Source organism: Falsiroseomonas selenitidurans, from assembly GCF_012103215.1.
Classification (GTDB): domain Bacteria; phylum Pseudomonadota; class Alphaproteobacteria; order Acetobacterales; family Acetobacteraceae; genus Falsiroseomonas; species Falsiroseomonas selenitidurans.
Window position 1 is genome coordinate 1 of record NZ_JAAVNE010000032.1, and the last position, 56521, is coordinate 56521.

49 protein-coding genes and 1 tRNA gene (1 of these 50 cut by a window edge) are annotated in these 56521 nt (G+C 70.7%); 15 read left to right on the forward strand and 35 right to left on the reverse strand.

Annotation, left to right across the window (positions count from 1 at the left end):
* Nucleotides 1-328: 328 nt before the first annotated feature.
* Genes HEQ75_RS18055 through HEQ75_RS18075 form a run of 5 tightly spaced genes read right to left on the reverse strand, consistent with a single transcriptional unit; the run spans nucleotide 329 to nucleotide 7193 of the window.
* Nucleotides 329-1102 carry an SDR family NAD(P)-dependent oxidoreductase gene (locus HEQ75_RS18055; protein WP_168033253.1) on the reverse strand — a complete coding sequence of 258 codons (774 nt, stop codon included), beginning with the start codon at nucleotides 1100-1102 and terminating at the stop codon, nucleotides 329-331.
* Between the two features lie 11 nt (nucleotides 1103-1113).
* On the reverse strand, nucleotides 1114-2268 hold the full coding sequence (locus tag HEQ75_RS18060) for an acyl-CoA dehydrogenase family protein (RefSeq protein WP_168033255.1): 1155 nt from the start codon (nucleotides 2266-2268) through the stop codon (nucleotides 1114-1116).
* Nucleotides 2269-2310: 42 nt separating this feature from the next.
* Complete coding sequence (locus HEQ75_RS18065) at nucleotides 2311-3510, reverse strand: acyl-CoA dehydrogenase family protein (RefSeq protein ID WP_168033257.1); 1200 nt, start codon at nucleotides 3508-3510, stop codon at nucleotides 2311-2313.
* Nucleotides 3511-3520: 10 nt separating this feature from the next.
* On the reverse strand, nucleotides 3521-5131 hold the full coding sequence (locus tag HEQ75_RS18070) for an AMP-binding protein (RefSeq protein WP_168033259.1): 1611 nt from the start codon (nucleotides 5129-5131) through the stop codon (nucleotides 3521-3523).
* A 1-nt stretch (nucleotide 5132) separates the two neighbouring features.
* Nucleotides 5133-7193: a 3-hydroxyacyl-CoA dehydrogenase NAD-binding domain-containing protein gene (locus HEQ75_RS18075; RefSeq protein ID WP_168033261.1), complete on the reverse strand. Its 2061-nt coding sequence runs from the start codon at nucleotides 7191-7193 to the stop codon at nucleotides 5133-5135.
* A gap of 102 nt (nucleotides 7194-7295) precedes the next feature.
* Between HEQ75_RS18075 and HEQ75_RS18080 the strand changes: the two genes are divergently transcribed.
* Nucleotides 7296-8237, forward strand: a complete 942-nt coding sequence (locus HEQ75_RS18080) for an NAD(P)H-dependent flavin oxidoreductase (RefSeq protein ID WP_168033263.1) — start codon at nucleotides 7296-7298, stop codon at nucleotides 8235-8237.
* Between the two features lie 106 nt (nucleotides 8238-8343).
* Here the strand turns inward: HEQ75_RS18080 and phnX are convergent, their stop codons facing one another.
* Together phnX and HEQ75_RS18090 are read right to left on the reverse strand one after the other, a co-directional pair.
* Nucleotides 8344-9135 carry a phosphonoacetaldehyde hydrolase gene (gene phnX, locus HEQ75_RS18085; protein WP_168033265.1) on the reverse strand — a complete coding sequence of 264 codons (792 nt, stop codon included), beginning with the start codon at nucleotides 9133-9135 and terminating at the stop codon, nucleotides 8344-8346.
* Nucleotides 9132-10262: a TIGR03364 family FAD-dependent oxidoreductase gene (locus HEQ75_RS18090; protein ID WP_168033267.1), complete on the reverse strand. Its 1131-nt coding sequence runs from the start codon at nucleotides 10260-10262 to the stop codon at nucleotides 9132-9134. Before HEQ75_RS18090 ends, phnX begins: the two co-directional genes overlap by 4 nt.
* Nucleotides 10263-10376: 114 nt before the next feature.
* On the opposite strand from HEQ75_RS18090, the gene HEQ75_RS18095 reads away from it, so the two are divergent.
* The gene (locus HEQ75_RS18095; protein WP_168033269.1) at nucleotides 10377-11960 is read left to right on the forward strand and encodes an ABC transporter substrate-binding protein; all 1584 of its coding nucleotides are present in this window, start codon (nucleotides 10377-10379) and stop codon (nucleotides 11958-11960) included.
* Nucleotides 11961-12004: 44 nt separating this feature from the next.
* Here HEQ75_RS18095 and gatB read toward each other — a convergent pair whose 3' ends face one another.
* From gatB to gatC, 3 genes are read right to left on the reverse strand one after another with little or no spacing between them, the layout of a single operon-like run.
* On the reverse strand, nucleotides 12005-13456 hold the full coding sequence (gene gatB / locus HEQ75_RS18100) for an Asp-tRNA(Asn)/Glu-tRNA(Gln) amidotransferase subunit GatB (RefSeq protein WP_168033271.1): 1452 nt from the start codon (nucleotides 13454-13456) through the stop codon (nucleotides 12005-12007).
* Nucleotides 13453-14940, reverse strand: a complete 1488-nt coding sequence (gatA, locus tag HEQ75_RS18105) for an Asp-tRNA(Asn)/Glu-tRNA(Gln) amidotransferase subunit GatA (RefSeq protein ID WP_168033273.1) — start codon at nucleotides 14938-14940, stop codon at nucleotides 13453-13455. The genes gatB and gatA overlap by 4 nt, the downstream gene beginning before the upstream one ends.
* Nucleotides 14940-15236 (reverse strand): Asp-tRNA(Asn)/Glu-tRNA(Gln) amidotransferase subunit GatC, encoded by a 297-nt coding sequence (gatC, locus tag HEQ75_RS18110; protein WP_168033275.1) that lies wholly within the window; start codon nucleotides 15234-15236, stop codon nucleotides 14940-14942. The genes gatA and gatC overlap by 1 nt, the downstream gene beginning before the upstream one ends.
* 77 nt (nucleotides 15237-15313) lie before the next feature.
* Between gatC and ruvX the strand changes: the two genes are divergently transcribed.
* On the forward strand, nucleotides 15314-15781 hold the full coding sequence (ruvX, locus tag HEQ75_RS18115; protein ID WP_168033277.1) for a Holliday junction resolvase RuvX: 468 nt from the start codon (nucleotides 15314-15316) through the stop codon (nucleotides 15779-15781).
* Between the two features lie 10 nt (nucleotides 15782-15791).
* Complete coding sequence (locus HEQ75_RS18120; protein WP_168033279.1) at nucleotides 15792-16730, forward strand: aspartate carbamoyltransferase catalytic subunit; 939 nt, start codon at nucleotides 15792-15794, stop codon at nucleotides 16728-16730.
* Between the two features lie 177 nt (nucleotides 16731-16907).
* On the opposite strand, the gene HEQ75_RS18125 is transcribed toward HEQ75_RS18120, so the two are convergent.
* From HEQ75_RS18125 to HEQ75_RS18155, 7 genes are read right to left on the reverse strand one after another with little or no spacing between them, the layout of a single operon-like run.
* Nucleotides 16908-18389: a S41 family peptidase gene (locus HEQ75_RS18125; RefSeq protein WP_168033281.1), complete on the reverse strand. Its 1482-nt coding sequence runs from the start codon at nucleotides 18387-18389 to the stop codon at nucleotides 16908-16910.
* 17 nt (nucleotides 18390-18406) lie between these two features.
* A complete protein-coding gene (gene rnr, locus HEQ75_RS18130) occupies nucleotides 18407-20692 on the reverse strand; it encodes a ribonuclease R (RefSeq protein ID WP_168033283.1) in 2286 nt (761 codons plus the stop codon).
* Entirely contained in the window at nucleotides 20692-23541 is a 2850-nt protein-coding gene (topA, locus tag HEQ75_RS18135; protein ID WP_168033285.1) for a type I DNA topoisomerase, read from the reverse strand. The genes rnr and topA overlap by 1 nt, the downstream gene beginning before the upstream one ends.
* A 37-nt stretch (nucleotides 23542-23578) precedes the next feature.
* Entirely contained in the window at nucleotides 23579-24682 is a 1104-nt protein-coding gene (dprA, locus tag HEQ75_RS18140) for a DNA-processing protein DprA (RefSeq protein ID WP_168033287.1), read from the reverse strand.
* The gene (locus HEQ75_RS18145) at nucleotides 24679-25275 is read right to left on the reverse strand and encodes a GNAT family N-acetyltransferase (RefSeq protein ID WP_168033289.1); all 597 of its coding nucleotides are present in this window, start codon (nucleotides 25273-25275) and stop codon (nucleotides 24679-24681) included. The genes dprA and HEQ75_RS18145 overlap by 4 nt, the downstream gene beginning before the upstream one ends.
* Entirely contained in the window at nucleotides 25272-25862 is a 591-nt protein-coding gene (gene plsY / locus HEQ75_RS18150; protein WP_168033291.1) for a glycerol-3-phosphate 1-O-acyltransferase PlsY, read from the reverse strand. The genes HEQ75_RS18145 and plsY overlap by 4 nt, the downstream gene beginning before the upstream one ends.
* A complete protein-coding gene (locus tag HEQ75_RS18155) occupies nucleotides 25859-27127 on the reverse strand; it encodes a dihydroorotase (protein ID WP_168033293.1) in 1269 nt (422 codons plus the stop codon). Before HEQ75_RS18155 ends, plsY begins: the two co-directional genes overlap by 4 nt.
* 116 nt (nucleotides 27128-27243) lie before the next feature.
* Here HEQ75_RS18155 and HEQ75_RS18160 point away from each other — a divergent pair, with 116 nt between their 5' ends.
* Nucleotides 27244-28218, forward strand: coding sequence for a Bug family tripartite tricarboxylate transporter substrate binding protein (locus tag HEQ75_RS18160; RefSeq protein ID WP_168033294.1), 975 nt, complete (start codon nucleotides 27244-27246; stop codon nucleotides 28216-28218).
* 111 nt (nucleotides 28219-28329) lie between these two features.
* Complete coding sequence (gene rpmG, locus HEQ75_RS18165; RefSeq protein ID WP_168033295.1) at nucleotides 28330-28503, forward strand: 50S ribosomal protein L33; 174 nt, start codon at nucleotides 28330-28332, stop codon at nucleotides 28501-28503.
* Nucleotides 28504-28795: 292 nt separating this feature from the next.
* Here rpmG and HEQ75_RS18170 read toward each other — a convergent pair whose 3' ends face one another.
* Nucleotides 28796-30196, reverse strand: coding sequence for a PleD family two-component system response regulator (locus HEQ75_RS18170; protein WP_168033297.1), 1401 nt, complete (start codon nucleotides 30194-30196; stop codon nucleotides 28796-28798).
* A 170-nt stretch (nucleotides 30197-30366) separates the two neighbouring features.
* Here HEQ75_RS18170 and HEQ75_RS18175 point away from each other — a divergent pair, with 170 nt between their 5' ends.
* On the forward strand, nucleotides 30367-30987 hold the full coding sequence (locus HEQ75_RS18175; RefSeq protein ID WP_328734326.1) for a class I SAM-dependent methyltransferase: 621 nt from the start codon (nucleotides 30367-30369) through the stop codon (nucleotides 30985-30987).
* Between the two features lie 59 nt (nucleotides 30988-31046).
* On the opposite strand, the gene HEQ75_RS18180 is transcribed toward HEQ75_RS18175, so the two are convergent.
* The 4 genes from HEQ75_RS18180 to HEQ75_RS18195 form a co-directional block, all read right to left on the reverse strand.
* Nucleotides 31047-31691 carry a VOC family protein gene (locus HEQ75_RS18180; RefSeq protein WP_168033299.1) on the reverse strand — a complete coding sequence of 215 codons (645 nt, stop codon included), beginning with the start codon at nucleotides 31689-31691 and terminating at the stop codon, nucleotides 31047-31049.
* A 3-nt stretch (nucleotides 31692-31694) separates the two neighbouring features.
* Complete coding sequence (locus tag HEQ75_RS18185) at nucleotides 31695-32393, reverse strand: glutathione S-transferase family protein (protein WP_168033301.1); 699 nt, start codon at nucleotides 32391-32393, stop codon at nucleotides 31695-31697.
* Between the two features lie 91 nt (nucleotides 32394-32484).
* Nucleotides 32485-33564 carry an SMP-30/gluconolactonase/LRE family protein gene (locus HEQ75_RS18190; RefSeq protein ID WP_168033303.1) on the reverse strand — a complete coding sequence of 360 codons (1080 nt, stop codon included), beginning with the start codon at nucleotides 33562-33564 and terminating at the stop codon, nucleotides 32485-32487.
* Between the two features lie 106 nt (nucleotides 33565-33670).
* The gene (locus HEQ75_RS18195) at nucleotides 33671-34855 is read right to left on the reverse strand and encodes a pyridoxal-phosphate-dependent aminotransferase family protein (RefSeq protein ID WP_168033305.1); all 1185 of its coding nucleotides are present in this window, start codon (nucleotides 34853-34855) and stop codon (nucleotides 33671-33673) included.
* 142 nt (nucleotides 34856-34997) lie between these two features.
* Here HEQ75_RS18195 and HEQ75_RS18200 point away from each other — a divergent pair, with 142 nt between their 5' ends.
* From HEQ75_RS18200 to HEQ75_RS18215, 4 genes are all read left to right on the forward strand, one after another.
* Entirely contained in the window at nucleotides 34998-37925 is a 2928-nt protein-coding gene (locus HEQ75_RS18200) for an FAD-binding and (Fe-S)-binding domain-containing protein (RefSeq protein ID WP_168033307.1), read from the forward strand.
* Nucleotides 37922-38494 carry a DUF924 family protein gene (locus HEQ75_RS18205; RefSeq protein WP_168033309.1) on the forward strand — a complete coding sequence of 191 codons (573 nt, stop codon included), beginning with the start codon at nucleotides 37922-37924 and terminating at the stop codon, nucleotides 38492-38494. Before HEQ75_RS18200 ends, HEQ75_RS18205 begins: the two co-directional genes overlap by 4 nt.
* Before the next feature lie 73 nt (nucleotides 38495-38567).
* On the forward strand, nucleotides 38568-39707 hold the full coding sequence (locus tag HEQ75_RS18210) for an OmpA family protein (RefSeq protein WP_235961903.1): 1140 nt from the start codon (nucleotides 38568-38570) through the stop codon (nucleotides 39705-39707).
* A 214-nt stretch (nucleotides 39708-39921) separates the two neighbouring features.
* The gene (locus tag HEQ75_RS18215; protein ID WP_209318634.1) at nucleotides 39922-40893 is read left to right on the forward strand and encodes a LysR family transcriptional regulator; all 972 of its coding nucleotides are present in this window, start codon (nucleotides 39922-39924) and stop codon (nucleotides 40891-40893) included.
* A 272-nt stretch (nucleotides 40894-41165) separates the two neighbouring features.
* On the opposite strand, the gene HEQ75_RS18220 is transcribed toward HEQ75_RS18215, so the two are convergent.
* From HEQ75_RS18220 to HEQ75_RS18230, 3 genes are read right to left on the reverse strand one after another with little or no spacing between them, the layout of a single operon-like run.
* Nucleotides 41166-41789, reverse strand: coding sequence for a dimethylsulfonioproprionate lyase family protein (locus HEQ75_RS18220; protein ID WP_168033311.1), 624 nt, complete (start codon nucleotides 41787-41789; stop codon nucleotides 41166-41168).
* Nucleotides 41786-43513, reverse strand: coding sequence for an ABC transporter substrate-binding protein (locus HEQ75_RS18225; RefSeq protein ID WP_168033313.1), 1728 nt, complete (start codon nucleotides 43511-43513; stop codon nucleotides 41786-41788). Before HEQ75_RS18225 ends, HEQ75_RS18220 begins: the two co-directional genes overlap by 4 nt.
* A gap of 18 nt (nucleotides 43514-43531) precedes the next feature.
* Entirely contained in the window at nucleotides 43532-44446 is a 915-nt protein-coding gene (locus HEQ75_RS18230) for a hydrogen peroxide-inducible genes activator (RefSeq protein ID WP_168033358.1), read from the reverse strand.
* A 125-nt stretch (nucleotides 44447-44571) separates the two neighbouring features.
* On the opposite strand from HEQ75_RS18230, the gene HEQ75_RS18235 reads away from it, so the two are divergent.
* The 3 genes from HEQ75_RS18235 to HEQ75_RS18245 all read left to right on the forward strand — a co-directional run bounded on the left by HEQ75_RS18235 (nucleotide 44572) and on the right by HEQ75_RS18245 (nucleotide 47549).
* Nucleotides 44572-45147, forward strand: a complete 576-nt coding sequence (locus HEQ75_RS18235) for a peroxiredoxin (protein ID WP_168033315.1) — start codon at nucleotides 44572-44574, stop codon at nucleotides 45145-45147.
* A 131-nt stretch (nucleotides 45148-45278) separates the two neighbouring features.
* Nucleotides 45279-45830 (forward strand): carboxymuconolactone decarboxylase family protein, encoded by a 552-nt coding sequence (locus HEQ75_RS18240; protein ID WP_168033317.1) that lies wholly within the window; start codon nucleotides 45279-45281, stop codon nucleotides 45828-45830.
* 186 nt (nucleotides 45831-46016) lie between these two features.
* Nucleotides 46017-47549 carry an EAL domain-containing protein gene (locus HEQ75_RS18245; protein ID WP_168033319.1) on the forward strand — a complete coding sequence of 511 codons (1533 nt, stop codon included), beginning with the start codon at nucleotides 46017-46019 and terminating at the stop codon, nucleotides 47547-47549.
* Between the two features lie 20 nt (nucleotides 47550-47569).
* Here the strand turns inward: HEQ75_RS18245 and HEQ75_RS18250 are convergent, their stop codons facing one another.
* The 4 genes from HEQ75_RS18250 to HEQ75_RS18265 form a co-directional block, all read right to left on the reverse strand.
* Complete coding sequence (locus tag HEQ75_RS18250) at nucleotides 47570-48850, reverse strand: TRAP transporter large permease (RefSeq protein WP_168033321.1); 1281 nt, start codon at nucleotides 48848-48850, stop codon at nucleotides 47570-47572.
* Between the two features lie 7 nt (nucleotides 48851-48857).
* Nucleotides 48858-49394: a TRAP transporter small permease gene (locus HEQ75_RS18255; protein ID WP_168033323.1), complete on the reverse strand. Its 537-nt coding sequence runs from the start codon at nucleotides 49392-49394 to the stop codon at nucleotides 48858-48860.
* An 8-nt stretch (nucleotides 49395-49402) separates the two neighbouring features.
* Nucleotides 49403-50407 carry a TRAP transporter substrate-binding protein DctP gene (gene dctP, locus HEQ75_RS18260; RefSeq protein ID WP_168033325.1) on the reverse strand — a complete coding sequence of 335 codons (1005 nt, stop codon included), beginning with the start codon at nucleotides 50405-50407 and terminating at the stop codon, nucleotides 49403-49405.
* Between the two features lie 110 nt (nucleotides 50408-50517).
* Nucleotides 50518-50592, reverse strand: a tRNA-Val gene (locus tag HEQ75_RS18265).
* Between the two features lie 114 nt (nucleotides 50593-50706).
* Here HEQ75_RS18265 and HEQ75_RS18270 point away from each other — a divergent pair.
* Nucleotides 50707-51582: an N-formylglutamate amidohydrolase gene (locus tag HEQ75_RS18270; protein ID WP_168033327.1), complete on the forward strand. Its 876-nt coding sequence runs from the start codon at nucleotides 50707-50709 to the stop codon at nucleotides 51580-51582.
* Nucleotides 51583-51810: 228 nt separating this feature from the next.
* Here the strand turns inward: HEQ75_RS18270 and HEQ75_RS18275 are convergent, their stop codons facing one another.
* The 6 genes from HEQ75_RS18275 to HEQ75_RS18300 form a co-directional block, all read right to left on the reverse strand.
* Nucleotides 51811-52947 (reverse strand): CaiB/BaiF CoA transferase family protein, encoded by a 1137-nt coding sequence (locus HEQ75_RS18275; RefSeq protein ID WP_168033329.1) that lies wholly within the window; start codon nucleotides 52945-52947, stop codon nucleotides 51811-51813.
* Complete coding sequence (locus HEQ75_RS18280) at nucleotides 52944-53525, reverse strand: hypothetical protein (protein WP_168033330.1); 582 nt, start codon at nucleotides 53523-53525, stop codon at nucleotides 52944-52946. The genes HEQ75_RS18275 and HEQ75_RS18280 overlap by 4 nt, the downstream gene beginning before the upstream one ends.
* Nucleotides 53526-53575: 50 nt before the next feature.
* Nucleotides 53576-54739, reverse strand: coding sequence for an acyl-CoA dehydrogenase family protein (locus HEQ75_RS18285; RefSeq protein WP_168033332.1), 1164 nt, complete (start codon nucleotides 54737-54739; stop codon nucleotides 53576-53578).
* 67 nt (nucleotides 54740-54806) lie between these two features.
* Nucleotides 54807-55400 carry a LysE family translocator gene (locus tag HEQ75_RS18290; RefSeq protein WP_168033334.1) on the reverse strand — a complete coding sequence of 198 codons (594 nt, stop codon included), beginning with the start codon at nucleotides 55398-55400 and terminating at the stop codon, nucleotides 54807-54809.
* A 37-nt stretch (nucleotides 55401-55437) separates the two neighbouring features.
* Nucleotides 55438-55887 (reverse strand): hypothetical protein, encoded by a 450-nt coding sequence (locus HEQ75_RS18295; RefSeq protein ID WP_209318636.1) that lies wholly within the window; start codon nucleotides 55885-55887, stop codon nucleotides 55438-55440.
* Between the two features lie 19 nt (nucleotides 55888-55906).
* On the reverse strand, nucleotides 55907-56521 hold the 3' end of the coding sequence (locus HEQ75_RS18300) for an N-acyl-D-amino-acid deacylase family protein (protein ID WP_168033338.1). The gene runs 852 nt beyond the window's last position; the window shows 615 of its 1467 coding nt (coding positions 853-1467); its start codon lies beyond the right edge, outside the window; it ends in the stop codon at nucleotides 55907-55909.

Below are 56521 nucleotides of genomic sequence, written 5' to 3' on the forward strand. Positions count from 1 at the left end.
CAATCCTTCGCATCCGGCGGCAGCAGAAACGCCTGGTCGCGGCTGAACGGAATGAACTGCGTCATGACCAGCAGATTCGCCGATTTCAGGCCGCACGGGAAGCCGACAGGCTGCTAGCGCATTTTCAAGCCCTGCGGCTTCGCAAGGCGACTCGGAATAGGCGTCGAACCAATAAGCTGGAGCCGTTTAACCGTCTTCGCTTGCGGTGCAACGGCGCCAGAGCGATGGGCGTTCAGACGGAATCGTCTGAACGCTTTTCTCGCCCCGGAATCAGAGACTTCCAGAGCATGTGCTGCGTTCAGGCGATGGCAGCGCGCTCCGGGGGCCTTCAGAAGGCCATCCAGCCGCCATCGACCAGCAGGTTGTGGCCGGTGAGGTAGGTTGCCTCCTCGCTGGCCAGGAACAGGGCGGCGCGCGCGATGTCGTCGGGCCGGCCCAGGCGTGGCATGGGCGTGCGCATCCGCGAATACTCCAGCGGGTCCGATCCCGGCCCGCCCAGCGGCTTGCCCGTCAGCACCCGGCCGGGCGCCACGGCGTTGCACAGGATGTGGTCCGCGGCATAATCCACCGCGACCTGTCGCGTGATGTAGACAGCCGCCGCCTTGCCGGTGCCATAGGCGATCTTGCCGGGGGCCGCGACCATGCCGTGCTGCGAGGTGATGTTGACGATGCGCCCCCGCGCCTCGCCCACCAGCGCCTGCGTCAGGAATTGCTGCACCGCGCGCTTGCAGCCGAAGAACACGCCCTTGGCGTTCACCGCCATGACGTGGTCCCAATCGGCCTCCGTCGTCTCCAGCAGCTTCGTGGCGGCGCCGAGCGTCGCCGCGTTGTTCACCATGACGTCGAGCCGGCCGAACTCGGCCACCGCCGCGCCCACCAGCGCATCCACATCGGCCCAGACGGCGACGTCGCAGCGGCGGAACCGGGCGGTGCCGCCCTCCGCCCCGATCACCTGCACGGTCGGCGCGCCGCCTTCGCGCACCGTCTCCGTCAGGTCGCCGATCACCACCCTGGCGCCTTCCCGTGCGAACAGCAGCGCAATGGCGCGCCCGATGCCGGAGGCGCCACCAGTGACGACGACGACCTTGTCCTGCAGCCGCATGCCCCGACCTCCTACGCCGCCTCCGGCAGCCCGCCGGCGGCCACCACGACGCGCAGATGGTGGTCCATGTCGCCGAACAGCCCGGCCAGGATGGCTAGCCGCTTGAAGTAGTGGCCGGCCTTGTATTCCTCGGTCATGGCGATGCCGCCATGCAGCTGCACCGCATCCTTGCCCAGCTGGTCCGCCAGCCTGGCCACCAGCGCCTTGGCGGCGGAAAGCGCCACGCGACGGGCGCTGGCGTCGCTCTCCTGCACCATCATCGCGGCATACATCGCCATGCTGCGCGCCTGTTCCGTCGCCACCAGCATGTCCGCCGCGCGGTGCTGCAGCGCCTGGAAATTGCCGATGGCCTGGCCGAACTGGGTGCGCTGCTTCAGGTAGTCCACCGTCAGATCTCGGAGAACCTCCATCGCCCCCAGCGCCTCGGCACAGATCGCCGCCTGCGCCTCGTCCACCACCCATTCGATCAGCGGCAGCGCGCCGCCTTCGGGGCCGAGCAGGGCGTCGGCCGGCAGCAGCACGCCGTCCAGCACCACCTCCGCCGCCCGCAGCCCGTCCTGCGTCGCATAGCCGCGCCGCGTCACGCCGTGGGTGGCCGGGTCCAGCAGGAACAGGCTGATGCCTTCCCGGTCGCGCCGGGCGCCGGCGGTGCGGGCGGAGACGATCAGCCGGCCGGCCGTGTCGCCGTGCAGCACCACGCCCTTTGCGCCATCCAGCCGCCAGCCGGTGCCGTCCGGCCGCGCCGTGGTGGCGACATCGTGCAGATCGTGCCGCGCCTGGCGTTCCTGATGCGCGAAGGCGAGCGTCAGCCCGCCGCCGGCGATCTCCGGGATCAGCGTGGCGCGCTGCGCCGCGGTCCCCGCCCGCTTCAGCAGGCCGCCGCCGAGCACCACCGTCGCCAGGTAGGGCTCCACCACCAGGCCGCGGCCGAAGGCCTCGAAGACCAGCATCGTCTCCACCGGCCCGCCGCCGAAGCCGCCATCCTCCTCGGCGAAGGGCAGGCCGAGCAGCCCCATCTCCGCATAGCCGGACCAGTTCGCCGGCGACCAGCCGCGCGGGTCAGCGCGGTAGGCCTTGCGCTGTTCGAAATCGCCGTAGGAGTCGGTCACCAGCCGGCCGATGCTGTCGGCCAGCATGCGCTGCTCATCGGTCAGGTCGAAATCCATGGAGCCTCACACCTATGCTGTTTCGTCCCGGGCGCGGGCTCGTCAAAGGCCCAGGAACGCCTTGGCGATGATGTTGCGCTGGATCTCGTTGGAGCCGCCATAGATCGAGACCTTGCGGTAGTTGAAGAACAGCGGCGCCGCCGCATCCGCCCAGTCCGGCCCGACGGAGGGCAGGTTCAGCCCCTCCTCCTCCCGATCCGGTCGCGGCATGGCGTAGGGGCCGGCGACGTCCATCAGCAGCTGCGTCGATTGCTGCTGGATCTCGCTGCCCTTGATCTTGAGGATGGAGGAGGACGGGTCCGGCTTGTCGGAGGCCTTGGACCGCTGCGCGGCGACCACGCGCATCTGCGTGATCTCCAGCGCCTTCAGCTCGATCTCGCTCCATGCCAGGCGGCGGCGGAAATCCGGGTCGTCCCAGACCATGCCTTCGCCGGCCGGGGTTTCCTGCGCCAGGCGCTTGACCCGCGCCAGGCGTTCCTTGGTCATGCCGATGCGGGCGATGCCGATGCGCTCGTTGGAGAGCAGGAACTTGGCGTAGTCCCAGCCCTTGTTCAGCTCGCCCACCAGGTTTTCCGCCGGCACGCGCACATCGTCGAAGAACACCTCGTTCACCTCATGCCCGCCATCGATGGTGATGATGGGGCGCACGCTGATGCCCGGCGTCTTCATATCCGCCAGGATGAAGGAGATGCCCTGCTGCTTGCGCACCGTCGCATCGGTGCGCACCAGGCAGAAGATCCAGTCCGCATACTGGCCGAGCGTGGTCCAGGTCTTCTGCCCGTTGAGGATGAAATCGTCGCCGTCGCGCTTGGCCGTGGTCTTCAGGGATGCCAGGTCGGACCCCGCGCCGGGTTCGGAAAAGCCCTGCGCCCACCAGATGTCGAGATTGGCGGTGGCGGGCAGGAAGCGCTGCTTCTGCGCCTCGGAGCCGAAGGTGGCGATGACGGGGCCGACCATGTTGACGTTGAAGCCGAGCGGCTGCGGCACGGCGGCCGCCTGCAGCTCCTCGACATAGATGTAGCGCTGCACCGGCGTCCAATCCTGCCCGCCCCAGGCCACCGGCCAGTTCGGCGTGGCCAGGCCCCTGGCGTGCAGGATGCGCTGGCTGGTGACGTAATCCTCCCGCGCCAGGGCGCGGCCCTCGCTGACCTTGCGGCGGATCGGCAGCGGGATCTCGCTGCGGAAGAATTTGCGCAGGTCATCGCGGAAGGCAATTTCGTCGGGCGTGTAGCGGAGGTCCATCTGTCGTCTCCTAGGCCTTGGCCGCTTCTTCGTCGCGCAGGGCGCTGGCCAACAACTTGCCCGCCGCGCTGCGCGGCAGGCCATCCCGGATTTCCAGCGAGGCCGGCATCTCGTGCTTGCCGACGCGGTCCGCCAGAAATGCGCGCAGATCCTCCAGTGTGAAGGGGTCCGCGCCCGGCTTCAACGCGCAGAAGGCCTTGGCAGCCTGGCCACGATAGGCGTCGGGCACGCCGATCACCACGCATTCCGCGACCGCCGGATGTTCGTAGATGGCCTGCTCGATCGCCGCCGGATAGACGTTGAAGCCGCCGGACAGGATCATGTTCTTGCGACGATCGACCAGGGTGAAATACCCTTCGGCATCCATCCAGCCCGTGTCGCCGGTCAGGAACCAGCCATCGGCGAAGGCCGTGGCGTTTTCTGCCGGACGGTTCCAGTAGCCGGAGAAGACATTGGGACCGCGGATCGCGATCTCCCCGATCTCACCCACCGGCATCTCCCGCGTCGGGTCCTCGAAGGCCACGATGCGCATCTCGATGCCTGGCAGCGGCAGGCCGATGATGCCGGCGCGCACCGGGCCATGCGGCGGGATGCGCGTGCCGGCCGGGCAGGTTTCCGTCATGCCCCAGCCGCCGCCGATCCGCAGCTTCAACAGCCGCTCCACGCGTTGCTGCACCTCCTGCGGCATCGGCGCGCCGCCGGAACTGCATTGCCGCAGGCTGGACAGGTCGCGCTGTTCGATGCCGGGCACGCCCGCAATGCCGATCCACATGGTCGGCACGCCGGAGAAGGTGGTGATGCGCAGCCGCTCCACCTCCTCCACCCATTGCGCCGCATCGAATCGCACCCGCAGATGGCACAGCGCGCCCTGCGCCAATTGCCGCAGCAGAACGGCGGTGAGGGCAAAAATGTGGAACAGCGGCAGCAGCACCAGCACCCGCGCCGTGCCTTCCGGCAGGTCCGTGTGGTCGCGCCAGGCGCGGTAGATGGCGACGGCGGCGGTCAGGTTGCCATGCGTCAGCATCGCGCCCTTGGGCGTGCCGGTGGTGCCGCCGGTGTATTGCAGCAGCGCCAGATCGTCCGGCGAAACCGCGGGCCAGGCCTCGGGCGGCTCGGCTTCCGGCAGCGCGGCGAAGTCGCAGGCCGCATCCTCCCCGCCCCAGCGCGCCTCGGGCGCCAGCAGCACCTCGCGCACCGCGCCCTCCGCGCGCAGCCACGCGGCATTGGCGATCAGCGCGGCAAAGCCGGTGGTGATCAGCAGCGTCGCGCCGGAATCATGCGCCTTGTGCGCCAGCTCCCGCTTCGCATCGAGGGCGGAGAAATGCACCACCCGCGCGCCCACGCGCAGCGCCGCGAAGAAGCACAGCGGATGCCACGGCGTGTTCGGCAGATACAGGGCGACGCAGTCCCCCGGCCGGATGCCACGCGCCCAGAGCCCCGCCGCGATGCGGTCCGACAACGCCCGCATCTGCGCATAGCTCAGCACCTGGCCGCGATATTCCAGCGCCGGCCGGTCCCCGAAGCGCGCCGCGACCGCATCCAGGAAGGCCGGCAGGGTGCCACGCGCGATCGGCGCGTCCCAGCGGCATTCCGGCGGGTAGGATGGCTCCCACGGCCGCATCTCAATCGGCCTTCAGGCTCGCGAAGCCACGGCCTTCCGCGGCCAGGCGGCCGAGCAGATCGGCGGGCAGCAGGCTGTCATCGCCGGTTGCCTGCGCGAAGGCGGCCAGCCGCGCGACCACATGCAGCAGACCCACCGAATCGGCGTAGTGCATGGGGCCGCCGCGCCAGGCCGGCCAGTTGTAGCCATGCAGCCAGACCACATCGATGTCGCCCGGCCGCGCGGCGATGCCTTCCTCCAGGATGCGGGCGCCCTCGTTCACCATCGGCAGCACCAGCCGGTCCAGGATTTCCTCCTGCCCGATCGCCCGCTGCTCGACACCCTCCGCCGCCGCGACCCGGCGGATCAGCGCCGTGACCTCCGGATCGACAACGCCCGTCCGGCTTCCCTCGGGATAGAGATAAAAGCCCTTTCGGGTCTTCTGGCCGAGCCGCTCCGCCTCCACCAGCGCATCCGCCACCGGGGCGCGCTTGCCGGTCGCGCGGCGGATGCGCCAGCCGATATCCAGGCCCGCCAGGTCCGCCATGGCGAAGGGCCCCATGCGGAAGCCGAAATCGACCAGCGCCTTGTCCACCTGCTCCGGCGTGGCGCCTTCCAGCAGCAGGCGCTCCGCCTGCTGGGTGCGGCGCGCCAGCATCCGGTTGCCGACAAAGCCGTGGCAGACGCCCACCACCACCGGCACCTTGGCCAGCTTGCGGCCGATCTCCGTGGCCGTCGCCAGTGCCTCCGGCGACGTTTCCCTCGCCCGCACCACCTCCAGCAGCTTCATCACATTGGCGGGCGAGAAGAAGTGCATCCCCAGCACGTCGCCGGGGCGGGAGGTGGCGGCTGCCATGGCGTCGATATCGAGGTAGGAGGTGTTGCTGGCCAGGATGGTGCCCGGCTTCGTCACCCGGTCCAGATGGGCAAAGATCTGCTGCTTCAGCCCCAGCTCCTCGAAGACCGCCTCCACCACCAGGTCGGCATCCGCGGCCGCATCCAGCCCGACCGCGCCCTCGATCAGCGCCAGCCGTGCATCCCGCGTCGCAGGATCCAGGGTGCCGCGCTTCACGCTGGCCTCGTAGGTGCCGCGGATCCGGTCCATGCCGCGGGCCAGCGCCGCCTCATCCGTCTCGATCACCCGCACCGGAATGCCGGCATTGGCGAAGCAGAGCGTGATGCCCGCGCCCATGGTGCCGCTGCCGAGCACGGCGGCGCGCGCCACCGGCCGCGGCTTCGTTCCCCTGGGCAGGCCGGCGATGCGGGCCGCCTCGCGCTCCGCGAAGAACACATGCCGCAACGCCTTGCTGCGCGGGTCGTCCAGCAGGCGCAGGAAGGCCGCGCGTTCCAGCGCCACGGCCTCGGCGAAGGGCATCTCGAAGGCGGCGCGGACGCAAGCGATGCAATCCGCCACCTGCGGCTCGGTCGCCGCGCGCTTCGCCAGGGCAGCGGCTTCCTTCTCAAAAGCCTCGCGATCGCCCAGCCCCTCGTCCCGCGCCGAGACCGGCTTCGGCTTCGGGCGTTCGGCGAATTGCCGCGCCGCCTGCAGCAGATCGCCCAGCACCACCGTATCCGCCAGGCCCGCCGCCACGGCCGAATCGGCATCCAGCGGCTCGCCCGCCACCATCAGCTGCAGCGCCGCCGCCGCGCCCATCAGCCGCGGCGCCCGCTGCGTGCCGCCGGAACCGGGCAGCAGGCCGAGCTTCACCTCCGGCAGTCCGAGCTTCGCCTGCGGCCCCAGCACGCGCCAGGAGCACGCCATGGCCACTTCCAGCCCGCCGCCCAGCGCCGCCGCCTGGATCGCCGCCACCACCGGCTTGGCCGCGCCATCCAGCGCCGCCACCAGCTCCGCCAGGGTGGGGGAGGAAGGCGGCCTGCCGAATTCCGAGATGTCGGCGCCGGCGATGAAGGTCCGCCCCTCCGCCGCGATCACCAGGGCGCGCACCGCCGGGTCATCCTCCGCCTGGCGCAGCGCCGCGAACAGCCCGGCGCGCAAGGCGGCGGAGAGCGCGTTGACCGGGGGGTTCGACAGCGTCGCGATCGCGATGCCATCCACGATTTCGACCCGAACCGGCTCCGCCATCGCACCCCTCCCCGCCCCTTGGCCCAACCTGTCCGCCATCCCCGCGCCATGGTCAAGGCGCACCGCGCCGGGGCAGACTGACCGGCAAACAGGAGACCCCGGATGCCCCTTCCCGCCCTGCTGCAAGGCCGGCTGCGCCTGCCCCTCATCGGCGCGCCGCTGTTCATCATCTCCAACCCGGACCTCGTCATCGCCCAGTGCAGGGCCGGCATCGTCGGCTCCATGCCGGCGCTGAACGCCCGGCCGGCCTCGGAGCTGGACCCGGCACTCGCCCGCATCACCGCCGCGCTGACGCCGCAGGACGCGCCCTTCGCGATCAACCTGATCGTCCATGCCTCCAACGACCGCGTCGACCACGACCTCGCCGTCTGCGCGAAGCACCGCGTGCCGATCATCATCACCTCCCTCCGCGCCCCGCATGCGGTGGTGGAGGCCGTGCACGCCTGGGGCGGGCTGGTGTTCCACGACGTGACCAACCTGCGCCACGCCCAGAAGGCCCTGGAGGCCGGGGTGGACGGGCTGATCCTGGTGGCGGCCGGGGCGGGCGGCCATGCCGGCACCCTCTCCCCCTTCGCCCTCGTCGCCGAGGTGCGGAAGATCTTCGCCGGGCCGCTCATCCTCTCCGGCGCCATCACCACCGGCGGGCAGATCCTGGCCGCCCAGGCGATGGGCGCCGACCTGGCCTATATGGGCACCCGCTTCATCGCCACGGCGGAGGCCAATGCGGCGGAGGCCTACAAGCGCATGATCGTCGAAGGCCAGGCCGCCGACGTGCTCTACACGCCCTTCTTCACCGGCATCCCCGGCAACTACCTGAAGCCCAGCATCGCCGCCGCCGGCCTGGACCCCGACAGCCTGCCCGCGGTCGACAAATCCAGCGCCAATTTCGGCACCACCCGCAGCAAACCCTGGAAGGACATCTGGGGCGCCGGCCAGGGCATCGGCACCATCACCGACACCCCCCCCGCCGCCACCCTCATCGCCCGCCTGCAGGACGAATACCGGGCGGCGAAGGCGGAACTGGCGGGGGGCGGGGAATCATAGGGGCGCTGCCGCCGGTGGCTTGCAGGGGGGGGGGGGCACTTCCCCTCCTGCCTTGCGGCAGCGCCGCAAGCCCCGCGAAAGGGCGGCGGCCGCCCCTACCCCCGCCTCACGGCCTTTCGCCATCCGCCAGCCGGGCTTCGATCGTGGCCAGCGCGGTGGGGAGGTCGGCGATGGAGTCGATGACCAGGTGGGCGCCGGCCGCGGTCAGTTCCGCGGTGGCGGCCCGGCGCAGGGCGGCGCGGTCGGCTTCGGGAAGCCTGGCGAGGTCCTCGGCGGAGAGGCCGGCGATGTTGCCGGACAGTGCCAGGCCGATGGTCCAGGTGCCGGCGTTGCGGCCTTCGCCGATGCCGGGCGGGGTGTCGTCCACCTTGATCACCTGATGGGCCGGCCAGACGCCCATTTCGGCCATGGCCTTCCACATCTGCAGCGGCGCCGGGCGGCCTTCGGGCAGGTCGCCGGCGCAGACCATGATCTCCGGCGTGAAGCCCTGGGCGGTGGCGAGTGGCGCCAGGCGTTCCATGATCGGGCGGGTGTAGCCGGTGGTGGAGCCGATGCGGATGCCGCGCGCGGCCAGCAGGGCCAGGGTTTCGGTGGCGCCGGGGATCAGGGCGGCATGGGCTTCCACGGCGGCGATGTTCAGCGGCTCGAAGACGTCGAAGATCGCCTGCACATCGGCTTCGTTGAAGTCGTGGCCGTGGCGGGCGCGCCAGGCTTCGTTCACCGCCTGGCCGACCAGCCGGATGTGGTCGGCCTTGGCCATGCCCATCGGGCCGCGTGCATCGGCGATGGAGATGCTGACGCCGAACTGGGCGAAGGCCTCCACGAAGGCGCCCATGGGCGCGCGGGAGCCATGGTCGAGCACGGTGCCCGCCCAGTCGAAGATCACGGCCTTGATCATGGAATGGCGCCCCAGTCGGAAAGGACATCCTCGGCCAGGCCGAAGGCGGTGGACGCCCCGGTGCCGGAGGTGACGGAGACCAGGCGGATGCCGGGACCGGCCTCCTCCCAGAAGGCATCCTGCGGGCCGGAGGGATACAGGCCGATCCAGCGATCGACCACGGGGGGCGGCGGGCCCAGCACCTCGGCGAATTGCTCCAGGATCAGCCGGTCCACCGCTTCCGGCTGGAAGGGGTCCGGCGTGGCGCCGTAGTGGTGGCTGTCGCCGACCACCAGGCTGCCATCGGCGGATTGCACGACGATGAGGTGGACGCCGTTATCCATCAGCGCGGGTTGTTCGGCAGCCAGGCGGGCGCGCAGCGATGGCAGCGTCGGGCAGTCGGCATAGCCGCGGTAGCGGTGCAGGCCGAGGTCGCTCATCACCGCCGCCGGCAGCCGCCAGCCGGGATCGGCCAGGCGCAGCATGTGCAGCTTGCACAGCGTCACCTCGCGGCGGGCGAAGATCTCGGGGTAGAGGCTGGCGAGGTCCGGGCCGGGACAGACCAGGATGCGCGGCGCGTGCAGCGGGCCGGCGGGGGTCTCGACGCGCCCGGCTTCCACCGCCTGGGCAGCGCGGCCGGGGAAGAAGGCGACGCCGCAGCGCTTTGCCAGGAAGTCGCGCAGCTTCGGCAGCGCCTCGCGGCTTTCGACGCGGAGTTCGTGCGGCGAATGCAGCGCGGCGCGGATGGCGCCATCGGCACGCAGCGGTGCGGGCAGGTCCTCGCCGCGCAGGATGCGGCAGCCATGGCCCATCGGGCCTTCGGCGAATTCCTCCAGCACCTGTTCGGCCTCGGCGCGGCGCGCGGCCATCACCAGGCCGCGATGGATCACCGGGATGCCGGCCTGCGGCGCGATTTCCGCCCAGATGTCGCGGGACCGGCGGGCGCGGCGCCAGGTGTCGGGGTAGCCCTGGCCGGTGACGGTGACGAAACCGAAATTGCGGATGCTGGCGCCGTTGGCGCGGCTGTCGCGGTCCAGCACGCCGACCTTCAGCCCCGCCTGGGCGGCGACCAGCGCATGCGCCAATCCGACAATGCCGAAGCCGACCACGAGCAGGTCGAAGCGGGTCTCGAGGGGTGTCTCAGCCATGCCGGAGGATGGGCGCGGAGCGGGTCCGGGCGCAACCGGGCGCGGTTGACCCTGAAAGCTGGCGGGGCATAGCCTTAGCCCGCTGCCGGAAAAACTTCACGGAGGAAGAACGTCATGCATCGCCGCTCTCTGCTGCAGGCAGGGGCCGGGCTGGCCGCGGCCGGGCTCGCCGGACCCGCCATCGCCCAACCCACCAGCACCCTGCGCTTCGTGCCCCAGGCCAATCTCACGGCGCTGGACCCGATCTGGACCAGCGCCATCGTCACCCAGATGCATGGCTACCATGTCTATGACACGCTGTTCGCCATGGATGCGCAGCTGCGCCCGCAGCCGCAGATGGCGGAGAGCCACGAGACCTCGGCCGATGGCCGCATCTGGCGCATCAGGCTGCGGGAGGGGCTGCGCTTCCATGACGGGGAGCCGGTGCGGGCGGCGGATTGCGCCGCCTCGCTGGCCCGCTGGTCCAAGCGCGACCCCTTCGGGCAGATCCTGGCGGCGTCCGTCGATGAATGGCGCGCGGCGGATGACCGCACGCTGGAGATCCGCCTGAAGCGCCCCTTCCCGCTGCTGCTGCAGGCGCTGGCCAAGCCGGACGCGAATGTGCCCTTCATCATGCCCGCCCGGCTGGCCGCGACGGATGCCAACACGCAGATCGCGGAGGTGGTGGGCAGCGGCCCGTTCCGCTTCGTGCGCGACGAATTCGTCTCCGGCAGCCGCGTGGTCTATGCGAGGAACGAGGCGTATCGCCCGCGCCAGGAAGCCGCCAGCGGCGCGGCCGGCGGCAAGGTGGCGCATTTCGGCCGCATCGAATGGCATGTCCTGCCCGACCCGGCGACCGCCGCCGCGGCGCTGCAGGCCGGCGAGGTGGATTGGCTGGACCAGCCCCTGTCCGACCTGATCCCGACCCTGGTGCGCAACCGGGAGATCGAGGTGGGGGTGCTGAACGAGGCCGGCATCCTGTCCATCATGCGGCTGAACCACCTGCAGGCGCCCTTCAACAATGTGAAGGTGCGCCAGGCCGTGGCGCTGGCGGTGAACCAGGAGGACTACATGCGCTCGACGCTCGGCGATGACCGCAGCGTCTGGCGCACCTGCCGCAGCCTGTTCCCCTGCGGCACGCCCTATGGCGTTGAGGACCTGTCCGCGCTCAACGCCCCGCCGCGCAACCTGGACCGGGCGCGGGCCGCGTTGCAGGCCAGCGGCTACAAGGGGGAGAAGGTGGTGATCATCAGCCCCACCGACTTCCCGCTGATCGGCCCGCATGGCCATGTGACGGCGGATGCGCTGCGCCGCATCGGCTTCAACGTGGAGCTGGTGGAGACCGATTGGGGCACGGTGGTGCAGCGCCGCGTGCGGAAGGAGCCGGTGGAGCGCGGCGGGTGGAGCATTTTCCACACCTACGGCTCCTCGCTGGCCTATCTGAACCCGGCCGTGTCGTCCCTGGTGAAGGGGCCGGGCGCGAATGGCTGGTTCGGCTGGTATGACAGCGAGCGGGCGCAGACGCTGGTGCAGAACTGGCTGGACGCGCCGGATGCAGCCCGGCAGCAGGCGCTGGCGAATGAGCTGAACAAGCTGGCGCAGGACGAGGTGGCGACCATCCCGCTCGGCCAGTTCAGCATCCGCAGCGCCTGGCGCAAGCGCATCACCGGGCATCTGAAGGGCAGCATGCCCTATCCGTGGGGCGTCCGGCCGGTGTGATGTGACCGAAGGCCCTCCCCCGCACCTGCGGGGGAGGGAGAAGGTCACCCCGCCAGCGCGGTCTTCACCACCTCGTTCACCAGGGCAGGATTTCCCTTGCCCTGCATGGCCTTCATCGTCTGGCCGACGAAGAAGCCGAACAGCTTCTCCTTGCCGCTGCGGTATTCCGCGACCTTGTCGGCATTGGCCGCCATCACCTGCGCCACCACCGCCTCGATCGCGCCGGTATCCGTCACCTGCTTCAGGCCGCGCTCCTCGACGATCTCGCCGGGCGCCTTGCCCGTCTCCAGCATCGCCTCGAAGACCTGCTTGGCCAGGCTGCCGGACAGGGTCTTGTCGCTGATGAGGTCGAGCAGCGCGCCGAGATTCTCCGCCGTCACCGGCGGGTCCGCCACGTCGCGCTTCAGGCGGTTGAGGGCTGCGAAGAAATCGCCTGTCACCCAGTTCGCGGCAAGCTTGGCGTCGCGGCCCTTCGCCACCGTCTCGAAGAAGACGGCGGTTTCCTTCTCCAGCGTCAGCACATGCGCGTCATAGGGCGAAAGCCCCATGGCGACGTAGCGCGCGCGCCGCACATCCGGCAGTTCCGGCAGCGCCGCCTTCAGCGCTTCCACCCAATCCGATTCCAGCACCAGCGGGGGCAGATCCGGCTCGGGGAAATAGCGGTAGTCATGCGCATCCTCCTTGGAGCGCATGGAGCGCGTGATGCCCCGGGCCGTGTCGAACAGGCGGGTTTCCTGGAAGACTTCGTCGCCCGCCTCCCAGACCTCGATCTGCCGCCGCGCCTCGGCTTCCACCGCCTGCATGACGAAGCGGATGGAGTTGACGTTCTTCACCTCGCAGCGCGTGCGGAACCCCTCGCCGGCCTTGCGGACGGAGACATTGACGTCGGCCCGCATCGAGCCCTCGTCCATATTGCCGTCGCAGGTGCCGAGGTAGCGCAGGATCTGCCGGATTTTCGTCAGATAGGCGCCGGCTTCCTCGGGGCTCCGCATGTCCGGCTCGGAGACGATCTCCATCAGCGCGACGCCGGAGCGGTTCAGGTCGATGAAGCTCTTGGTCGCATGCTGGTCATGCAGCGACTTGCCGGCATCCTGTTCCAGATGCAGCCGCGTGATGCCGATGGTCTTGGTCACGCCATCCGCCAGCGTGATCTCCACCGCACCCTCCCCGATGATGGGGTGCGCGAACTGGCTGATCTGAAAGCCCTGCGGCAGGTCGGCGTAGAAATAGTTCTTCCGGTCGAAGCGCGACCAGAGGTTCACCTGCGCATTCAGCCCAAGGCCCGTGCGCACGGCCTGCGCCACGCATTCCGCGTTGATCACCGGCAGCATGCCGGGGAAGCCGGCATCGATGAAGGAGACCTGGCTGTTCGGCTCCGCGCCGAATTCCGTGGCGGCGCCGGAGAACAGTTTCGCTTCGCTGATGACCTGGGCATGGATTTCCAGGCCGATCACCAGTTCCCAGGGGCCGGTGCGGCCCTCGATCGTGTAGCTCATGCCCCCGCCCTCAACCGCGGCAGCGCCGTGAAATCGGCCGCCCGTTCCAGTGTCCGCCCCACGGCGAAGACCGTTTCCTCGTCAAACGCCCGCCCGATCACCTGCAGCCCGAGCGGCAGCCCCTGGGCGTCCAGCCCCGCCGGCACCGCCAGGCCCGGCAGGCCGGCCAGGTTCGCCGTGACGGTGAAGATGTCGTTCAGGTACATCGCCACCGGATCGTCCTGCTTTTCGTTCATGCCGAAGGCCGCGCTGGGCGTCGCCGGCGTCACGATGGCGTCGACAGCCGCATAGGCATTCTCGAAATCGCGGCGGATCAGGGCGCGGACCTTCTGCGCCTTCAGGTAATAGGCGTCGTAATAGCCGGCGCTCAGCACATAGGTGCCGATCATGATGCGCCGCCGCACTTCCGGCCCGAAGCCGGCGGCGCGGGTGCGCTCATACAGGTCGCGCAGGTCGGAACCCGGCTCCGTCACCCGCGTCCCGAACCGCACGCCGTCATAGCGCGCGAGGTTCGAGGAGGCCTCGGCCGGCGCCACGATGTAGTAGGTCGGCAGCGCATATTTCGCATGCGGCAGGCTGATCTCGACCGTCTCGGCGCCGGCGTCGCGCAGCCATTGCAGGCCCTGTTCCCACAGCGCCACGATCTCGGGCGCCATGCCGTCCAGGCGGTATTCCTTCGGCACGCCAATGCGCAGGCCCTTCACGCCGCGCTCGCAGGCGCGGGCGAAATCCGGCACGGGCAGGTCGGCGCTGGTGGAATCCTTCGGGTCGAAGCCGGCCATCGACTTCAGCAGGATGGCGCAATCCTCCACCGTGCGCGCCACCGGCCCTGCCTGATCCAAGCTGGAGGCGAAGGCCACGATGCCGAAGCGGGAGCAGCGCCCATAGGTCGGCTTGATGCCGGCGATGCCGCAGAAGGCCGCCGGCTGGCGGATGGAACCGCCCGTGTCGGTCGCCGTCGCCCCCAGCGCCAGCCGCGCCGCGACCGCGGCCGCGGAGCCGCCGGAGGATCCGCCGGGCACCAGCCGCGTATCCGGGTCGTTCGCGCGGGACCAGGGATTCTCCACCGGGCCGGAAGCGCTGGTGGTGTTGGACGAGCCCATGGCGAATTCGTCCAGATTCGCCTTGCCCAGGAACACCGCGCCATCGTCCAGCAGCTTCTGGCTGACCGTGCTCTCATAGGGCGGCACGAAACTGTCGAGGATGCGGCTGCCCGCCGTGGTGCGGGTGCCCGCGGTGCAGAACAGGTCCTTGATGGCGAGCGGGATGCCCTCCAGCGCCCCCACCTGCCCCGCCGCGCGGCGTTCGTCGCTCGCCCTCGCCGCCGCCAGCGCCTTCTCCGCCGTCACGGTGACATAGGCGTTCAGCCGCGGGTTCAGCTTGGCGATGCCGTCCAGATGCGCCTGGGTCAGCTCGACGCTGCTGATCGTGCCCTCGGTGAGCGCATCGAGCGCGCCGCGCAGGGTGAAATCCGTGGGATGCATCACTCGACCACCTTCGGCACGCCGAAATATTCGCCCTGGCGATCCGGGGCATTGGCCAGGATGGCATCCGCCTGGCCGCCATCATTCACCACATCGGGGCGCAGCCGCGCGCGGGCCTGCGCCACCGGGCTGCCGCCGGCCATCGGCTCCACGCCCTCCGTATCCACTTCCTGCAATTGCTCGATCCAGCCCAGGATGCCGTTGATCTCGGCCTGCGCCTGCTGCACCTCGCTCTCGTCCAGCCTGATGCGGGCGAGCGAGGCGATGCGCCGGATGGTGGCGGTATCGAGGGACATTTTCTTCAAGAAATCCTTGATCTGCCTGGATCTGCGTGGATTTGCCAGGAAGGCGGGGCAGGAACATAACGGCGCCCATGCCCGCCATCAACATGCGCGACCTGCGCGCTGTCCTGCCCCGCCATGCGCGCCTGATCGGCCTGGACCCCGGGGCGCGGATGATCGGGCTTGCGCTGTCCGATGTCTCGCTGCTGCTGGCCAGCCCCTATGGCGCCATCCCGCGCGGCAAGCTCTCGGCCAATGCGGCGGAGATCGCGGCCATTGCGCGCAAGGAAGGCGCCGGCGGGCTGGTGGCGGGGCTGCCGCTGTCCATGGATGGCAGCTTCGGCCCGGCGGCGCAGGCGGCGAAGGACTGGGCGCTGGCGGTCGCGGCCGCCACCGGCCTGCCCTTGGCGCTGTGGGACGAGCGCCTGTCCTCGGCCGCCGTCAACCGCATGATGATCGAGGCCGATGTGACGCGCGCCAGGCGCGCCCGCGCGGTGGATGCCGCGGCGGCGGCCTATATGCTCCAGGCAGCCCTGGATGCCAGCGCGGGCGAGGGTTAGGTTGCCGCCCATGCTCCCCTACCCGCACCGCCACCTGCTCGCCATCGAGGGCCTCGAGCCCCCCTACATCGCCGATCTGCTGGATCTGGCGGAGAATTACGCGCTGCTGAACCGCCAGGGCAAAACCCAGCGCGACCTGCTGAAGGGGCGGACGCTGATAAACCTGTTCTTCGAGGACAGCACCCGCACCCGCACCAGCTTCGAACTCGCCGGCAAGCGGCTGGGTGCGGACATCGTGAACATGTCCGTCTCCACCAGCAGCGTGAACAAGGGCGAGACGCTGCTCGACACCGCCTCGACGCTCAACGCCATGCACACCGACCTCCTGGTGGTCCGCCATGGCCAGTCCGGGGCCCCCGCCCTGCTGGCGCAGAAGGTCGATGCGGCGGTGATCAATGCCGGGGACGGCACGCATGAACACCCGACCCAGGCGCTGCTGGATGCGCTGACCATTCGCCGCCGCAAGGGAAGCCTCGAAGGCCTGACCGTCGCCATCTGCGGCGACGTGCTGCATTCCCGCGTGGCGCGGTCCAACATCCACCTGCTGCTGGCGATGAATTCCCGCGTCCGCGTCGTCGGCCCGCCGACGCTGATCCCCTCCGAGGTCGCGCAGCTCGGCGTGGAGGTGCATCACGGCATGAAGACCGGCCTGGCGGATGCCGATGTGGTCATGATGCTGCGGCTGCAGAAGGAACGCATGACCTCCGGCCTCGTCCCCTCCTCCCGCGAGTTCTTCCGCTTCTACGGGCTGGATGCGGAGAAGCTGGCCTATGCGAAGCCCGATGCCATCGTCATGCATCCCGGCCCGATGAACCGCGGCGTGGAGATCGACAGCGCCATCGCCGACGACCCGGTCCGCAGCGTGATCGGGGAGCAGGTGGAGATGGGCGTCGCCGTGCGCATGGCGGTGCTGGATGTGCTGGCCCGCAACCAGCGACGGAACACCTGATACCCGGCGCACGAAGGTTTCACCTTCGTGCGCCTGATGCCAAATGCCGGTGATGGTGACCGATCACCGCCGCGGTCGCCGGCGCCGGCATCCGCCGGCCTGGCGACGCGCCACCGGGCACGGCGCGCGCTCGGCCCTTCGGGCCGCAGGTCGGAACTTTCTGCGCCAGGGTAGGCGCTACGGCCCACCCAGCGCGGTGGCATAGGCGGCCGGCGCCTCGATCAGGGCGCGGGCAGCCTGCTGGTCATCCTCCCGCCCCTCGGCCGGCGGGCAGGCATTGCGCAGCGCCACCACTTCGCTGGCCAGTACCGGCGCGCGGGCGGCGCGCTGCCGGGCCAGCACGCGGGCCATCGGCGCCTCCCCCCGTCGCAGTTGCGCCAGGCCGGTCGCCAGCGCCTCCGGCCCCAGGCTGGTGCACAGCGCCGGCAGCACGCCGAGCCCCTGGATCGGCCAGCCGGAAATCGCCACCACCCGCGACCAGGTGACCAGGATTTCCGCCCCGTTCGGCAGCTGCGCCACCAGCTGGATCAGCCCCTTGCCCATGGTGGCGCTGCCCACCACCACCGCCCGGCCGCGCTCGGACAGCGCCGCGGCGACGATCTCGGCGGAGGATGCGGTCCGGCCATCCACCAGCACCACCAGCGGCCGTCCCTCCGCCAGGTCCTGGCCGCCGGCCAGGTAGCGGCGATTGGCCTCCGGGTGCCGGCCTTCCGTGCGCATCACCTCGCCATCCGCCAGGAAGGCATCGGCCACCGCGACCGCCTGGCTCAGCAGCCCGCCGCGGTTGCCGCGCAGGTCCAGCACCACGCCGCGCGGCGGCGCCTCGGCGAAGCCGTCGCGCAGCACCTGGGTCAGGCGGCGATCGGTGAGCGCTGAAAAGCCGGTGAGGCGGACATAGAGGATGTCCTGCCCCCGCTCCGCCCGCACCGTCTCCGGCACCACCACCTCGCGCACCAGGGTCACGGCGCGGCGGCGCCCGGCGCGGGAGAGGGTCAGCGTCACCTCCGACCCCTCCGGCCCTTCCAGCAGCGTCGCCGCCAGGCCAGGGTCACGCGGGCCGAGCCGCCTGCCATCCACCGCCAGCAACCGGTCCCCGATGCGGACGCCACCCTGCGCCGCCGGCCCGTCCTCGGACACATTCACGATCACCAGCGCATCCCGCCGCGCCGCGACGCGCAGGCCGAGGCCGGACTGGCCGACGCGGCCTTCCCGCGCCCGCCGCGCATCCTCCGGCGGGACGTAGCGGCTGTAGGGGTCCAGGTGGTTGAACAATTCCTCGAAGCCCGAGGCCAGCAGGCGTTCCGCCCCGGCGCGCCGCACCTGCGCGGAATGCCGCCAGGCCAGGGTGTAGAGATCCTCCAGCGCCGTCGCCACGGCGGCGCCGCGCCGCGCGGGCGTGTCGGACGCGACCAGCGGAGCCAGGGCCGCATCGCCCAGCACGCGATCCTCGCCCAGCAGCAGGATGCGGTCGCTGCGGATCTCGGCGTTGAAGCGGCCATCCAGCACGGTCAACCCGCGCAGCGACCACAGCACCAGATCGGCCGGGCTGGCGGCTTCCAGGTGACGGTCCAGGATCAGGCTGTGGCTCTGCGCCAGCACGTCGCCCATCGCGCCGCGCATCGCCGCATCCTGCGCCGCCGCCCCGGCCGCCAGGCCCACCAGCAGCAGCAGGAGCGTCAGCGCCGCCGCGGCGCCTTGGCGCGCTTTCCGGCCGATGGCGCGGCACGGCGCCTGCCCGACTGGCGCGGGTCGCCCTGCATCATCGCGAACACCATGCCGCCCGTCCGCGGCGTGGCCTCCGACAGCTTCACCTCGACCGCCTGGCCGAGCGAAAAGGTCAGCCCCGTATTGCGGCCGGACATCGCATGCCCGGCCTCGTCCAACTGCCATCTGTCGTCCGGCAAGGTCGCGAGCGGAACGATTCCGCTGGCGCCGTTGTCCTGCACGGTGACGAACAGCCCGAAGCGTGTCACCCCGGAAATCCTTGCCTCGAAAACTTCTCCGACACGTGTTGCCATGAAAGCAGCCAGGTAGCGGTCCACGGCATCCCGCTCCGCCATCGCCGCCCGTCTTTCGGTCTGCGTGATGTGTTCCGCGGTATCCGGAAACCGCGCCGCCTCGGCCGGGGCCAGCCCGCCAGCCGCCGGCCCCTTGCCCAGTTGCAGCCCGGCGATCAGCGCCCGGTGCACCAGCAGGTCGGCATAGCGGCGAATCGGGCTGGTGAAGTGGGCGTAGCGCGGCAGGGCCAGGCCGAAATGGCCGATATTGTCCGGGCTGTATTCCGCCTGGGACTGGCCGCGCAGCACCGCCTCGTTCACCAGCCGGTCCTCCGGCCGGTCCTTCACCGCAGCCAGGATGCCGGAGAAATCCTTCGGGTGGATGCGATCCCGCGCCGGCAGCTTCAGGCCGAGCGAGTCGAGGAACTGCCGCAACCCCTCCAGCTTGGCGTCGGAGGGCCGGTCATGGATGCGGTACATGCAGGGCTGGCCAAGCCGCTCCAGCTCCTCCGCCGCGCAGACATTGGCGGCGACCATGAATTCCTCGATCAGCCGGTGCGAGTCGAGCCGGGCGCGCGGCACCACCGCCTCCACCTTGCCGGCCGCATCCAGCAGCACGCGGCGTTCCGGCACGTCCAGCTCCAGCGTGCCGCGGCGGGCGCGGTCCGCCAGCAGGCTCCCGAAGGCGCCGTAGAGGTGGTGCAACAGCTCGGCCGGCAGCCCTTCCGGCACCTCGCCCGCCTCCTGCGCCGCCTGCACCTGTTCATAGGTCAGCCGGGCGGCGCTGCGCATGATGCCGCGGCCGAAGCGGTGGCCGGTCTTGCGGCCGGCGGCGTCGATGTGGAATTCGCAGAACAGGCAGCCGCGGGGCTCGTTCGGCCGCAGGCTGCACCAGCCATTGGACAGCGCCTCCGGCAGCATCGGCACCACGCGGTCGGGGAAATACACCGAATTGCCGCGCGCCCAGGCCTCCCGGTCCAGCGGGCTGTCAGGCTTCACGTAATGCGCGACATCGGCGATGGCGACCAGGCAGCGCCAGCCCCCCTCGCCTGCCGGCTCCGCCCAGACGGCGTCGTCGAAATCCCGCGCATCCTCGCCGTCGATCGTCACCAGCGGGATGTCGCGCAGATCCTCCCGCCCCCGCTTGGTGACGCCGCGCGCGGCCTCCGCCTGTTCCAGCGCCTCCGCCGGGAAGACGTCGGGGATGCCATGGGCGTGGATGCAGATCAGGGAGACGGAGCGTGCCTCCCCCATGCGGCCCAGCACCTCGACGATGCGCGCCGGGCGCGGGCCCAGCACGTGGCGCACCGCAAGCGGCTCGGCCAGCACGATGTCGCCGGGCCGCGCCGCGCCTTCCTCGCCGGCAGGCACGCGCCAGTCGGATTTCTGGCGCCGGTCCGTCGGGATGATCCGGCCTTCCTCGAAGACGCCGAGGATGCGGGAGGGCACCTCCCGCATCAGGCGCTTGAAGGTGCGGCCTTCATACTTGTTGCCGCCGATGAATTTCAGCCGCGCCAGCACCTTGTCGCCCGGCGCCAGCGCCGGCTGCCCGGCGGCTTCGCGCTGCATGAAGATGACCGGCGGCGGGCCGGCATCGCGGTTCCACTGCATCGGGCGGGCGATGGGGTCGCCATCGACATCGGTGCCGGTGACCTCCACCGGAGCCATGTCCGGCAGCCGGTCCGGCGCCACCAGGCCCTTGCGGCCGACCGGCGTGGCCTGGCCGGTTTCCTTCAGGCTGCGCAGCAGGTCGCGCAGCGCCGGCCGCTGGTCCGAGGTCAGGCCGAAATGCCGGGCGATCTCCGTCTTGCCGACCCGGCCGGGGGCGTCGCGCAGGAAGGCGCGCAGCTCCACCAGGGTGGGCAGGGCGGCGGGCGCGCGGTCCGGGATGTCGCGACGGGTCGGCTTGCCGGCCGGGCGCTTGCGCGCGGCGTGGCCCTTCGGCGGCGGGCCACGCCGCACCATCAGCCGGCTTTCCGCGCGGCGGGCTTCTTCGCCGCGGGTTTCGCGGCGGCGGGCTTCTTCGCCGCCGGCTTCGCGGCGGCAGGCTCCTTCGCCGCGGGCTTCGCGGCGGCGGCCTTTTTCGTCGCGGGCTTCGCGGCCGCCTTCCTGGCAGCCGGCGCCTTGGCCGCGGGTTTGGGGGTGGCGGCCTTGGCGCGGGCAGCAGGCTTGCGCGCGGTGGCAGGCGCGGCCTCGCCCTCCGGCTTCGCCGCCGCAACCTTCCGGGCCGGCGCCTTCTTCGCGCCCTTCTTGCCCTTGGTCAGCGGCGGCAATTCCTTGCCCTTCTCCGCCAGCAGCTTCACCGCCTCGTCCAGGGTCACCGTGTCGAAATCCATGGTCCGCGGCATGGAGGCGACGCGGTTGCCATGCATCACGAAGGGCCCGAAGCGGCCGCGCCGCACCTCCACCGGGCCGCCAGAGGCGTGTTCGCCCAGCGCCCTGCCGCGCGGCTTCACATCCGCCAGCAGCGCCACCGCGCGGTTCAGCCCCACCGCCAGCACGTCGTCATCCGGGTCCAGCGATTTGAACAGCTGGCCCATCTTCAGATAGGGGCCGAAGCGCCCGATCGCGGCAGTGATCTCCTCCGCCGTCTCGGGATGCACGCCGACGATGCGCGGCAGGGACAGAAGGGCCAGCGCCCGGTCCAGGTCCAGGCCCTCCGGGTCCATGCCCTTGGCCAGGCTGGCCCGCCGCGGCTTCACCTTCTTGCCCTTCTCGTCCAGCGTTTCCTCGCCGAGCTGCACATAGAGCCCGTAGGGCCCACGCCGCAGGCTGATGCTTTTCCCCGTGGCCGGATCGACGCCGAGTTCGCGCTGGCCCTCGTTGAAGCCCGCCGCGCCTTCCGCTTCCGCCCCCGGCGCCACCAGCGGGCGGGTGTAGCGGCATTCCGGGTAGTTCGAGCAGCCGATGAAGGCGCCCGTCCGCCCCAGCCGCAGGCCAAGCCGCCCGCCGGAACAGGCCGGGCAGCCGCGCGGGTCCACGCCATCGGCACGGGCGGGGAAGAAGTGTGGCCCCAGATCCTCGTCCAGCGCATCGATGACGTCGGAGATCGTCAGCTCGCTGGTCGAGGCGATGGCCTTGGAGAAATCCTCCCAGAAGGCGCGCATCACCGCGCGCCAATCGGCCCGGCCGCCGGAGATGTCGTCCAGCTTCTCCTCGAGCCCGGCGGTGAAGCCGGTATCCACATAGCGTTCGAAGAAGGCCATCAGGAAGGCCGTCACCAGCCGCCCGCGGTCCTCCGGCACGAAGCGCCGCTTGTCGAGCTTCACATAGTCCCGGTCCTGCAGCACCTGCAGGATGGAGGCGTAGGTGGAGGGCCGGCCGATGCCGAGTTCCTCCAGACGCTTGACCAGCGTGGCTTCGGAAAAGCGCGGCGGCGGTTGCGTGAAATGCTGGCTGGCGGCGACCGCGCCGCGCTTCACGGCATCCCTCTCCCGCATCGGCGGCAGCGTCCTGCTGTCGTCGTCCGGCTCCGGCCCGGCGGTGGCGATGCCGGCGCGCGCATCCGCCGCGCGGTCGTCCTCATCCTCCCGGTACAGGCGCAGGAAGCCGTCGAAGGCGATGACGGAGCCGGTGGCACGCAGCTTCGTCCGGCCGGAGGGCTCCACCAGCTCCACCGCCGTCTGGTCCAGTTCCGCGGACTGCATCTGGCTGGCGACGGCGCGCTTCCAGATCAGCTCATACAGCTTTCGCTGCCGCTCATCGAGGAAGCGGGCCACCTGTTCCGGCGTGCGGGTGACGTCGGTCGGGCGGATCGCCTCATGCGCTTCCTGGGCATTCTTCGCCTTGGAGGCGTATTCGCGCGGCGCGCCCGGCACGTAGTCGGCGCCGAAGACCTCCTTCACATGGTCACGGATGGCGAACATCGCCTCGCGGGCCATCTGGACGCCATCGGTCCGCATGTAGGTGATGAGGCCGACCGATTCGCCGCCGATGTCGGCGCCTTCATACAATTGCTGCGCCACCCGCATCGCCGCCTGCGCGCCCATGCCCAGCTTGCGGGACGCCTCCATCTGCAGCGTCGAGGTGGTGAAGGGCGGCGGCGGGTTTCGCCGGGTGCGGCGCTTGTCGACGCTGCCGACGGTGAAGCTGCCGGCTTCCACCGCCGCCTTGGCGGCCATCGCGGTGGCCTCGTTCGGCAGGTCGAACTGCTCGAGCTTCCGGCCCTCATGGTGCGTCAGGCGGGCGGTGAACGGGGCACCGGCAGGCGTGGCGAAGCGCCCCTCCACCGTCCAGTATTCCCGCGCCCGGAAGGCTTCGATCTCGGCTTCGCGCTCGCAGATCAGCCGCAGCGCCACCGACTGCACCCGCCCGGCGGACCGGCTTCCCGGCAGTTTCCGCCAGAGCACCGGCGAGAGGTTGAAGCCGACGAGATAATCCAGCGCGCGGCGCGCCAGGTAGGCGTCGATCAGCGGCACATCGAGGTCGCGCGGATGCGCCACGGCGTATTGCACCGCGCGCTTGGTGATCTCGTTGAAGGTGATGCGGTGCACCTCGACGCCCTTCAGGGCGCCGCGGCGGGCCAGCATGTCCTTCACATGCCAGGAAATCGCCTCCCCCTCCCGATCCGGGTCGGTGGCCAGAAACAGGCGGCGGGCGCCCTTCAGGGATTTGGCGATGGCGGTGACCTGCCGGTCGCCGCGCTCATCCGCCTCCCAATCCATGGCGAAATCCTCCTCCGGCCGCACGCTGCCATCCTTGGGGGGCAGGTCGCGGACATGGCCGAAGGAGGCGAGGACGGTGAAGTCGCCGCCGAGATACTTGTTGATGGTCTTGGCCTTGGCCGGGCTTTCGACCACGACGACATCGGGCATGTTTCTCGGTTCGCCTTCGCGCGCTTGGCCTGCCCGGTCAGCCTGAGGACCGCACGACCCGATTGCCGGGCAGGGTTTCCACCAGCCCCGACAGCTCCAGATCGAGCAGCAAAGCCTGGACGGATGGCGCCGAGAGGTGGCAGCGGCGGACCAGATCGTCAACGGCTACTGGTGTGGTGCCAATCAATTCAAGCAGTTGGGCAGTGGATTCGGAGGGGGATTCCGCCTCCGGCAGCGGCTCAGCCGGCAAATCGCGTCGCTCCCGAAGGTTGAACAGCGGCAGGTCGAGCGGCTGGGCGGGCAGGCTGGCGAAGACATCCTCCGCCGTTTCGACCAGATGCGCGCCCTGGCGGATGAGGTCGTTGCCGCCCCGCGCGCGGGGGTCCAGCGGGCTGCCGGGCACCGCGAACAGCTCCCGCCCCGCTTCCAGCGCCAGGCGCGCGGTGATGAGGCTGCCGGATCGCAGCGCCGCCTCCACCACCACCAGCCCCAGCACCAGCCCGGCGACGATGCGGTTGCGGCGCGGGAAATGGCGGGCCAGCGGCGCGGTGCCGAGCGGCGCCTCCGCCACCACCACGCCGCCTTCCTGCGCGATGCGCGCCTGCAGCGCCGCATGCTCCGGCGGGTAGGGCTGGTCCAGCCCGCCGGCGACCACCGCCACGGTGCGCCCGCCCGCCCCCAGCGCGCCGAGATGCGCCGCCGCATCGATGCCGCGCGCCAGGCCGGAGGTGACGGCGATGCCGCCGGCGCAGAGCCCGGCCGCCAGCTCCTCCGCCACCCGGCGCCCGCCCGCGGAGGCCGCGCGGGCGCCGACCACGCCCACCTGGCGGCGCTTGAGCACGGACGGATCCCCCAGCACGGCCAGCGCCGGCGGGGCATCTTCCAGCAGCGCCAGCAGCGGCGGGTAAAGCGGGTCATCCAGGAACAGGAAGGACCCGCCCATCCGCGCCACCGCCGCCATCTCGCGCTCCGCCACCGCCTCGGGTGGGGCGGCGAAGCTGCGGCCACTGCGCGCGGCATGGGCCGGCAGCGCGGCCAGCGCCGCCCGGGCGGTGCCGTGGCGGGCCAGCAGGCGGCGGAAGGTGGCCGGGCCGATGCCCTCGGTGCGGGAAAGCCGCAGCCGCGCCAGGGCGTCGTTCACGGCGCGCGCCCCAGCCAGACGACGCCCTCGGCCGGCGCCAGCCGCTGGAACCCGCAACGCCCCCAGAAGGCCAGGGCACCGCCATTGTCCGGATTGACGCCGACATGGAGGCCAGCCGGCCGGAGGCTGTCGCACCAGGCCGCCAGCAGGGTCCTTCCCAGCCCCTGGCCCTGGGCGCGCGGCAGCAGGTTCAGGTGCATATGGGCCGGGAACGCCGCCACGACCTGCTCCGACGTGCGCCGCGGCACGTGGATGCGGTGGCGCCGGCGCTCATCAGGGGTCCAGGCCCAGGCGGCACCCGAGGGCGCCGCGTAGCGCTGCCGCAGCGCGGGCCACCATTCGCGTTCCAGCCGATCCTCGAATGCCCGGGTGTCCGGTGCCCCGAGGACGAAGCCCGCCACGCCCGCCGCGTCCTCGACCACCAGGATCAGGCCGGGACTCAGTGCGGCATAGGGCGCGGCATAGATGTGGCCGACCAGCCGGCCGTCCTCATACAGCGCCGCCGCATCGCCGCCGGCCGCCCCGGTGGCGAGCGATATCGCATACAGGCTGTCGAGATCCTCCGACCGATAGGGGCGGATCCGGAAGGTCACCGGGTCTTGCCGATCCGCGGCTCCGTGCCCGCCAGCAGGCGGCGGATATTGGCGTGGTGGCGGATCGCGATCAGCAGCGCGACGCCCAGGCAGAACCCGGCCAGCCGCCAGTCGCCGGACAGCGCGGCGACCACCGGCGCCAGGGCGCAGACGGTCAGCGCACTCAGCGAGGAAATCCGCGTCAGCGCCGCCATGGCCAGCCAGACACCCAGCAGCAGCAGCCCGAGACCCGGCTGCGCCGCGAGCAGCACGCCGGCGCCGGTGGCCACACCCTTGCCGCCCTTGAAGCCGAGCCAGAGGGGAAAGGTGTGCCCCAGCAAGGCGCAGAAGCCCGCGAGCAGCGCCGCATCCTCGCCCCAGATCCAGCGTGCCAGCAGCAGCGCCACGGCGCCCTTGGCCGCGTCCAGCACCAGCGTCGCCGCGGCCAGCTTGCGGTTGCCGGTCCGCAGCACATTGGTCGCGCCGATGCTGCCGGAGCCGATGGCGCGCACATCGCCCAGCCCGGCGGCGCGGGTCAGCAGCAGCCCATAGGGCACGGAGCCGAGCAAATAGCCGAGCAGCCCCGCGAGGATCAGCCCGGTGGTCATCCGAACACCCTCCGACCATCCTTCCAGGTGCCCAGCACCCGGCCCTCCAGCGCGCGGCCGTCGAAGGGCGTGTTCTGCGCCTTGCCCGGCAGCTTCCCCGAGACCACCTGCCAGCCGCGCTCCAGGCTGAACAGCACGAGGTCGCCCGGCGCGCCGGGCTTCAACCGGCCGGAGCCGAGGCCGAGCAGCGCGGCGGGCCGGGCCGTCATCAGCCCGATGGCCTCCAGCAGGTCCAGCCGCCCGCCATGCACCTGCGCCAGGGTCACTGCCAGCAGCGTCGCCAGCCCGGTGCCGCCGGGTTCCGCCTGGGCAAACGGCAGGCGCTTGTCGTCCGCATCATGCGGCTGGTGGTCGGAGGCCACGGCATCGATGGTGCCATCCGCCAGCGCCGCCACCACCGCCAGCCGGTCCGCCTCCGCCCGCAGCGGCGGGGAGAGCTTGGCATAGGTGCGGTATTCGCCGATCGCCGTCTCGTTCAGGTCGAAATAGGGTGGCGCGGTGTCGCAGGTGACGCTGAGGCCCTCGGTCTTCGCCGCGCGGATCAGGTCCAGCGCCGCGCCGGTGCTGACATGGGCGAAATGCACATGCCCGCCGGTCAGCCGCGCCAGGGCGATGTCGCGCGCCACCATCATGGATTCGGCGGCGGGCGGGATGCCGGGCAGGCCCATGCGCGTCGCGCGCTCCCCCTCCGTCGCCGCACCGCCGGCGGCGAGCGAGGGGTCTTCGGGATGCTGCACCACGAAGCGGCCGAAGGCCCGGGCATAGGAGAGCGCCAGGCGCATCAGCCGGGCGGAGCCGATGGCGCGGCGGCCATCGGTGAAGGCGATGGCCCCGGCCTCCCGCAGCAGGCCGAATTCGGCAAGGTCCTTGCCGGCGCAGCCGCGGGTCGCCGCGCCATAGGGCAGGATGGTCAGGCTGCCGGCGGCCTGGCGGGCCAGGAAGGCGACCAGCGCCGGGTCGTCGATGGCGGGCTGCGTGTCCGGCAGGGCGCAGAGCGTGGTGATGCCGCCCGCCGCGGCGGCCAGGGCGGCGGAGCCGATGGTCTCCCGATGCTCGGCGCCCGGCTCGCCCAGCGCGGCGCGCAGATCCACCAGGCCGGGGGCCAGGCAGGCGCCGCCGGCATCCAGCGTCTCCGCCCCTTCGGGCGCGGTGAGACCCGGCCCGAGATCGGCGATGCACCCACCCCGCAGCAGCAGCGCGCCCGGCCCATCCAGGCCGGTGGCGGGGTCGAGCAGGCGGGCATTGTGGATCAGCAGGTCGCGCATGCGCAGCGTTATAGCCGCCCGCGCGAGTCCCGCCACGTTGCCGCACAGGGCGGGGGTGCATGGCCGCCTCGCCCGTCGCGTGCCTATGCTGCGGCGCATCTTGCAGGACCACGCCCATGCTGACCCGTCGCACCACCCTCGCCTTGCCCGCCACGCTGCTCGCCGCGCCGGCGCTGGCCCAGTCCGACTGGCCGACGCGGCCGGTGCGGATCGTGGTGCCGTTCGCCGCCGGCGGCAGCACCGATGTCTCCACCCGGCTGCTGGCGCCGCGCATCCAGCAGATCCTCGGGCAATCCGTGGTGATCGAGAATCGCGGCGGCGCGGGCGGCACCATCGGCTCCGATTCGGTGGCGCGGGCACCGAAGGATGGCAGCGTGTTCCTGATGGGCACCATCTCCACCCATGTGCTGGCGGTGGGCCTCTATGGCGACCGCCTGCCCTACGACCCGGAGCGCGACTTCATCGCCGTGGCGCCGACGGTGATGGTGCCGATCTGCACCACGGTGCATCCCGCGCTGGGCGTCGCCGACCTCGCCGGCCTGATCGCGCTGCTGAAGGCCAATCCGGGCAAATACGCCTATGGAACGGGTGGCGCCGGCGGGTCGGCGCATATCGGCGCCGTGGCCTTCCTGAACGCCATCGGGGCGGAGGCGACGCATGTGCCCTATCGCGGCAGCGCGCCGATGCTGACGGACATGCTGGCCGGCCAGGTGAACATCTGCTTCGACACCCCGGCCCTGATCGCGCCGCACCACGCCGCGGGCCGGCTGCGCTGCCTGGCGGTGGCAACCGCGGCACGCTCCCCGCTGATGCCGGCGGTGCCGACGGCGGCAGAGGCCGGGCTGCCCGGCTACAAGGCCTATTCCTGGTTCGGCCTGTTCGCCCCGGCCGGCACGCCGGAGGCGATCGTGGCGCGGATGAACGCCGCGGTGCGCCAGGCGCTGCTGGAACCCGCCACCGCGACGCGCCTGCGCGAACAGGACCTGCCGCCGATCGCGGAGGGCAGCCCGGCCGAATTCGCCGCCTTCCTGAAGCGCGAACTGGCGGAGTGGGTGCCGGTGGTGCGCGCCAGCGGCGCCACGGCCAACTGATCGGCCAACTGAATCGCTTGACCTTCGCCCCAGGGGGGCTAGAACACGCCCCTCTGTCGGGCGGGCCGCAAGACCCGCCCGCAAACCGTTTCCAGTTCCGGAACCTGTACGATGGCCAAGGCCAATACCATCCTGATCAAGCTGGTGAGCACGGCGGAGCCGTCCACGGGCTATTTCTACGTGACCAAGAAGAACACCCGGAACGCCACCGGCAAGCTCGAGATGAAGAAGTACGACCCGGTCGCCCGGAAGCACGTGCTGTTCCGCGAGTCCAAGATCAAGTAGCCGTCGCGCGGGGGTCTTTCCTCCGCCGCTGCCGGAACCGACGCCGCGCTGGACCCTGTCCGGCGCGGCTTTCGTCATTGGGGCTGGCGACGGACCCGGCGGCACCAGGCCCGGCGCGCCATCCGCTGGCCCCGCTCCCCCCCGCCCCGCTGCGGGTGGCGCGGGTTTTCCCTGGCCAGGGGCGGCCCGCGATCGGGGCGGCTTGCGTTCGGATGGATCATCCGAACGCATTGCCTGCGCTGACTTCAAGGTGTCCAGGGCCGCGCTGCATTCTGGTGAACGCAGCGCGGTGCTAACGCGCGCTGCGGGCGGCGGGCTTGCCCTGGTCGGCGGCGGGGGGCCAGTCGCTTTTCAGCGCCGCCTCCACCCGGTTGCGGCCGTTGTTCTTGCCGCGGTACAGCGCCGCATCCGCGGCGCTGATCACGTCATCCGCCTGCGCGCCGATGCCGCCGGCGGCGACGCCGATGCTCATCGTGATGGTCAGCGGAATACCCTCCGCCACGACCGGCACATTGGCGATGGCCGCCCGCAGGCGCTCCGCCACCAGCATCCCGTCCTCGGTTGCGGCGCCGGACATCACCACCAGGAATTCCTCGCCGCCATAGCGCGCCACCACGTCCGCCGCTCGCAGATGCCCGCGCACACGCTCCGCCACCTCGCGCAGCACCACGTCGCCGGAGGCATGGCCATAGGTGTCGTTCACCGCCTTGAAGCGGTCCACATCCATCAGCAGCACCGCGGCGCCGGAATTGCGCAGAACGCCTTCCAGGTGGCGGCGGACATAGCGGCGGTTGCGCAGCCCGGTCAGCGGGTCCGTCACCGCCATTTCCAGCGAGCGGTCGAGATCGGCGCGCAGCCTTTCCTGGTAGCGCTTGCGGCGGATCTGGTTGCGCACCCGGGCGCGCAGCTCGTTCGGATCCACCGGGCGGATCACATGGTCGTTGGCGCCCAGGTCGAAGCCGCGCAGCACCAGCCCCTTCTGCCCGGGATCGGCGACCAGCAGCACCGGCACGTCGCGCGTGCTGGCATGCGCCCGCAGGCGTGACGCCAGGCGCAGCGAATCGCCGCCATCCAGCGACAGGCTCAGCAGCACCACGTCGTGCAGCCCCTCCTGCAGCAGGTCCCAGGCCTCCGTCGGCTCGGCGCAGTGCGCCACCTCGATGCCGTCGGCGCCCAGCACCTGCGCCAGCGCCTCGGCTTCTGCCGCATCCTCGTTGACGATCAGCGCCCGCGCGCCGGCGACACTGGGCGAAGGCCCGGGCGGCGGCTCGAAGCCAAGGTCGCGTGCCGTCTCCGCCCGCAGCCGCCAGGCGTCCAGCACCTGCTTCATGCGCAGCAGGGCGCGCAGCCGGGCGAACAACGTGGCGTCGTCCACCGGCTTGGAGAGGAAGTCGTCCGCCCCGGCCTCCAGCCCGCGCACCCGCTCCACCGGATCCGTCAGGGCGGTGATCATGACCACGGGGATATGGGCGGTGCCGGGCTGCGCCTTCAGCCGGCGGCAGACCTCATAGCCGTCCATGCCCGGCATCATGACATCGAGGAGAACGACATCCGGCATCCAGCGTTGGACGGTCGTCAGCGCCTCGGGACCCGAGGCGGCGATGGCCACCTCGTAATACTCGTTCAGCAGCTTGATCTCGAGCAGCCGGAGGTTGGCCGCAATGTCATCGACGACAAGGATACGCGCGGTCATTGGGCGTTGGATCCGAGGCCAGCAGACAGGAAACCACCCGAACCTGGCGCGAACAGGTCGCAACCCACCCGGGCCATCACCAAGCCTGTCTGGCGGAATGACGACAATCCGGCTACACGCGACAATGCTGGCCTGATGCACATGGTCACAAATCTGTCAAGGAGAAAGCGGTGTCAGACATCACGAACGAGCCAGGCTCGGCCAGACCCGCAGTCGAGACGCGGCACCGGGAGGTCGCGAATTCCAGCCTGTTCTTCAAGCGGTGGTTGGCCAATCCACTGCAGATGGGTTCCATCATCCCGTCCTCGGACACGCTGTGCCGCCGGATTGCGGGGCTTGTCGCCCGGAAGGAAGACGAGGTCGTGGTGGAGCTCGGCGCCGGCACCGGCGTGATCTCCCGCGCCCTGCTCGCTGCCGGCGTGCCGGCGGAGAAGCTCGTGGTGGTCGAGATCGTGCGGGACATGGCGGACCACCTGCGCGCCGCGCTGCCCGGCGTCAATGTGATCTGCGGTGACGCCTTCGAACTGGCGCGCGACCTGCCGAAGGCCCTGCATGGGAAGGTCGGCACGGCGATCTGCGGGATCCCCCTGGTCATGCTGCCGCTGGCCGACCAGCAGCGGTTCGTTTCGGCCGTCGAGTCGGTGGCGCCGGGCAAGGGGTTCCTCCTGTACACCTACTGCATCACCTCGCCGCTGCCCTACCGCAAGCTGGCACTCAGCGCGAAGCGGGAGGTCTGGACCCCCATGAACTTCCCGCCTGCCAGCGTCTGGCGTTACCAGCCTGCCCGGTAGCGCGCCATACCGCAACGCCCGCTGGCGTCCTGCCCGGAAGAAGGGCAGCACGCCGGCGGCTAGCCGCTGCTGAGCGCGATCTCCGTCCCGTCTGGCCGCCGCATGCGGGCGACCAGGCGCGGATGCGGGCTTTGCCGGACCTTCAGCGACTCCTCCAGCCCGCGCTGCCGCATCGCGGACTGCACCTGCGCCGCGTCCGGATGCTCGGCTTCCAGCGCCAGCAGCCGGCAGCCGGAATCGGCCAGGCGCGGCGCCGCGCCGCGGCCATCATCCCACTGGATCAACGGCGGAATCAGGTTGCGCATGTCCTGCCGCTGGGAGGGGAAGGCCATGCGCCAGGTCAGGTCGCCGCGCGACCAGGCGCGCACCTCCCCGCCCTGGCTTGCACCGAGGCGTGCCGCCACCGCGTCCAGCGCCGGGGTCCGCGCCACCCAGGCCAGCAGGTGCGGCCCGGCTTCCAGCATCAGCTTCACGGAAGGGTCATCCAGGTCGAAGGGCCGCGGATGCGCGGGCTCCGGCTGGCCGGGATCGGGCGCGATCACTTCCAGATAGGTTTCCGGCCCCAGGCCCAGCAGCATGTTGTGCGTGCCGATGCCGGGGTGGCTGCCGCCGGGGGTCGGGCGCACGCCAAGCTGCGCCTCGATCCAGTTGGCGCCTTCCTCGAGCGTGCGGGCGCCGACGACGATGTGGTCGATCTCTGCCATGATTCAGCGTGCCTGGAACTGTGTGTTGCCGAACAGGTTCTCGCGTTCCTGGTCCGTCATGCCACCAACGCGCTGGTTCGCCGCAAGGACATGCACCCCGCGCTGCACGGCCGGTCGTGCCGCGATGGCATCGTGCCAGCGCCGGACATGCGGGAATTCGGACAGGTCGATCTTCCGACGCTCCGGGTTGCGGACCCAGGGGAAGGTGGCGATGTCGGCGATGGAGTATTCGGCGCCGGCGAGGAACGCGGCCTCCGACAGGCGCTTGTCCAGCACCCTGTGCAGGCGCTGCACCTCCTTCGCATAGCGCGCCTTGGCATAGGGCACGTCTTCCGGCGCATAGGCGTGGAAATGGCCGTACTGGCCGAACATCGGGCCAACGCCGCCCATCTGGAACATCAGCCATTCCAGCGCCCGGTAGCGGCCGGCCGGGTCCGCGGGCAGCAGCCGGCCCGTCTTCTCCGCCAAGTAGACCAGGATGGCGCCGGATTCGAACAGCGTCAGCCGCTGCCCCCCCGGCCCCTCCGGATCGACGATGGCCGGGATCCGGTGGTTCGGCGTGATGGCGAGAAAATCCGGCCTGAACTGCTCCCCGGCGCCGATGTTCACCGGCACCACGGTGTAGGGCAGGCCGAGTTCCTCCAGCGCGATATGCACCTTGTGGGCATTCGGCGTCGGCCAGGTCCAGACCTCGATCGGCATGCGGCTCTTCCCCCCGCTTCGTCGCGCCGCAGGGTGGGCCGGCCGCCGCGGGCTGGCAAGCCGCGGCGCCCGGCCCTGACCCATTGGGAGGTCAGCAGAAATGCGCGCCGCGCGTCTCCACCGGCACCATGTAGAGCGACTGGCTGGCGCACATGAACAGCCGGTTCCGCCTGGTGCCGCCGAAGCAGATGTTGGCGCAGATCTCCGGCAGGCGGATCTGGCCGATGCGGGCACCGTCGGGGGCAAAGACGTGCACGCCGTCATACCCCTCCCCCACCCAGCCCATGGCGCCCCAGACATTGCCCGCCTCGTCGCAGCGGATGCCGTCCACCATGCCGGTGCGGCCATCCATCGTCATCTCGGCGAAGCGGCGTGGGTTGCTGAGGCGCGGGCCGTTTACGTCATAGGCCCAGATCTGGCTGGCGGCGTCCGGGTAGTGGCTGCGGCCGGTATCGGCCACGTAGAGGGTGCGGTAGTCGGGCGAGAAGCACAGGCCGTTCGGCTTGAACACCTCATCCGCCACCTTCGCCACCTGGCCGGATTGCGCGTCGATCCGGTAGATCGCCTCCTTGATCAAGGGGCGCGGGGAGTTCGCGGATTCGGGCAGGCGGTTGCCCTCGTAGTCCATCAGCCCGCCATAGCCGGGGTCGGTGAACCACAGCGCCCCGTCCTCCGGGTGCACCACGCCATCATTCGGCGCGTTGAAGGGGCCGTCCGGGCCGCGCGCGGCCAGCACCGTGACGCGCCCATCCGGCTCGTAGCGCACCACGTCGCGATGGAAGTGGCGGAAGGCGATCTGCCGTCCCTCGCGGTCGAAGGTGTTGCCGTTCGAATAGCCGGAGGGGCTGCGGAAGCGGCGATGGACGGAATGGTCCTCCTCGTTCAGCCGCAGGCATTCGTCGTTCGGGATGTCCGACCAGACCAGGAAGCGGCCGGTGGCGTGCCAGGCGGGGCCTTCCGCCCAGCCCATGCCGGTGTGCAGCCGGGTGATGGCGGAATTGCCCAGCTTGGCGCCGAAGCGCTTCGGGTCGAGGGCGATGATGTCGGGGTCCGGGTAGCGCTGCGGCGGGGCATCGGCGCCGAAGCGGCGCTGCGCCAGGGCGGGCGTCGCGGCCAGGGCGGCGGCCGCGCCCAGCAGGGCGCGGCGCGACGGGGCGGGAGAGCGGTTCATGCTGTTTCCTCCATTGGCCCTTGCGGGCGGGCGAAGGATGGCATGGGGCCGCCGCGGGGGCGCAACCCCCGCGCGCATCATCCCGGAGGCGTGATGAGTGGCCCTGTCAGGCGTTCCCGCCCAGATAGTCCATCGCCACCTGCACGCCGCCCGCCTGGTGCGGGATGCCGGCGGCACGCAGGCCCATCTCCACCCCGCCAAGGGCGCCCACCAGTTGCAGCGGCGTGATGTCGCCCAGATGGCCGATGCGGAAGACGCGGTCGTTCAGCTGGCCCAGGCCATTGCCCAGCGACATGTTGAACTTCTCCAGGATGGTCGCGCGCAGCGCATTGGCGCTGTGGCCCTCCGGCAGCCGCACGGCGGTCAGCACGCTGGAGAAATGCCGCGGATCCTCGCACTGCACCTCCAGCCCCCAATGCCGCACCGCGCGGCGCGTCGCCTCCGCCATCCGGTCATGCCGCGCAAAAACGTTGTCGAGGCCTTCCTCCAGCAGCATGTCGCAGGCGGTGTCCAGCGCGTAGAGCATGTTGGTGGCGGGCGTGTAGGGGAAATAGCCGGTGGCGTTGGCCGCCAGCATCGGCTTCCAATCCCAGAAGCTGCGCGTCAGCTTCGCGGACTTGCTGGCCTCGATGGCCTTGGCGCTGATCGCGTTGAAGGACAGGCCCGGCGGCAGCATCAACCCCTTCTGGCTGCCGGAGACGGTGACATCGACGCCCCATTCGTCATGCCGGTAGTCCATGGAGCCGAGGCCGGAGATGGTGTCCACCAGCAGCAGCGCCGGGTGGCCGGCGGCATCCATGGCGGCGCGCACTTCGGCGATGCGGGACGTCGCGCCGGTGCTGGTCTCGTTGTGCACGACGCAGACCGCCTTGATGGCGTGGGATTTGTCGTCGCGCAGCTTCTGGCCGATGGCGTCCACATCCGCGCCGCGGCGCCAATCGGTCTTCACGAAGTCCGCGACGATGCCGAGCCGCTCCGCCATCTCGTTCCACAGATGCGCGAACCAGCCCGTCTCGCACATCACCACGCGGTCGCCGGGCGAAAGGGTGTTGACCAGGGCGGCTTCCCAGGCGCCGGTGCCGGAGGCGGGGTAGATCACCACATGCGACTGCGTCTTGAAGATCGCCTTGGCCTTCTCCAGCACCTGGGCGCCGAGCTTGCCGAAATCCGGGCCGCGATGGTCCATGGTCGGGTGGTCCATGGCGCGCAGGATGCGGTCCGGCACGTTGGAGGGCCCCGGGATGTGCAGGAAATGGCGGCCGGAATTGGGCTTGGACTGGAAATAGGCCATGGCGGCGGGGCTCCCTCGGTTGCCCCTACCTAACCCCCGACAATGCCGCTCGCCAATGAGTAAGCCTTGTGGAATTGATAAGAGTTATAGATCGGACAGCGGCCGCGCCCCGCGCTACACAGCGGGCGATGGGAGAGACCGCATGAACGCCAGCATCGGAACCGCGGCCAGGATCGCCGACAGCCGCTTCGCACAGCGCCTGCAGCGGGAGACGGAGGGCGAGGTCCTGTTCTCCGCCGGCGATCGCGGCCGCTATGCGACCGATGCCTCCATCTACCAGCAGATGCCGGTCGGCGTGCTGGTGCCGCGCAGCCTGGCGGATGTGGCCGCCGCCATGGCGATCTGCCGGGAGGAAGGCGTGCCGGTGCTGCCGCGCGGTGGCGGCACCAGCCAGTGCGGCCAGACGGTGAACCGCGCCCTGGTGCTGGACTGCACGCCGCATCTGCGCCGCGTGCTGTCGATCGAGGGCGACACCGCGACGGTGGAGCCCGGCATCACCCTCGGCGCGCTGAACGAGGCGCTGAAGGCGTCGAAGCAATTCTATCCGGTGGATCCCTCCACCTGGCAGCGCTGCACCATCGGCGGCATGGCGGGGAACAATTCCTGCGGCAGCAAGTCCATCCGCTATGGGCTGATGGCGGATAATGTCCGCGCCATCGACGCCATCCTGGCCGACGGCACGCGCTTCCGCTTCGGCGACATCCCGGAGAATCTCGGCCCCGACGTGCCCGGCAGCGTGGCCGACCTCGTCGCCAAGCTGCGCGCCATCGGGTCGCGGGAGGCGGAGGAAATCGCGGCGCGATTCCCGACGCAGCTCCGCCGCGTCGGGGGCTACAACCTCGATGCGCTGACCCCGGCCGGCCGCGCCGCCGGCCGCGGCAGCCTGGCGCGGCTGCTGGTGGGCAGCGAGGGCACGCTGGCCTTCTCTGCTGCGCTCGACCTCAAGCTCTGGCCGATCAAGCCGCGCAAGGTCTTGGGGATCTGCCAGTTCCCGTCCTTCCGCCAGGCGATGGCCGCGTCCCAGCACCTGGTGACGCTGGACCCGGAGGCGGTGGAGCTGGTGGACCGCACCATGATCGACCTCGGCCGGTCGATTCCCATCTATCGCGACACGATCGAAAAAATCCTGATCGGTGAGCCGGACAGCCTGCTGATCGTGGAATTCCACGGCCATGACGACGCCAGCCTGCTGCAGGGCCTGGACCGGCTGGAGGAGATGATGGGCGACCTCGGCCTGCCGGGCCAGGTGGTGCGCATCACCGATGCCGGCTTCCAGGCGCGCGTGGCGGAGGTGCGCGAGGCCGGCCTCAACATCATGATGAGCATGAAGGGCGACGGAAAGCCGGTCTCCTTCATCGAGGATTGCGCCGTCCCGCTCGCCGACCTCGCCGACTACACCGAGCGCCTGAACGACGTCTTTGCGAAGCACGGCACCAAGGGCACCTGGTACGCCCATGCGAGCGTCGGCTGCCTGCATGTCCGCCCCGTGCTGAACATGAAGTCGGGCGAGGACGTCACCAAGATGCGCGCGATCGCGGAGGAGTGCTTCGCGCTCGTCCGTGAATACAAGGGCTCGCACTCCGGCGAGCATGGCGACGGCATCGTCCGCTCCGAATTCCATGTGCCGATGTTCGGCACCCGCATCGTCAAGGCCTTCGAGGCGGTGAAGGACGCCTTCGACCCGGGCACGCCCGAACTGCCGCATGGCCTGCTGAACCCGAACCGCGTGGTGCACCCGCCGCGCATGGATGACCGGACGCTGTTCCGCTACGGCCCGGACTATGCGGCCGATCCCGCGGTGACGCCGGCGCTCGACTGGTCCGCCTGGCCGGGCCCGCAGGGCGGCCTGCTGGGCGCGGTCGAGATGTGCAACAACAACGGCACCTGCCGGAAATTCGATGCCGGCGCCATGTGCCCCTCCTACCGCGCCACGCGGCAGGAACAGCACCTGACACGCGGCCGCGCGAACACGCTGCGGCTGGCGCTGACAGGCCAGCTCGGCAGCGAGGGCCTGGCCGCCGACGAGGTGGCGGAGGCCATGTCCCTCTGCGTCGGCTGCAAGGCCTGCAAGCGCGAATGCCCGACCGGGGTCGACATGGCCAAGATGAAGATCGAGGCCGCCCATGCCCGCGGCCGCGCGCGCGGCGTGGCGCTGCGCGACCGGCTGATCGCCAGCATGCCGCATTGGGCGCCCTATGCCGCCATCGCGCCCATCCTCTTCAACGCGCGCGACCTGATCCCCGGCCTGGCGAAGCTGAGCGAGCGCCTGACCGGCCTCGCCGCCGGCCGCACCCTGCCCCGCTTCCGCGGCGATGCCTTCCACGATGCGGAACTGCGCGCGCCCGATGGCCGCGCCAACGAGGTCATCCTGCTGCCCGACCTCTTCAACCGCTACTTCGAGCCCGAGAATATACGAGCTGCCATCCGCGTGTTGCGCGCCGCGGGCGCCGATCCGGCCGTGGCCCGCCCCGCGCGGGGATCGCGCCCGCTGGACGAGGGCCGCACCTGGCTCGCCGCCGGCATGGTCGAGCAAGCCCGCGCCGAGGCGCGCCGCACCCGCGCGGCGCTATCGGCCTGGGACAGCCCCGTGCTCGGGCTGGAACCCTCCTGCCTGCTGACCCTGCGCGATGAATTCCTGTCACTGCTCCCCGGCGAAGCCACGCAGAAGCTGGCGGCACGCGCCATGCTCGTCTCCGAATGGCTGGCCAAGACCAGGGCGCCGCTGCAGCTGAAGCCGATCGGGGCGGAGGCGCATATCCACGGCCATTGCCACCAGAAGGCCGTCGGCGATTTCCCCGCCGCGGTGGCCACCCTCACCCGCATCCCCGGCCTGAAGGTGACGCCGATCACCTCCTCCTGCTGCGGCATGGCCGGCGCCTTCGGCTATGATGCGGAGAAGCTGCCCACCTCCATCGCCATGGCGGAACTCTCCCTGCTGCCGCATATCCGCCGCACCGCGCCCACGGCCCTCATCGTCGCCGACGGCACCTCCTGCCGCCACCAGATCGCCGACCTGGCGAAACGGCCCGCCCTGCACTCCATCCGCCTTTTGGACATGGCCCTCGCATGACCCATTTCGACGACGTCCTCGCCTTCTGGTTCAGCGAAGGCCCCGACACCTTCCGCAAGGCCTGGTTTGAGAAGAACGATGCCTTCGACGCGGACATCCGCAGCCGCTTCGGCGACCTGCTGCGCCCGGCCCGGCAGGGCGCGCTGGATTCCTGGGGCGCTTCCCCGGAAGGCGCGCTGGCGCTGCTGCTGGTGCTGGACCAGTTCCCGCGCAACCTGCACCGCGGCCAGGCGGAAGCCTTCGCCAGCGACGACCACGCCCGCGCCATCGCCCGCCGCGCCGTGCTGGACCGCCGCTTCGACCTGGCCCTGGCGCCCACCCAGCGCAGCTTCCTCTACCTGCCCTTCGAACATGGCGAAGCCCTGGCGGACCAGGATCTGTCCGTCGCCCTGTTCGAAGGCCTGCGCGACATCCCCGCCATGGCCGCGCCCGGCGGCGTGATCGACTATGCCTGGCGCCACCGCATCGTCATCCAGCGCTTCGGCCGCTTCCCCCACCGCAACACCGCCCTCGGCCGCCCCAGCACGGCCGCGGAACAGGCCTGGCTCGCGGCGGGCGGCGGCTTCTGAATATCTATTCCGCCCGTCTCATGAATACGCCATTGTCCCGCCGGATGGCGGAACGGGGTGCTTGGGCATGAGAATGGGTGGACCGTTGCTGCTGAGCGCCGCGTTGCTGGCCGCGCCCGCACTCGCCCCCGCGGCCCAGGCCCAGTCGCCCGCCGGCTTCTACGTCTCCGCCGGCATCGGCGTGAACCAGCCGCAATCGACCCGTGTGGAGCCCGGCGGCACCCTGGAGAACACCCTGCGCGGCAGCGGCGACATCCGCTTCGAACCGCAGGCCATGGGCCTGCTGGCACTCGGCTACGGCTTCGGCAACGGCATCCGCGTGGAACTGGAAGGCAGCCTGCGCGCCAATGCGGTGGAGAGCGCCGGCAGCTATCCCGGCCTCACCCCCGTCAACCGCAGCCAGGGGCAGCTCTGGAACTGGGGGCTGATGGCCAACGCCCTCGTCGATGTCGACCTCGGCGCCTCCTGGATCCGCCCCTATGCCGGCGTCGGGCTCGGCTATGTCTGGTCCGAACTGCGCGACTTCGCCGCCGCGGGCACCCGCCAACGCCTGACCGTGGACGACACCAGCGGCGCCCTGGCCTACCAGGCCATCCTTGGCGCCGCCTTCCCGATCGACCTGGTGCCCGGCCTGTCCGCCACCGCCGAATACCGCTTCCTCGGCACGCTCGACATCGAACACGACGCCAACCTCTTCACCAACGGCCGCCGCCAACCCACCACCGGCAGCGCCGAGGTCAGCCCCTACCACCACGCCGTCCTGTTCGGCCTGCGCTACTCCCTGGGCCGCGAGGAAGCCCCGCCGCCCCTCGCGCCAATCCAGGCCCTGGCGCCCCTGCAGCCGCTGCCCGCGCCACCGCCAATCGCCGCGGCACCCGCCCCCGTCACCCGCAGCTTCATCGTCTATTTCGGCCTGAACAGCGCCGGCCTGACCACCCGCGCGCGCGAGATCGTCACCGAAGCCGCCATCGCCGCCCGCAGCGGCACCACCCGCATCGACGTCTCCGGCCACACCGACCGCAGCGGCACCCCCGCCGCCAACCGGCGCCTCTCCCAACGCCGCGCCCAGGCCGTCGCCAGCGAACTCCGCCGCCAGGGCATCGCCGCCAGCGACATCACCATCACCGCCCTCGGTGAAACCCAGCCCGCCATCCCGACCCGCAACGGCGTCCGCGAACCGCGGAACCGGCGGGTGGAAATCGTGGTGCGGTAGCAGCGCCGGGGCAGGCGGAACGCCCATGCACCGGCCTCCCCACCCGCCCCCTTCTGCGCCCCCAGCGCCGGGTCCGGCGCACGCAGGCATGATCCGCGCCGCAACATGCACGGCTCATGCGCCGGTTATCAGCCCTGATGCGCTTCGCGGGTCGTCAGGCGTCGCCTGCGTGACTTGACGATGGCTTCAAGGCCCGCCTCCCTTCCCGGAGGCGGTGCGGCCGGTCGAGGAACCTGGTTTGTCGGAGTCAGCGTCTGCCATCCCCTTCGATCTCCGGGCCCTGGAGGTCTTCCTCGCGGTCTGCGACACCGGCGGCATGGCCCATGCTGCGCGCCGCCTCGGTGTGACCCAGCCTGCGGTTTCGCAGACCATCGCCGAGATTGAAGCCCGCACCGGCACGACCCTGTTCGACCGCCGGACGCGGCCGCTGAGCCTGACCTCGGCGGGGTTGGTGTTGCGGCAACGTGGCAGCCTGCTGCTGGCCGACGCGCGGGAGATCGGACCGCTGCTGCGCCAGATCGGGCAGCGGCGTGTCCCCTTCCTGCGCGTCGGGGTCGTCGATTCGCTGAGCCGTGCCCTTGCGGATCTGGTGGCCGGCTTCCTGGCGGAGGTCGCCGATCAATCGACCCTGCTATCGGGACTTACCATCTCCCAGACCTCCTCCCTGGTCACCCGTCAGCTTGATATCTTCCTCGGCGCGCAGGAAGTGGAGGATACCGAGGGGCTGGAGCGCCATGTGCTGCATGAGGAGCCCTATATCCTCGTCTGCAAGGCCGGGGTTCCGGCGCCCGGGACGGTGGCGGAGATGGCCGCCCTGGCGCCACAAAGCCCCTTTCTGCGCTTCAACGCGCGGTCCCGCATGGGGCTCGAGATCGAACGGCATCTGCGGCGCCTGCGCCTCGACCTGCCCCGCCGGCAGGAGTTCGATTCGACCTATGCCGTGGCGGCGGCGATCGCCTCGGGACTCGGCTGGACCATCGCAACCCCGCTCTGCGTCCGCGAAGCCGCCCTGCCGGCGGGGCTGATCGATTGCCATCCGCTGCCCGGCCCGCTCGCCATCCGGCGCCTCGTGCTCGTGGCACAGCCGCGCGAATTCGGTCCGCTTCCCGCGCAACTCGCGACGCTGTGCCGCCTGCGGCTGCGCGAGGGCGGCCCGCCTGCCTTCGACGCCAAGCCGCTGCGTTAGGGCATTTTCAAGCCTTGCGGCTTCGCAAGGCGCCTCGGAAAATGCGTCGAAACAATAAGCCGGAGCCGTTTCAACGTCTTCGCTTGCGGTGAAACCGCTCCTACGGCGCCTCAACCGACCCTGGTGGCCCGAACTTCCACCTCATTGCCGATCCCGGTGATCGTGTCCGCGCACCGTCTCGGTCGCCGGCTTGGCTGCATGCCACGTTGCGCGGCCGTTCGGCCGCCCACCCGCCTTCGGCGGGCACCGGATCCCATCGAGGGGATCGGGCCTCAAACGGCCCTGGTGGGCCAGAGGACCCAGACCGCCAGCAACCCCGCCTCGCCCGACCGCATGCCGTGCCGGGTGTCGGACCGGTTGAAGACGATGTTGCCGAGGCCTGGCGCGAACCAGGGGCCGTCATCCTGGCGCCATTCCCCAGTCGACAGGGCCAGGTAGATCTCATCCGGCGGATGATGGTGCTCCGGATAGGTGGTGGAGGGGCCAAGCAGGCTGACGCCGATCCGCAGATCGTCGCGCGTCTCCAGGCCTCCCTGGCCGAGGATGGTGGCGTTGGCGTGGTTGGCCTCGAAGCCGACCCCATCGGCCGCTGCCCCTGGACGCCGGCGCCAGGCGAGCCCGGGCTCGATCGCCATCAGGCAGCGCGCCAGCGCCGCCACCTCCTCCGCCGCATCAAGGCTGCCGCGCAGGGTCGGGATGAAGCGCCGGCAGACCGGAAGGCGCGCCGGTGCAACGCTGCCGGGCTCCGCCACGCGCTCGACCGCCGCCGTCACCGCCGCCGCCAATGCCGAGGCCGCGGGGATGGGCGCTGCACGCTGCGTCACCAGCGCACAGAAGCGGGCGAGGAAGTGCTGCAACGCGGGGGATCGCCGGTGCCCTGTCGCCGCGGGCGTCATGAGCGCCGGAAGACGTTCTGCGCGCGCGTCGAGCCATCGGCCCGGGCGCGGAAGCCGAGATTGCCGCGCATCGCCCAGCTCAGCTTCGGCGTGTGCAGGGGGATGACGCCGAGATCGCCGGCGATGATCCGGGCGATGCGGCGGAAGATCTCTTCCCGCCGCGCATCGTCAAGCTCGCCCAGCCCTTCCCGCAGCAGCCCGTCCAGTTCCGGGTTCGAATACCGGCCGCTGTTGTAGGAGCCGTAGCCGCTGGCGCGGGAGAAGGTGGCGAGGCCGGCAATGATGATCGGCGAAGGCTCGCCACCGGAGGCGATCAACGTCTGCAGCCAGGCCCCCAGTTCCTGCCGGTCGGCACGGGCCTTGAGGGAAGCACCTGGCTGTGTTTCGACCTCCGGCCGGATGCCGATGCGGGTCCACATCTGCCCGATCGCCTGCGCGATGCGCGACCCGTTGGCGATGGTGTCGCTTGGCGCGCTCAGCACGATGCGGAACCCGTCAGGATAGCCTGCCGCGGCCAGCAGCGCCCGTGCCTCGCGCAGGTCGGGCTGGAACGCGGTGAGCTGCGGGTCGTGACCGAAGGCACCAGCCGGCGAAGGCTGCAGCGTCGGCTCCGCCGCGCCGCCCATGATGCGCTCCGCGATCGCCGCACGATCGATCGCCAGCGACAGCGCCCGCCGCACGCGGAGGTCGCGCAACGGGTTGCTGGCCAGGGTGCTGCCATCGGTCGCCGTCATCTGCGGCGCCGCACCTTCGCTGAAGTTCAGGCCAATATAGACCATCGCCCGCGACAGGGCCTCCGCGACGCCGAGGTTGCGGTCGCCGCGCAGACGCGGCAGGTCAGCGGCGGCGACATCCGCGATCAGGTCGAGGTCGCCCGAGATAAGGGCGGCGCTGCGCGCGGGATCCGAGGGGACCGGTCGGTATTCGACGCGCTGCCAGGCGGGCCGCTCCCCCCAATAGGTGTCATGGCGCGTCATCACGACCCGCTCCTTGTTCTCGAAGGAGACGAAGCGGAAGGGCCCGGTGCCGATCGCGGCGCGGCCATCGTTGAAATCGTTCGTCGTCGCGCTGCCGTGGATCTTCCGGCTCAGCATGAAGATGTTGCGCAGGTTGACCGGAACCAGCGGGGCCGGGCCATCCGTGTGGAAATGCAGGGTCAGCGGGTCGATGACCTCGACCCGCTTGATCTCGCGGATATAGAGCGTGAAGGGCGAGGGCGAATTGGGAATCTGGGGAATGCGGGCGATGCTGAAGGCGACATCCTCGGCATCGAAGCTTTCGCCGTTGTGGAACCTGATTCCGCTGCGCAGCTTGAACTCCCACTTGTCGCGGCCCAGCGGGCGCCAGGATTCGGCCAGCCCGGGCTTCGGGTTCAACTGCTCGTCGACGCGGACCAGCGTCTCGAACATCATGTGACCGACGGCGATGTTCGGCGAGTAGCTGAAGAATTGCGGATCGATGGAGGTGATCGGAGCGCGCGCGCCGATCCGCAGGGTCGCATTCTCGGTGGCGAAGCCTGGCCGCGCGGCAAGGGCCATTGCGGAAAGGCTGCCGAAAAGCGCTGATCTCCGACGCAATGCCATTGCCCACTCCCTTTCGGCGACGGGTGTGATGACGCTGCTGGCCACTCTCCAGCAGCTCAGGACATCGCCGCATCCGATCCTGTCACAGGAGGTTAATCGGGGCCTTTTCCATGGCGCGCATAAGTTGTTCTTATTGAGCAAGGGCGCGACCGGTGCCCGCTACCCCAGCGCGGCCGCCACCGTCGGTGCCAGGCCCGCGAATTCCGCGGCGCGGGGGCTGCGGGGCCGCCAGGCGAGGGCGAGCATGCGGCCGGGGCTGGCCATGCTGTCGAGCGGACGGGTGGTGACGGGGGTGTCGCCCAGGATGCCGCCGGTGATGGCGAGGCGGGGCAGCAGGGTGACGCCCAGGCCGCCGGCGACCATTTGCACCAGGGTGTGCAGGCTGGTGGCGGCGAAGCCTTCGTCGGCCTGGCCCGCCAGGCCGCGGGGCAGGCCGCAGGCGGCTTCCGCGTGGGCGCGCAGGCAGTGCCCGTCTTCCAGCAGCAGCAGGCGTTCGCCGGCCAGCGCCGAAACCGGCACCGAATCGCGTTCCGCCAGGTGGTGGCCTTCCGGCAGGGCGAGTTCAAAGGGGTCGGTGGCCAGCGGCAGGGTTTCCATGGTGCCGGCGACGGGCAGGGCCAGCAGCAGCAGGTCGAGGCGCCCGGCTTCCAGCCCGGCCACCAGGCGTTCCGTCAGGTCCTCGCGCAGCCACAGGCGCAGGCGCGGGTAGTTGTTGCGCAGGGCGGGCATCAGCCGTGGCAGCAGGAAGGGGCCGATGGTGGGGATGACACCGAGGCGCAGCGGGCCGGAGAGCGGGTCGCGCGCCGCGGCCGCGGTTTCCGCCACGGCTTCCAGCGCGGCGAGCGCGGCGCGGGCGCGGCCCACCAGTTCCAGGCCGAGCGGCGTGAAGACCGGCCGCTTCACCGCCGAGCCGCGTTCGAGGAGGGAGGCGGCGAGTTGGCGCTCCAGCGCGATCAACCCGGCGGAGAGGGTGGATTGGGTGACGGCGCAGGCGGCGGCGGCGCGGCCGAAATGGCCATGGTCGGCCAGCGCCACCAGATAGCGGAGTTGCTGCGGGCTCGGCAGGAGCATGATCGATGAAACCGATTGAATCCTGGAAAACTATTCATTGGCACGCTTTGCTGCACTGCGCCATATCCGCGCCGTGGCGGCCAAGGCCGTGACGCGAACCGGACCACCCCTCCCCAGGAGATGACCGCATGCTGACCGTTGGCGACAAGTTCCCCGCCTTCAAGCTGGCCGCCGTGAAGGCGGGCAAGGAGGGCCTGCTGGGCCCGGGCAAGTCCTTCACCGAGATCAGCGAGACGACGGATTCCGGCAAGTGGAAGGTCGTCTTCTTCTGGCCGAAGGACTTCACCTTCATCTGCCCGACCGAGATCGCGGCCTTCGGCAAGCTGGCCGGCGAGTTCGCGGATCGTGACACCGTGGTGTACGGCGTGTCCACGGACAGCGAGTTCGTGCACCTGAACTGGCGCGTCTACAACGAGGATATCCGCAACCTCGAGATCCCGATGCTTGCCGACCTGAAGCGCGAGCTGTCCGCGGCGCTGGGCATCCTGGACAAGGCCGAGGGCGTGCCGCTGCGCGCGACCTTCATCGTCGATCCGGATGGCACCATCCAGTGGGCGGCGGTGAACGGGCTGAATGTGGGCCGCAACCCGCAGGAAGTGCTGCGCGTGCTGGACGCGCTGCAGACGGACGAGCTCTGCCCCTGCAACTGGGAGAAGGGCAAGGACGTGCTGAAGCCGCAGGAGCTGTTCGAGAAGGCGGCCTGAGGCCGTCATTTCGACCCTTCCTGCGTGATACCGGGGGGGCCGACCGGCCCCTCCGCCTGCCCCGCCTGCCGGCGCCTTGCCGGTCAGGGCCCGTGTGGCGTCCCCTCCCCCGCCCTGTTGAGGTCCCTCCCATGTCGCTCGAACAGATCCGCGCCCGGCTGCCCGACTATGCCCGGGACCTGAAGCTGAACATCGGTTCCCTGGCCACCGAGCCGGCGCTGACGCAGCAGCAGCGGGCCGGCACTTTCGTCGCCTCCGCCATTGCCAGCCGGAATGCGGCGCTGACGGCGGCGCTGGTCGCCGAGTTCGGCGCGCAGCTGTCGCCGGAGGCGCTGACCGCCGCCAAGGCCGCGGCTGCCATCATGGGCATGAACAATGTCTATTACCGCTTCACGCATCTGGTGGGTGGCGATTACCCGAACATGCCGGCGAAGCTGCGGATGAACGTCATGGCCAAGCCGGGCGTGGAGAAGGTGGATTTCGAACTGTGGTCGCTGGCGGTCTCCGCCATCAACGGCTGCGGCATGTGCATGGAAAGCCACGAGAAGATCGTGCTGCATGGCGGGCTGAGCAAGGAACAGGTGCAGGCCGCGGTGCGCATCGCCGCCGTGGTCCATGCCGTCGCCGCAACGCTGGATGCGGAGGATGCGGTGGCGGGGAGCGTCCAGGCCGCCGCCGCTTGAGGCGGTTCCGGTTCGCCGCCGCATGAGGCGGTTCCGGTTCGCCACCGCTTGAGGCGATATCGGTTCTCCGCCGCTTGAGGCGATATCGGTTCGCCGCCGCCTGAGGCGATTTCGGTTCGCCGCCGCCGGCCTGGTTCCGGCGGCGGCGCACACCTTTCCGAAACGCCTGCGCGGCTAGTTTGCCGCATGGCCGAAACCAGACCCGCCCGCCCCCTCGGAGACCGCGAGCGGTTCGTGGCCTTCGCCTTCGCAGCCGCCGACCTGCTGGTGGAAGTGGCGGAGGATGGCCGGATCGGCTTCGCCGCCGGCGCCTTCCGCGCACGCCTCGGCCAGCCGCCGGAAGCCTTCCTGGGCAGCGAGCCGGAACGCATGATCGCGCCGGAGGATCGCCCGGCCTTCGCCGCGGCCCTGGCCATGCTGCCCGGCCGCGGCCGGCTGGCGCCCACCGCCTTCCGCCTGGCGGATGCCGCGCACACGCCCTTCTCCGTCTCCGGCCTGCACCTGCTCTCGGCCGATGACGCGGCGCGGCTCTGCCTGGCCTTCGCGCCCCTGCCGGCACCGCCCGACCTGCGCCCGGCCGATGCCGCCGCCCTGCTGCGCGAAGCCGGGCAGCGGCTGCGCGGTGGCCAGGCGGAGGAGCTGGCCCTGATCGACCTGCCCGGCGCCGCACCGGCGGAAGCGGTGCTGGAGCGGCTGATGCTGGACAATGCCGGGCTGATGGCGGCGGAAATCGCCCCGGGGCGCTATGGCGTGCTGGCGGGCGAAGGCTCGGCGCTGCCGGATCTGGCGGATCTGGCCGGGCGGCTGGAAGGGCTGCTGGGGCCGGATTCGCGCAGCCCCGCCGTCACCGCCATCCGGCTTGCGGCAGACGGCCTCACCCCGGCCCAGGCAGCGCGCGCCCTGCGCCATGGCCTGGGCGCCTTCGCCCGCTTCGGCGCGGCGGGCCTGCGCGATGCGGGGTTCGAGGATGGGCTGGGTGGCGTCGTCGCCCGCGTCACCCAGCGCGCGGGGGCGCTGCGGCTGGCCATCGCGCAGCGGCGCTTCCGGCTGGATTTCCAGCCGATCGTGGACCTCGCCCGGCGCCGGCTGCACCACCATGAGGCGCTGATCCGCCTGGCGCCCGGCGTGCTGCAGCCCGGCGAAGGCCCGCAGGACTTCATCTCCCTGGCGGAGACGGTGGGCCTGACGGAGGAGCTGGACCTGGCGGTGGCGGCGCTGGCCATCTCGGCCGCCGTGGCGGTGCCGCAGGGCCAGCACATCGCCTTCAACATCTCCGGCCTCTCCGCCCAGTCGCCCCGCTTCCGCACGCGGCTGCATGCGCTGCTGGACGGCAACCGGATCGGCGCCGGGCGGGTAATGGTGGAACTGACGGAAAGCGCCGAGATCGAGGACGATGCCGAAGCTGCCACCACGCTGCGCAGCCTGCGGGAGCGGGGCGTGCCGGTGTGCATCGACGATTTCGGCGCCGGTGCCGCCGCCTTCCGCTACCTCAAGGCCTTCCCGACCGACTATGTGAAGGTGGATGGCGCCTATGTGCAGGCGGCACTGAGCAGCGAAAGGGACCGCAGCTTCGTCGCCGCCATGGTGGACCTGTCGCTGGCCGTGGGTGCGCAGGTGGTGGCGGAGCGCATCGAGACGGAGGAAGCGGCGCAGGCGATGCAGTCGCTCGGCGTGCATTTCGGCCAGGGCTGGCTGTTCGGCCGCCCCGGCCCGTTGTAGGCGCCAGGGCGGAAGCCGCCCTATCCCCCGTAGCCCGCCACCCGCGGCAGCCACAGCGCGATGTCGGGGAAGGCGATCAGCATCGCCGTGCCGAAGGCCAGCATCAGCATGTAGGGGTAGATGCTGCGATTCACCTCGGCCAGCGGCGCGCCGGTGATGGCCTTGATGACCACGAGGTTCAGCGCCACGGGCGGCGAGATCAGCGCCATCTCCAGGCTCAATGTCAGCAGGATGCCGTACCAGACCTTGTCGATGCCGAGCACGCCCAGCAGCGGCAGGATCGCCGGCATGGTCAGCAGGATGATGGAGAAGCTCTCCAGCACCAGCCCCAGCAGGAAAAGCAGCACCATCATGGCAATCAGGAAGCCGGTCCGGCCCAGGCCGAAATCGGCGACGAGCCGCGTCAGCTCCTGCGGCACCTGCAGCTTGGTCAGCATGTAGCCGTAGATGGCGGCGCCGGCGATGATCATCAGCAGCATGGCGGAGGTGCGCGTCGCCTCCCCCACCCCCTGGATCAGGTCGCGCCAGGTCAGGGTGCGGTAGATCAGGGCTGCGATCAGCAGGGCGTAGATGGTGCCGGTGCCGGCCGCCTCCGTCGCGGTGAAGATGCCGAGATAGATGCCGCCGAGCACGAAGATGGGCAGCGACAGCGACCAGCCCGCGCGCATCACCGCCCTCTGCGCCGATTCCGGCACCGGCTCATCGGCCGGGACCGTGGCGCGGCCCTCGGTGATGAAGCAGTAGCCGGCGAACATCGCCGCCATCAGCAGCCCCGGGATCAGCCCCGCCAGGAACAGCGCGGCGACCGAGGTTTCCGTGACATAGGCGTAGAGCACCATCGGCGCGGAGGGCGGGATCAGGATGCCTAGCGTGCCGCCACCGGCCACCACGCCGAAGGCACCGCGGCGGGACATGCCGTAGCGCAGCATCTGCGGGATGGCGATCTTGCCGATGGTGAGCGCGGTGGCCACGGAACTGCCGCTGATGGCGGCGAAGATGGTGCAGGCGGCCACCGTGGCGATGCCGACGCCGCCGCGCACGCGCCGCAGCAGCGCGAAGGCGGCGTTGTAGAGGTCGTCCACCACGCGGCCGCGCACCATGATGTGCGCCATCAGCATGAACAGCGGGATCGCCACCAGCAGGTAGCCGTCCAGCTTGCCCACCACCATCTCGCCCAGCGCCGGCACCGCGCCCTCGGTCCAGAACAGGACGCCGAGCGGCAGCAGGAACAGCGCCGCGAACATCGGCATGCCGAGATACAGCAGCGCCACCAGGCCGCCGAGCAGCAGGAAGAAGGTCACGCGCGCCTCACTCCGCCCGGGCGAGCGGGTCGCGCGGGATCTCCTCGGTGTCGTCGGGCAGATGCGCCGGCGCCAGACCCAGCAGCAGCAGCAGGCTCTGCGCCAAGGCCACCAGCAGCAGCAGCGCCGCGCCCACCGGCAGCAGCGCCTGGACCCACCAGGCCGGCACGCCTTCCAGATCCGTCATCATGCCGATCATGCGGCTGAACTCGACCATCTCGATGCCCGCATCCAGCAGCACCGCGGCGACCGCAGCGACCGACAGCGTGCCCAGCAGATGCGCCGCCCAGGCCAACCGCGGGCCGAGCCGGCTGCGGGCGACATCCACGCCTATATGCTCGAAGCGGCGCTGCGCCTCGGGTGCCGCCAGCATCACCACGCCCACCACCAGCCAGCCGGCGACCTTGTCGGTCCAGGGCTCCGGCTGGCCCAGCAGGTAGCGCATGCCGACCGCGTAGCCGACGAGTGCCACGCAGAGCACCGTCAGCACCGCGCCCAGCGCGCCGGCGAAGCGCGCCACCAATCCCACGGCGCGCTCCACCATCCGCATGATCAGGCCGTCGGGATCGCGCGCAGCAGCTCGATGGAGCGCGGCCCGCCTTCCGGCGCCAGGCGGTTGAAGGCGGCGATCACCGGCGGCTGCATCGTCGCGGTCCAGGTGGCAGTCTCGGCCGCCGTCTGCTCATGGATCGTCATGCCGCGCTCGCGCAGCGTGCCGACGGCGGAAGCGGCGGTGGCCTCGGTGACGTCCATCTGGTCCTGCTCCGCCTTGCGGGCGGCGGCCTCGATCGCGGCGCGGTGCGGCGCGGCCAGCCCGCTGAACCAGCGCGGGTTCACATAGACATGGCTGATGACGGAGAAATACGGCGCCACGGTGCCGAACTTCTGGATCTCGTAGTAGCGGCGGGACACGGCGGCGGAGACATCCGTCAGCCCCGCATCCAACACGCCGGATTGCAGCGCGGGCGAAACCTCCGGCCCCGGCATCGCGGAGGGCGCGGCGCCGACGGCGGTCAGCGCATGGTCGGTCAGCGCGTTCAGACCGCGGATCTTCATGCCCTGGAAGTCGGCCAGGGTGATGATCGGCTTGCGGTTGGAGGTGAAGATGCTCTGCCGCGTGGTGTAGAGCCACATCAGGTTCATCACGGCGCGGCGCGCCAGCAGCCCTTCCAGGAACTTCGCCGCCTCGCTGCCCGGGAAGCGGCGGATCTTCGCGATGTCGGTGAACAGGTAGGGGATGGTGGGGGCGTTCATTTCCGGGATGGTGGTGCCCCATTGGAAATTCACCGCCGCCGCGGCCTCGAAGGCGCCGCGCGCGACGCCGGGGAAGTTCTCGCCGGCCTTGGCGAGCTGTTCCGCCGGGAAGACCTGCACGGCCACCTGGCCATTGCTGCGCGCCTTCACATCCTCGGCGAAGGCGGCGATGACGCGGGCATTGTGGTGCGCGGGCGGGAATTGGTGCGACAGGCGCATGGTCACCGCGGCCTGCGCGGCGGCGGGGCGCAGGGCGGGTGCGGCCAGGGCGGCACTGGCGGCAAGCAGGTGGCGGCGGCGCATGATGTTGTTCCTCCCGAATGGTGGGCCAGGAATGCGTCAGGCCGCGCCGCCGGTCAACGCTGCCGCAAGGGGCAATCGCCGGACCGGTCTCAGGCTGGGAGGGGGCTGGATGGTGGGCGCGACAGGGATTGAACCTGTGACCCCCGCCGTGTCAAGGCGATGCTCTACCGCTGAGCTACGCGCCCATCCAGGGGCGTGGAGATAGCCAAGCGGCGCAGCTTGCGCAAGCCCGCCGGCTCGAAGGATGCGGGCACGGGGGATGACAAGCCGGCCCCCGCTGTGGCTTCATCGACGGCTCGATGGACATGCCGCTTCCCGCCAATGCCCTGCCGCCGGAGCCGCCGCCTTTCCTGGTGACGCGGCCGCCACGGCAAGCCGTGCCGCTGGTCTTCGCCTCGCCGCATAGTGGCACCCACTACAGCGCCGCCTTCCTGGCGGAGGCCAGGCTGGACCCCACGTCGCTGCGACGGAGCGAGGATTGCTTCGTGGACGAGTTGTTCGCCGCCGCCCCCGCGCATGGCGCGCCGCTGCTCAGCGCCACCTTCCCGCGGGTCTTCTGCGACGCGAATCGGGAGCCGTGGGAGTTGGACCCCGGCATGTTCGACGGCCCCCTGCCCGCCTGGGTGAACAGTGCCAGCCCGCGCGTCGGCGCCGGGCTTGGCACCATCGCCCGCGTGGTGGCCTCCGGTGAGCCGGTCTACCGCCACAAGCTGGCCTTTGCCGAGGCCGAGGCGCGGATCCGCCGCTACTGGCAGCCCTACCACGCCGCGCTGGCCGGGCTGATCGCGGAGACGCAGGCGCAGTTCGGTTGCTGCCTGCTGATCGACTGCCATTCCATGCCGGCGCATCCGGGCCATGGGCCGAGCCCGCCGGATTTCGTGCTGGGCGACGCGCATGGCACCGCCTGCGCCCCGCGGGCGACGCGGCTGGTGGAGGAAACGCTGCTCGGCCTGGGCTACCGGGTGCGGCGCAACGACCCCTATGCCGGCGGCTACATCACCCGCCATTACGGCCGACCGCGCGAAGGCGTGCACGCGCTGCAGATCGAGATCGCGCGGCGGCTCTACATGAACGAGGCACGGCTGGAACGGGCGCCCGGCATGCAGGGGCTGACGCGGGATCTCGGCCGGTTGATCGGGGCGCTGGCCCGCGCCGACTGGTCCGCGCTGCGCTGATCCGCACGGCTGCGGACACCACCGAAAGCTGCGCGCGAAAAAAAAGGCGGAGCCTTGCGGCTCCGCCAAGTTTAGGGAGGAAACGTCCAAGAAAGACAGACAACCCGGCCAGGCCGTGTTGCTGCGATGCACAATCTAGTGGGATCGGAGGGGGGTCGCAAGGGGTTTTTTGCAGTGCAACATGGCGAAAGTGCCGCGGTGCAGATATGCGCTAAGCGCATGAACTGCCTAACACTCTGCGCAAAATTCCGCCCTGATGGCGGCGGAATGGGCACCCAGCGCCGGCACCGCGCCATAGCGCCGCGGCGCCGCCAACCTGGCAGCCGGCGCCGCCATGGCTACCGGGCCTTCCGGCGTTTCCACCACCAGCCGGCGCAGCGCCGGGTGGGTGGCCAGTTCCGGTACGCCGTTGACGAAACCATAGGCAATGCCGGCCTGGTTCAGCCGCGCCGCGGCCGCATCCCGGTCCCAGGCGGCGAAGGCGGCCGCCACCCTGGCATCGACCAGGGGGCGATTGGCCACCCGCTCATTGTTGCTGCGCCAGCCCGGCTGGGTCGCCAGGGCGGGTTCGGCGAGGATGGCGGCGCAGAGCGCGGCCCATTCGCGCTCATTCTGGATGGAGATGAGCACCAGCGCGCCATCCGCCGTGGCGAAGGCGCCGTAGGGGCAGATGGAAGGATGCGCGAGGCCGACGCGGGCCGGCGCCCGGCCGGTGCCCTCATAGGTCAGCAGCGGCACGTTCATCCAATCCGCCATGCCGTCGAACAGCGACACGGCGATGCCGGTGCCCTGCCCGGTGACGGAGCGCGCGATCAGCGCCTCCAGCACCGCGGCATGGGCGTTCATGCCGCAGGCGATGTCGACGACGGAGACGCCCACGCGCCCCGGCCCGGCCGGATGCCCGGTGATGGCAGCCAGCCCGGATTCCGCCTGCACCAGCAGGTCGTAGGCCTTCATCGCGGCGTAGTCGCCTTCCTCCCCGTAGCCGGAGATGTCGACCGTGATCAGCCGCTTGTGCCTTGCGCGCAGCTCGGCGCTGCCGAAGCCGGCACGCGCCATGGCGCCGGGGGCAAGATTCTGGATGAAGACATCCGCGCGCGCCAGGATGCGCGCCAGCAGTGCCTTGTCGTCAGGCTGCTTGATGTCGAGGACGAGGGATTCCTTGCCCCGGTTCAGCCAGACGAAATAGCTGGACTGGCCGGCGGCGGCCGTGTCGTAGCCGCGGGCGAAGTCGCCCTCCGCGCGTTCGATCTTGATCACGCGCGCGCCGGCATCGGCAAGTTTCACGGAACAGGTCGGCGCGGCGACGGCCTGTTCCATGGCGACGACGAGCAGGCCCGCGAGGGGGCGGGACGCGTCGGTCATAGCGCACCCAGCGCCAGCGGGTCGGCCCATCGGGCCGGGATCGGCCCGTCGGCGCCGCCACCGAGATGCATGGCGGAGGGGCGCACGATGGCGGCGACGATGAACCGCTTGGGCTTCAGGAGGATCCATTGCGGAACGCCGGAGCCCGGCGGGTATTGCTCCTCATCCGGCATCGCCGCCATGTGCCGCATCCGCGGAACCACCTTCACGATGCGCTGTGGGCCGGTCAGGACGAAGCTCTCGGCCAGGGAACGCTGCGCGCCGTACCAGCCGGCGCCAAGCCGCCGGTCGATCTCGCTGCTCCGCGAGCGCATCGCCTCATCGATCCCGACCGGCAGGGTGACGCCGGACGGCAGGGTGGCGGCCGTGCGGCCGCCCGCGGAATTGGTATAGCCGGCGAAGGCGAATTCCCCCGGCGCGATCGCCTCCTTCAAGGCCAGCAGCATCCAGCCCTGGGCGAGGCGCCCGGCGTGAAAGCCAAGCCGCCGCTCCAGCTCATTAGGCGGTTGGCCCACAACGGCGATCAGCCGGGTAAAGAAACCCGTCGCCTGGGTGAAGTCCCCGACCTGAAGCGCCACTGCTTCCTCCCCCCTGGCCTTCAATCCGCCCCTCCCGACAGGCGGGCGCTTCAATAGCTCCGCGGCATCCCCAGCACATGCTCGCCGATATAGGACAGGATCAGGTTCGTGCTGATCGGCGCCACCTGGTACAGCCGCGTCTCCCGGAACTTGCGCTCGATGTCGTATTCCTCGGCGAAGCCGAAGCCGCCATGGGTGTTGATGCAGGCCTCGCCGGCGGCCCAGCTGGCCTCGGCGGCCAGCATCTTGCCCATGTTCGCCTCCTCGCCGCAGTTCTCGCCACGCTCGAACTTGGCCAGGCCCTTCTGCACGATGGCCTCTGCGGCGCGCATCTGGGCGTAGGCCTTGGCGATCGGGAACTGCACGCCCTGGTTCTGGCCGATCGGGCGGCCGAACAGCACGCGCTCCTTGGCATAGGCGCTGGCCTTGGCGATGAACCACTTGGCGTCGCCGATGCATTCGGCGGCGATCAGCAGGCGCTCGGCATTCATGCCGTCCAGGATGTAGCGGAAGCCGCGGCCCTCCTGCCCGAGCAGGTTCTCCGCCGGCACCTCCATGTTGTCGAAGAAGACCTCGCAGGAATTGTGGTTCATCATGGTGCGGATCGGGCGGATGGTCAGGCCCTTCGCGGTCCGCATGTCGACGATGAAGGTGGACAGGCCCTCGGTCTTCTTCGCCACCTGGTCACGCGGCGTGGTACGGGCCAGCAGCAGCATCAGGTCGGAATGCTCTGCCCGGCTGGTCCAGATCTTCTGGCCGTTGACGATGTAGCGGTCGCCCTCACGCCGCGCCGTGGTGCGCAGCGCCGTGGTATCGGTGCCGCTGGTGGGTTCCGTCACGCCGAAGGCCTGCAGGCGCAGGCGGCCCTCCGCGATGGCGGGCAGGTACTGCGCCTTCTGCGCCGCGCTGCCATGCCGCAGGATGGTGCCCATGATGTACATCTGCGCGTGGCAGGCGGCGCCATTGCAGCCGCTCGACTGGATTTCCTCCAGGATCGCCGCGGCACCCGAAAGCGGCAGGCCGGCGCCGCCGAATTCCTCGGGGATCAGCGCGCCCAGGTAGCCGCTTTCCGTCAGGGCGTTGACGAATTCCGTGGGGTAGCCGCGGCGCGCATCCAGCTCCCGCCAATACTCGCCGGGGAAGCGCGCGCAGAGCTTGCGGACTTCCTCGCGGATCTCGGCATGCGGATCGGCGGCGGGGTGCTGCATGTCCATCGACGGTTCTCCCGGTAGGCTTCCCGGGATTAGGGCGCGAATCCGCTTCCGTCTACCGGCGCGGCCTCTACCGCAGCATCGGCACCAGGCTCGCCACCAGCAGCAGCGCCATGGCGATGTTGAAGGCGCGCAGCCGCGCCGGGCTGCGCAGCACCCGCCCGGCGGAAACCCCGATGCCGGCCCAGACCAGCAGGCAGGGCATGGTGATGGCCAGGAAGACCAGGGCGATGGCCAGGATCTGCGGCAGCATCGGCTCCCCGGGCCGGGTGAAGGCCGGCACCACGGCCGCGGCGATCATCCAGGCCTTGGGGTTCACCCATTGGAACAGGGCGCCGCCGATGAAGCCCAGCGGCGGCCGCGCCGCGGCGGCCTGGCCGGGCTGGGGCGGCGGGGCGGTCGCGATCTTCCAGGCCAGCACCAGCAGCCAGGCCGCCCCCGCCCAGCGCAGCACCTCGTGCAGCAGGCGGCTGGCCAAGAGCGGCCCGGCGAGGCCGAGCCCGACCAGCAGGATCATGCCGCCGAAGCCCACGGTGATGCCCAGCATGTGCGGCAGCACGCGGCGCATCCCATGCCCGGCGGCGGCGGCGGCCACCATCAGCACGTTCGGCCCCGGCGTGACCGAGGAGGCGATGGCGAAACCGAAAAGGGGCAACCAGTCCATGCGCTGATCGTGGCAGGGATACTGACCCGATCAAAGCTCAGTTCGGCGCCACATCCATGCGTACGGCGATGGACTGCAACACCAGCCCGTCATGCCGCAAATCCACCTGGGCGCTCAGCACCTCCCGCTCCGACCTCCGGGCGCGGAAGCGGCAGGTTTCCGGCAGGCCGGGCGCGGCCAGGCCGCCACAGGCGAAGCCCATGCGCTGCAGCACGGCATAGACCGGCCCCATGGAGCTTCCCGGCGGATGCGCGGCCAGCAGGTCGCGCTCCAGGGTCCGGGCGCCCTGGCGCGGCCCGGCCTTGATGTAGCGCGTCATCTCGAAGGGCGCGGTCCAGCTGCCGCTGAACAACTGCGCGCCGCCGACCAGCGCGGCCAGCAGCAGCAGCGCGCCGATCATGGCATTGCGCGCGGTGCGGGCCGGCCGGTCGCCCTTCCGGTCCCCCGATGCGGCGGCCGCGCCCGAATCATTGGCGGGCGGCGGCACATACCAGGGCCGAGGTTCTTCAGGCGCGATGGCGCGTCACCAGCCGCCCGGGCCTTTCGCCCGTGGCGCCGCCCTTCTCGCCGAAGCCGGCGCGGAAGGTTGCCACGCCATTGGCCCAGACCTCCTCGATGCCGAGGCTGGGCAGGGTCGGTGTCTCGAAGGTCGCAGCGTCGATCACCGTGGCGGGGTCGAACAGCACCAGGTCGGCATAGGCGCCCTCGGCCAGCACGCCGCGGTCAACGATGCCATAGGCCTCGGCGCAGCGGCCCGTCATCTTGTGGATGGCGGTCTCCATGGAGAACAGCCCGAGCCCCCGCGCATAATGGCCGAGCACGCGCGGGAAGGTGCCCCACAGGCGCGGATGCGGGTGGGCGTCGTGCGGGATGCCATCGCTGCCGATCATGGACAGCGGATGCGCCATGATGCGGCGCACATCCTCCTCATCCATCTGGAAGCTGATCTGGCCGGCCGGCGTCAGGCGCTCGGCGGCCGCCTTGATGTCGCTGTTCCAGCCGCGGGCGATGTCGTGGAGGTACTGGCCGGCCAACTCCGGGTGCGGGACGGACCAGGTGATCATCACCTTCACATCGTCGCGCAGACGATCCGGCATCAGCACGGTGGAGCCGGCCGGATA

Coding starts and splice junctions, on each gene's coding strand:
- HEQ75_RS18195 (WP_168033305.1), bottom strand. CDS start 34,855: ATGGCCTATTTCCAGTCCAAGCCCAATTCCGGCCGCCATTTCCTGCAC.
- HEQ75_RS18155 (WP_168033293.1), bottom strand. CDS start 27,127: ATGCGCGACCTGCTGATCCACAATGCCCGCCTGCTCGACCCCGCCACC.
- rpmG (WP_168033295.1), top strand. CDS start 28,330: ATGGCCAAGGCCAATACCATCCTGATCAAGCTGGTGAGCACGGCGGAG.
- HEQ75_RS18220 (WP_168033311.1), bottom strand. CDS start 41,789: ATGACGCCCGCGGCGACAGGGCACCGGCGATCCCCCGCGTTGCAGCAC.
- HEQ75_RS18210 (WP_235961903.1), top strand. CDS start 38,568: ATGGGTGGACCGTTGCTGCTGAGCGCCGCGTTGCTGGCCGCGCCCGCA.
- HEQ75_RS18095 (WP_168033269.1), top strand. CDS start 10,377: ATGCATCGCCGCTCTCTGCTGCAGGCAGGGGCCGGGCTGGCCGCGGCC.
- HEQ75_RS18240 (WP_168033317.1), top strand. CDS start 45,279: ATGTCGCTCGAACAGATCCGCGCCCGGCTGCCCGACTATGCCCGGGAC.
- HEQ75_RS18120 (WP_168033279.1), top strand. CDS start 15,792: ATGCTCCCCTACCCGCACCGCCACCTGCTCGCCATCGAGGGCCTCGAG.
- HEQ75_RS18170 (WP_168033297.1), bottom strand. CDS start 30,196: ATGACCGCGCGTATCCTTGTCGTCGATGACATTGCGGCCAACCTCCGG.
- ruvX (WP_168033277.1), top strand. CDS start 15,314: ATGCCCGCCATCAACATGCGCGACCTGCGCGCTGTCCTGCCCCGCCAT.
- HEQ75_RS18285 (WP_168033332.1), bottom strand. CDS start 54,739: ATGGACATGCAGCACCCCGCCGCCGATCCGCATGCCGAGATCCGCGAG.
- gatC (WP_168033275.1), bottom strand. CDS start 15,236: ATGTCCCTCGATACCGCCACCATCCGGCGCATCGCCTCGCTCGCCCGC.
- HEQ75_RS18245 (WP_168033319.1), top strand. CDS start 46,017: ATGGCCGAAACCAGACCCGCCCGCCCCCTCGGAGACCGCGAGCGGTTC.
- rnr (WP_168033283.1), bottom strand. CDS start 20,692: ATGGTGCGGCGTGGCCCGCCGCCGAAGGGCCACGCCGCGCGCAAGCGC.
- HEQ75_RS18060 (WP_168033255.1), bottom strand. CDS start 2,268: ATGGATTTCGACCTGACCGATGAGCAGCGCATGCTGGCCGACAGCATC.
- HEQ75_RS18055 (WP_168033253.1), bottom strand. CDS start 1,102: ATGCGGCTGCAGGACAAGGTCGTCGTCGTCACTGGTGGCGCCTCCGGC.
- HEQ75_RS18255 (WP_168033323.1), bottom strand. CDS start 49,394: ATGGTGGAGCGCGCCGTGGGATTGGTGGCGCGCTTCGCCGGCGCGCTG.
- plsY (WP_168033291.1), bottom strand. CDS start 25,862: ATGACCACCGGGCTGATCCTCGCGGGGCTGCTCGGCTATTTGCTCGGC.
- HEQ75_RS18090 (WP_168033267.1), bottom strand. CDS start 10,262: ATGGCTGAGACACCCCTCGAGACCCGCTTCGACCTGCTCGTGGTCGGC.
- HEQ75_RS18075 (WP_168033261.1), bottom strand. CDS start 7,193: ATGGCGGAGCCGGTTCGGGTCGAAATCGTGGATGGCATCGCGATCGCG.
- HEQ75_RS18235 (WP_168033315.1), top strand. CDS start 44,572: ATGCTGACCGTTGGCGACAAGTTCCCCGCCTTCAAGCTGGCCGCCGTG.
- HEQ75_RS18160 (WP_168033294.1), top strand. CDS start 27,244: ATGCTGACCCGTCGCACCACCCTCGCCTTGCCCGCCACGCTGCTCGCC.
- HEQ75_RS18200 (WP_168033307.1), top strand. CDS start 34,998: ATGAACGCCAGCATCGGAACCGCGGCCAGGATCGCCGACAGCCGCTTC.
- HEQ75_RS18205 (WP_168033309.1), top strand. CDS start 37,922: ATGACCCATTTCGACGACGTCCTCGCCTTCTGGTTCAGCGAAGGCCCC.
- dctP (WP_168033325.1), bottom strand. CDS start 50,407: ATGCGCCGCCGCCACCTGCTTGCCGCCAGTGCCGCCCTGGCCGCACCC.
- gatB (WP_168033271.1), bottom strand. CDS start 13,456: ATGAGCTACACGATCGAGGGCCGCACCGGCCCCTGGGAACTGGTGATC.
- HEQ75_RS18070 (WP_168033259.1), bottom strand. CDS start 5,131: ATGCGGCCGTGGGAGCCATCCTACCCGCCGGAATGCCGCTGGGACGCG.
- HEQ75_RS18190 (WP_168033303.1), bottom strand. CDS start 33,564: ATGAACCGCTCTCCCGCCCCGTCGCGCCGCGCCCTGCTGGGCGCGGCC.
- phnX (WP_168033265.1), bottom strand. CDS start 9,135: ATGATCAAGGCCGTGATCTTCGACTGGGCGGGCACCGTGCTCGACCAT.
- HEQ75_RS18065 (WP_168033257.1), bottom strand. CDS start 3,510: ATGGACCTCCGCTACACGCCCGACGAAATTGCCTTCCGCGATGACCTG.
- HEQ75_RS18185 (WP_168033301.1), bottom strand. CDS start 32,393: ATGCCGATCGAGGTCTGGACCTGGCCGACGCCGAATGCCCACAAGGTG.
- gatA (WP_168033273.1), bottom strand. CDS start 14,940: ATGCATCCCACGGATTTCACCCTGCGCGGCGCGCTCGATGCGCTCACC.
- HEQ75_RS18290 (WP_168033334.1), bottom strand. CDS start 55,400: ATGGACTGGTTGCCCCTTTTCGGTTTCGCCATCGCCTCCTCGGTCACG.
- HEQ75_RS18180 (WP_168033299.1), bottom strand. CDS start 31,691: ATGGCAGAGATCGACCACATCGTCGTCGGCGCCCGCACGCTCGAGGAA.
- HEQ75_RS18080 (WP_168033263.1), top strand. CDS start 7,296: ATGCCCCTTCCCGCCCTGCTGCAAGGCCGGCTGCGCCTGCCCCTCATC.
- topA (WP_168033285.1), bottom strand. CDS start 23,541: ATGCCCGATGTCGTCGTGGTCGAAAGCCCGGCCAAGGCCAAGACCATC.
- HEQ75_RS18270 (WP_168033327.1), top strand. CDS start 50,707: ATGGACATGCCGCTTCCCGCCAATGCCCTGCCGCCGGAGCCGCCGCCT.
- HEQ75_RS18275 (WP_168033329.1), bottom strand. CDS start 52,947: ATGACCGACGCGTCCCGCCCCCTCGCGGGCCTGCTCGTCGTCGCCATG.